Annotated in this window: 56 protein-coding genes and 1 tRNA gene (2 of these 57 only partly in view); 36 read left to right on the forward strand and 21 right to left on the reverse strand. The window is 69.5% G+C overall.

From position 1 onward, the window contains the following. Positions 1-876 carry the 3' portion of a hypothetical protein gene (locus ACN6M5_RS15240; RefSeq protein WP_434951080.1) on the forward strand. 570 nt of this gene lie to the left of the window's left edge, so the window shows 876 of its 1,446 coding nt (coding positions 571-1,446); the start codon falls outside the window, past its left edge; its stop codon occupies positions 874-876. A 48-nt stretch (positions 877-924) separates the two neighbouring features. On the opposite strand, the gene ACN6M5_RS15245 is transcribed toward ACN6M5_RS15240, so the two are convergent. After that, on the reverse strand, positions 925-1,941 hold the full coding sequence (locus ACN6M5_RS15245; RefSeq protein ID WP_434951082.1) for a diacylglycerol/lipid kinase family protein: 1,017 nt from the start codon (positions 1,939-1,941) through the stop codon (positions 925-927). A 69-nt stretch (positions 1,942-2,010) separates the two neighbouring features. Between ACN6M5_RS15245 and serS the strand changes: the two genes are divergently transcribed. The 4 genes from serS to ACN6M5_RS15265 all read left to right on the forward strand — a co-directional run bounded on the left by serS (position 2,011) and on the right by ACN6M5_RS15265 (position 5,644). Beyond that, entirely contained in the window at positions 2,011-3,276 is a 1,266-nt protein-coding gene (serS, locus tag ACN6M5_RS15250; RefSeq protein WP_434951084.1) for a serine--tRNA ligase, read from the forward strand. Then, positions 3,273-4,103 (forward strand): HAD family hydrolase, encoded by an 831-nt coding sequence (locus tag ACN6M5_RS15255; protein ID WP_434951086.1) that lies wholly within the window; start codon positions 3,273-3,275, stop codon positions 4,101-4,103. Before serS ends, ACN6M5_RS15255 begins: the two co-directional genes overlap by 4 nt. A 113-nt stretch (positions 4,104-4,216) precedes the next feature. Further along, positions 4,217-5,503: an LCP family protein gene (locus ACN6M5_RS15260; RefSeq protein ID WP_434951088.1), complete on the forward strand. Its 1,287-nt coding sequence runs from the start codon at positions 4,217-4,219 to the stop codon at positions 5,501-5,503. A gap of 53 nt (positions 5,504-5,556) precedes the next feature. Next, positions 5,557-5,644, forward strand: a tRNA-Ser gene (locus ACN6M5_RS15265). 36 nt (positions 5,645-5,680) lie between these two features. On the opposite strand, the gene ACN6M5_RS15270 is transcribed toward ACN6M5_RS15265, so the two are convergent. The 6 genes from ACN6M5_RS15270 to ACN6M5_RS15295 all read right to left on the reverse strand — a co-directional run bounded on the left by ACN6M5_RS15270 (position 5,681) and on the right by ACN6M5_RS15295 (position 12,277). Then, complete coding sequence (locus tag ACN6M5_RS15270) at positions 5,681-6,754, reverse strand: glycoside hydrolase family 5 protein (RefSeq protein WP_434951090.1); 1,074 nt, start codon at positions 6,752-6,754, stop codon at positions 5,681-5,683. Then, entirely contained in the window at positions 6,751-8,022 is a 1,272-nt protein-coding gene (locus ACN6M5_RS15275; RefSeq protein WP_434951092.1) for an enolase C-terminal domain-like protein, read from the reverse strand. The genes ACN6M5_RS15270 and ACN6M5_RS15275 overlap by 4 nt, the downstream gene beginning before the upstream one ends. Continuing rightward, positions 8,015-8,923 carry an NAD-dependent epimerase/dehydratase family protein gene (locus ACN6M5_RS15280; protein ID WP_434951094.1) on the reverse strand — a complete coding sequence of 303 codons (909 nt, stop codon included), beginning with the start codon at positions 8,921-8,923 and terminating at the stop codon, positions 8,015-8,017. Before ACN6M5_RS15280 ends, ACN6M5_RS15275 begins: the two co-directional genes overlap by 8 nt. Next, a complete protein-coding gene (locus ACN6M5_RS15285; protein WP_434951096.1) occupies positions 8,920-9,891 on the reverse strand; it encodes a carbohydrate ABC transporter permease in 972 nt (323 codons plus the stop codon). The genes ACN6M5_RS15280 and ACN6M5_RS15285 overlap by 4 nt, the downstream gene beginning before the upstream one ends. Then, on the reverse strand, positions 9,891-10,853 hold the full coding sequence (locus tag ACN6M5_RS15290) for a carbohydrate ABC transporter permease (protein ID WP_434951098.1): 963 nt from the start codon (positions 10,851-10,853) through the stop codon (positions 9,891-9,893). The genes ACN6M5_RS15285 and ACN6M5_RS15290 overlap by 1 nt, the downstream gene beginning before the upstream one ends. A gap of 62 nt (positions 10,854-10,915) precedes the next feature. Further along, entirely contained in the window at positions 10,916-12,277 is a 1,362-nt protein-coding gene (locus tag ACN6M5_RS15295) for an extracellular solute-binding protein (protein ID WP_434951100.1), read from the reverse strand. A gap of 335 nt (positions 12,278-12,612) precedes the next feature. Here ACN6M5_RS15295 and ACN6M5_RS15300 point away from each other — a divergent pair, with 335 nt between their 5' ends. Then, positions 12,613-13,644, forward strand: coding sequence for a LacI family DNA-binding transcriptional regulator (locus ACN6M5_RS15300; RefSeq protein ID WP_434951102.1), 1,032 nt, complete (start codon positions 12,613-12,615; stop codon positions 13,642-13,644). A gap of 45 nt (positions 13,645-13,689) precedes the next feature. Here the strand turns inward: ACN6M5_RS15300 and ACN6M5_RS15305 are convergent, their stop codons facing one another. After that, complete coding sequence (locus ACN6M5_RS15305; protein ID WP_434951104.1) at positions 13,690-15,471, reverse strand: hypothetical protein; 1,782 nt, start codon at positions 15,469-15,471, stop codon at positions 13,690-13,692. A 334-nt stretch (positions 15,472-15,805) separates the two neighbouring features. On the opposite strand from ACN6M5_RS15305, the gene ACN6M5_RS15310 reads away from it, so the two are divergent. The 5 genes from ACN6M5_RS15310 to ACN6M5_RS15330 all read left to right on the forward strand — a co-directional run bounded on the left by ACN6M5_RS15310 (position 15,806) and on the right by ACN6M5_RS15330 (position 21,403). After that, positions 15,806-18,001 (forward strand): FN3 associated domain-containing protein, encoded by a 2,196-nt coding sequence (locus ACN6M5_RS15310; protein ID WP_434951106.1) that lies wholly within the window; start codon positions 15,806-15,808, stop codon positions 17,999-18,001. An 85-nt stretch (positions 18,002-18,086) separates the two neighbouring features. Next, entirely contained in the window at positions 18,087-18,989 is a 903-nt protein-coding gene (locus ACN6M5_RS15315; RefSeq protein ID WP_434951108.1) for a nucleoside hydrolase, read from the forward strand. A 95-nt stretch (positions 18,990-19,084) separates the two neighbouring features. Next, complete coding sequence (locus ACN6M5_RS15320) at positions 19,085-19,363, forward strand: hypothetical protein (RefSeq protein ID WP_434951110.1); 279 nt, start codon at positions 19,085-19,087, stop codon at positions 19,361-19,363. 189 nt (positions 19,364-19,552) lie between these two features. Continuing rightward, a complete protein-coding gene (locus ACN6M5_RS15325) occupies positions 19,553-20,749 on the forward strand; it encodes an ice-binding family protein (protein ID WP_434951112.1) in 1,197 nt (398 codons plus the stop codon). Positions 20,750-20,788: 39 nt separating this feature from the next. After that, on the forward strand, positions 20,789-21,403 hold the full coding sequence (locus ACN6M5_RS15330; RefSeq protein WP_434951114.1) for an HAD family hydrolase: 615 nt from the start codon (positions 20,789-20,791) through the stop codon (positions 21,401-21,403). Here the strand turns inward: ACN6M5_RS15330 and ACN6M5_RS15335 are convergent, their stop codons facing one another. Then, a complete protein-coding gene (locus tag ACN6M5_RS15335; RefSeq protein WP_434951116.1) occupies positions 21,404-22,165 on the reverse strand; it encodes an alpha/beta fold hydrolase in 762 nt (253 codons plus the stop codon). A 72-nt stretch (positions 22,166-22,237) separates the two neighbouring features. Between ACN6M5_RS15335 and ACN6M5_RS15340 the strand changes: the two genes are divergently transcribed. The 14 genes from ACN6M5_RS15340 (at position 22,238) to ACN6M5_RS15405 (ending at position 35,591) form a co-directional block, all read left to right on the forward strand. After that, complete coding sequence (locus ACN6M5_RS15340; protein WP_434951118.1) at positions 22,238-22,663, forward strand: hypothetical protein; 426 nt, start codon at positions 22,238-22,240, stop codon at positions 22,661-22,663. Between the two features lie 158 nt (positions 22,664-22,821). After that, positions 22,822-23,652 (forward strand): ABC transporter ATP-binding protein, encoded by an 831-nt coding sequence (locus ACN6M5_RS15345; protein ID WP_085369546.1) that lies wholly within the window; start codon positions 22,822-22,824, stop codon positions 23,650-23,652. Positions 23,653-23,663: 11 nt separating this feature from the next. Next, positions 23,664-24,524 carry an ABC transporter permease gene (locus tag ACN6M5_RS15350; RefSeq protein WP_085369706.1) on the forward strand — a complete coding sequence of 287 codons (861 nt, stop codon included), beginning with the start codon at positions 23,664-23,666 and terminating at the stop codon, positions 24,522-24,524. Between the two features lie 126 nt (positions 24,525-24,650). Further along, positions 24,651-25,763, forward strand: coding sequence for an ABC transporter substrate-binding protein (locus ACN6M5_RS15355; RefSeq protein ID WP_434951121.1), 1,113 nt, complete (start codon positions 24,651-24,653; stop codon positions 25,761-25,763). Between the two features lie 97 nt (positions 25,764-25,860). After that, on the forward strand, positions 25,861-26,925 hold the full coding sequence (locus ACN6M5_RS15360) for an LLM class flavin-dependent oxidoreductase (protein WP_168688445.1): 1,065 nt from the start codon (positions 25,861-25,863) through the stop codon (positions 26,923-26,925). After that, complete coding sequence (locus ACN6M5_RS15365; RefSeq protein ID WP_434951123.1) at positions 26,922-27,581, forward strand: cysteine hydrolase family protein; 660 nt, start codon at positions 26,922-26,924, stop codon at positions 27,579-27,581. The genes ACN6M5_RS15360 and ACN6M5_RS15365 overlap by 4 nt, the downstream gene beginning before the upstream one ends. Before the next feature lie 5 nt (positions 27,582-27,586). Continuing rightward, positions 27,587-28,912, forward strand: a complete 1,326-nt coding sequence (locus tag ACN6M5_RS15370) for an NtaA/DmoA family FMN-dependent monooxygenase (RefSeq protein ID WP_434952420.1) — start codon at positions 27,587-27,589, stop codon at positions 28,910-28,912. A 13-nt stretch (positions 28,913-28,925) separates the two neighbouring features. Further along, positions 28,926-30,704: an MDR family MFS transporter gene (locus ACN6M5_RS15375; protein ID WP_434951125.1), complete on the forward strand. Its 1,779-nt coding sequence runs from the start codon at positions 28,926-28,928 to the stop codon at positions 30,702-30,704. Then, on the forward strand, positions 30,704-31,198 hold the full coding sequence (locus tag ACN6M5_RS15380) for an NADPH-dependent FMN reductase (protein ID WP_085369930.1): 495 nt from the start codon (positions 30,704-30,706) through the stop codon (positions 31,196-31,198). Before ACN6M5_RS15375 ends, ACN6M5_RS15380 begins: the two co-directional genes overlap by 1 nt. Positions 31,199-31,203: 5 nt before the next feature. After that, the gene (locus ACN6M5_RS15385) at positions 31,204-31,704 is read left to right on the forward strand and encodes a flavin reductase family protein (RefSeq protein WP_256922011.1); all 501 of its coding nucleotides are present in this window, start codon (positions 31,204-31,206) and stop codon (positions 31,702-31,704) included. 104 nt (positions 31,705-31,808) lie between these two features. Beyond that, a complete protein-coding gene (locus tag ACN6M5_RS15390) occupies positions 31,809-33,212 on the forward strand; it encodes an FAD-binding oxidoreductase (RefSeq protein WP_434951128.1) in 1,404 nt (467 codons plus the stop codon). Then, positions 33,209-33,802, forward strand: coding sequence for a dihydrofolate reductase family protein (locus ACN6M5_RS15395; RefSeq protein ID WP_434951130.1), 594 nt, complete (start codon positions 33,209-33,211; stop codon positions 33,800-33,802). The genes ACN6M5_RS15390 and ACN6M5_RS15395 overlap by 4 nt, the downstream gene beginning before the upstream one ends. Beyond that, positions 33,799-34,719 (forward strand): NAD-dependent epimerase/dehydratase family protein, encoded by a 921-nt coding sequence (locus ACN6M5_RS15400; protein ID WP_434951132.1) that lies wholly within the window; start codon positions 33,799-33,801, stop codon positions 34,717-34,719. The genes ACN6M5_RS15395 and ACN6M5_RS15400 overlap by 4 nt, the downstream gene beginning before the upstream one ends. 26 nt (positions 34,720-34,745) lie before the next feature. Further along, entirely contained in the window at positions 34,746-35,591 is an 846-nt protein-coding gene (locus ACN6M5_RS15405) for a helix-turn-helix transcriptional regulator (protein WP_085369926.1), read from the forward strand. On the opposite strand, the gene ACN6M5_RS15410 is transcribed toward ACN6M5_RS15405, so the two are convergent. From ACN6M5_RS15410 to ACN6M5_RS15425, 4 genes are all read right to left on the reverse strand, one after another. Further along, complete coding sequence (locus ACN6M5_RS15410; RefSeq protein ID WP_434951134.1) at positions 35,575-36,267, reverse strand: ABC transporter ATP-binding protein; 693 nt, start codon at positions 36,265-36,267, stop codon at positions 35,575-35,577. The genes ACN6M5_RS15405 and ACN6M5_RS15410 overlap by 17 nt on opposite strands. Continuing rightward, positions 36,264-37,406, reverse strand: coding sequence for an ABC transporter permease (locus ACN6M5_RS15415; RefSeq protein WP_434951136.1), 1,143 nt, complete (start codon positions 37,404-37,406; stop codon positions 36,264-36,266). The genes ACN6M5_RS15410 and ACN6M5_RS15415 overlap by 4 nt, the downstream gene beginning before the upstream one ends. Positions 37,407-37,487: 81 nt before the next feature. Beyond that, on the reverse strand, positions 37,488-38,072 hold the full coding sequence (locus ACN6M5_RS15420; RefSeq protein WP_434951138.1) for a TetR/AcrR family transcriptional regulator: 585 nt from the start codon (positions 38,070-38,072) through the stop codon (positions 37,488-37,490). A gap of 70 nt (positions 38,073-38,142) precedes the next feature. Further along, positions 38,143-38,643, reverse strand: a complete 501-nt coding sequence (locus ACN6M5_RS15425; protein ID WP_434951140.1) for a MarR family winged helix-turn-helix transcriptional regulator — start codon at positions 38,641-38,643, stop codon at positions 38,143-38,145. Positions 38,644-38,755: 112 nt separating this feature from the next. Between ACN6M5_RS15425 and ACN6M5_RS15430 the strand changes: the two genes are divergently transcribed. Further along, complete coding sequence (locus ACN6M5_RS15430; RefSeq protein ID WP_434951142.1) at positions 38,756-39,676, forward strand: NADP-dependent oxidoreductase; 921 nt, start codon at positions 38,756-38,758, stop codon at positions 39,674-39,676. A 15-nt stretch (positions 39,677-39,691) separates the two neighbouring features. On the opposite strand, the gene ACN6M5_RS15435 is transcribed toward ACN6M5_RS15430, so the two are convergent. Continuing rightward, on the reverse strand, positions 39,692-40,288 hold the full coding sequence (locus ACN6M5_RS15435) for a TetR/AcrR family transcriptional regulator (protein WP_434951144.1): 597 nt from the start codon (positions 40,286-40,288) through the stop codon (positions 39,692-39,694). 86 nt (positions 40,289-40,374) lie between these two features. On the opposite strand from ACN6M5_RS15435, the gene ACN6M5_RS15440 reads away from it, so the two are divergent. After that, a complete protein-coding gene (locus ACN6M5_RS15440) occupies positions 40,375-41,133 on the forward strand; it encodes an SDR family NAD(P)-dependent oxidoreductase (RefSeq protein WP_434951146.1) in 759 nt (252 codons plus the stop codon). Positions 41,134-41,175: 42 nt separating this feature from the next. On the opposite strand, the gene ACN6M5_RS15445 is transcribed toward ACN6M5_RS15440, so the two are convergent. Beyond that, on the reverse strand, positions 41,176-41,811 hold the full coding sequence (locus ACN6M5_RS15445; protein ID WP_434951148.1) for an NADPH-dependent F420 reductase: 636 nt from the start codon (positions 41,809-41,811) through the stop codon (positions 41,176-41,178). Positions 41,812-41,816: 5 nt separating this feature from the next. Further along, the gene (locus tag ACN6M5_RS15450; protein WP_085369939.1) at positions 41,817-42,632 is read right to left on the reverse strand and encodes a DeoR/GlpR family DNA-binding transcription regulator; all 816 of its coding nucleotides are present in this window, start codon (positions 42,630-42,632) and stop codon (positions 41,817-41,819) included. Between the two features lie 109 nt (positions 42,633-42,741). Here ACN6M5_RS15450 and melA point away from each other — a divergent pair, with 109 nt between their 5' ends. The 7 genes from melA (at position 42,742) to ACN6M5_RS15485 (ending at position 49,925) form a co-directional block, all read left to right on the forward strand. Continuing rightward, positions 42,742-44,055 (forward strand): alpha-galactosidase, encoded by a 1,314-nt coding sequence (gene melA / locus ACN6M5_RS15455; protein ID WP_434951150.1) that lies wholly within the window; start codon positions 42,742-42,744, stop codon positions 44,053-44,055. 120 nt (positions 44,056-44,175) lie between these two features. Next, positions 44,176-45,057 carry an SIS domain-containing protein gene (locus ACN6M5_RS15460; RefSeq protein WP_434951152.1) on the forward strand — a complete coding sequence of 294 codons (882 nt, stop codon included), beginning with the start codon at positions 44,176-44,178 and terminating at the stop codon, positions 45,055-45,057. Positions 45,058-45,115: 58 nt separating this feature from the next. Beyond that, entirely contained in the window at positions 45,116-46,435 is a 1,320-nt protein-coding gene (locus ACN6M5_RS15465) for an ABC transporter substrate-binding protein (protein WP_434951154.1), read from the forward strand. Positions 46,436-46,448: 13 nt separating this feature from the next. Continuing rightward, a complete protein-coding gene (locus ACN6M5_RS15470; protein WP_434951156.1) occupies positions 46,449-47,399 on the forward strand; it encodes a carbohydrate ABC transporter permease in 951 nt (316 codons plus the stop codon). Continuing rightward, positions 47,399-48,286 carry a carbohydrate ABC transporter permease gene (locus ACN6M5_RS15475; RefSeq protein ID WP_085369914.1) on the forward strand — a complete coding sequence of 296 codons (888 nt, stop codon included), beginning with the start codon at positions 47,399-47,401 and terminating at the stop codon, positions 48,284-48,286. The genes ACN6M5_RS15470 and ACN6M5_RS15475 overlap by 1 nt, the downstream gene beginning before the upstream one ends. Next, positions 48,283-49,239 carry a carbohydrate kinase family protein gene (locus tag ACN6M5_RS15480; protein ID WP_434951159.1) on the forward strand — a complete coding sequence of 319 codons (957 nt, stop codon included), beginning with the start codon at positions 48,283-48,285 and terminating at the stop codon, positions 49,237-49,239. Before ACN6M5_RS15475 ends, ACN6M5_RS15480 begins: the two co-directional genes overlap by 4 nt. Before the next feature lie 26 nt (positions 49,240-49,265). Then, positions 49,266-49,925, forward strand: coding sequence for a HEAT repeat domain-containing protein (locus tag ACN6M5_RS15485; RefSeq protein WP_434951161.1), 660 nt, complete (start codon positions 49,266-49,268; stop codon positions 49,923-49,925). A gap of 38 nt (positions 49,926-49,963) precedes the next feature. Here ACN6M5_RS15485 and ACN6M5_RS15490 read toward each other — a convergent pair whose 3' ends face one another. From ACN6M5_RS15490 to ACN6M5_RS15500, 3 genes are all read right to left on the reverse strand, one after another. After that, positions 49,964-51,007 carry a glycoside hydrolase family 6 protein gene (locus tag ACN6M5_RS15490; RefSeq protein WP_434951163.1) on the reverse strand — a complete coding sequence of 348 codons (1,044 nt, stop codon included), beginning with the start codon at positions 51,005-51,007 and terminating at the stop codon, positions 49,964-49,966. A gap of 63 nt (positions 51,008-51,070) precedes the next feature. Beyond that, complete coding sequence (locus ACN6M5_RS15495) at positions 51,071-51,271, reverse strand: hypothetical protein (protein ID WP_085369910.1); 201 nt, start codon at positions 51,269-51,271, stop codon at positions 51,071-51,073. A gap of 61 nt (positions 51,272-51,332) precedes the next feature. Continuing rightward, positions 51,333-52,205 (reverse strand): sigma-70 family RNA polymerase sigma factor, encoded by an 873-nt coding sequence (locus ACN6M5_RS15500; RefSeq protein WP_434951165.1) that lies wholly within the window; start codon positions 52,203-52,205, stop codon positions 51,333-51,335. Between the two features lie 77 nt (positions 52,206-52,282). Between ACN6M5_RS15500 and ACN6M5_RS15505 the strand changes: the two genes are divergently transcribed. After that, positions 52,283-53,068, forward strand: a complete 786-nt coding sequence (locus ACN6M5_RS15505; protein ID WP_434951167.1) for an SDR family oxidoreductase — start codon at positions 52,283-52,285, stop codon at positions 53,066-53,068. Between the two features lie 4 nt (positions 53,069-53,072). Then, positions 53,073-53,630 (forward strand): DUF1697 domain-containing protein, encoded by a 558-nt coding sequence (locus tag ACN6M5_RS15510; RefSeq protein WP_434951169.1) that lies wholly within the window; start codon positions 53,073-53,075, stop codon positions 53,628-53,630. A gap of 15 nt (positions 53,631-53,645) precedes the next feature. Here the strand turns inward: ACN6M5_RS15510 and ACN6M5_RS15515 are convergent, their stop codons facing one another. Both ACN6M5_RS15515 and uxaC read right to left on the reverse strand, forming a co-directional pair. Beyond that, on the reverse strand, positions 53,646-54,638 hold the full coding sequence (locus tag ACN6M5_RS15515; RefSeq protein WP_434951171.1) for an NADP-dependent oxidoreductase: 993 nt from the start codon (positions 54,636-54,638) through the stop codon (positions 53,646-53,648). A gap of 92 nt (positions 54,639-54,730) precedes the next feature. Further along, positions 54,731-54,807, reverse strand: the 3' portion of a protein-coding gene (gene uxaC / locus ACN6M5_RS15520) for a glucuronate isomerase (RefSeq protein ID WP_434951173.1). 1,339 nt of this gene lie beyond the right edge of the window; only the last 77 of its 1,416 coding nucleotides appear in the window; the start codon falls outside the window, past its right edge; its stop codon occupies positions 54,731-54,733.

Below are 54,807 nucleotides of genomic sequence, written 5' to 3' on the forward strand. Positions count from 1 at the left end.
GTCGCAGCGCTCGGGATGTCCTTCGTCGCTGTCGACCTCGTCCGATGGGCGGCCGACGGCGGTCGTCCCCGCGGGTTCTCCCTGGTGGCGTCCATCACCGGCTGGTGGGGTGGGATGCTGCCTCAGAGCTGGCTCGCCGTGCTGGCCCTGGCGGGGCTGTCCACACTACTGCTGGTGCTCGGGGCCGCTCTGAGCTCGTCGGACCCGGCGGGAGGCTATTTGCGTGCGGGCACCGTCGCCGTGCGGGTTCCGGCACTGCGTTCGTTCGGCGGCCAGCTCGTCGCCACGGAGCTGGCGACGTGGATGCGCGACTCCACATCGCGTGTCTCGTTCGGCGCCATGATCGCCATCGATGCCGGGCTGGTCGTCGCAGCGCGGAGTCACATGCTCGATCCGGGCATCGTGCTCCTGTTCCTCGTCCTGGTCTCTGCGACCGGGGGAGAACTAATCATCGGGCGCTCACGCGACATCAACTGGACGCTGCGTGCGATCGGGATGCGCGACGCGTCCGTCCTCTGGTTGCGCGTCGGTGTCGTCGGTGTCGCGTTGACCGCCGTCTTCACGGCGGCCATGTTCGCCACCGGGCTCATCGGCAACGATCCGATGCGCATCGCGGAGGCGTACTCGCTGTTCTTCGCGATCTTCGCCATCGCCACGCTGGCCGGCGCGGTGATCCCGTTCGACGAGCGGGCGGCGCTCGGGATGTTCGCGACCTCCGCACTCTCGATCGTTCTGGAGATCGTCGTCATCGTCATGGTCACCACGATTCTGCAACTCACCGGATTCGCGCTCGTCGCTGCGGATCTGACTGTGGCGGCCGTGTGCGGGGCGGTGACCTGGGTGGCGTTCGTGCGCAGTAGATCGGCGGGTCCGTAAGGGTCCGGGACAGTTCCCCGAGGAGGTGTGCACCCCCGATGTGAACCCTCAGGCGGGCACCCGCACCGGCACCCGCACGCGCAGCGCCCCAGGGTCGACCGTGAGCCCCACCGCGACCACGTCGCCGAAGCCGTCCCCGTCGAGCTCGAACGGCTCCGGCCGCTCGACCGTCAGCCGCACGGACTCGCCGCGCAGGTAGGTCAGCTCGGTGCGGATCGCCCTGTCGGTGAACCGGATGATCTTCCTGCCGACGGCGCTGCGGCGCAGCACGCGGTTCTCCCAGGTGACCTTGCGCCAGATCAGCAGCCAGCCGAACAGCGAGCGGGGCTGCAGCACCGCGATGTCGAGCGCGCCGTCGTCGACCGACGCATCCGGGATCAGCTCGATGTTCCCGGGCAGGCTGCCGCAGTTGGCGACGAGGATCGTGCTCACCTGCGCCGTGCGGGTCGTCCCGGCGTCGAGCGTGTATCGCACGCGCACCTTCTGCGCCCTCGGGAGGGCGCGGAAGCCCGCATCCACGTATGCCAGCCAGCCGAGGCGGCGTTTCAGCCGGGGGCGGGTGTTGGCGATCATGGTGGCGTCGATGCCGAGGCCGGCCATGACCAGGAAGGCGTGCTCGTGGATGCCGCCGTCCTTCGCCGTGATGGATGCGATGCCCAGGTCGATCTGCCGCGTCGCCCCGCCGAAGGCGACCGCGCACGCGTCGTCGAGCCGGGCGAACGGCACGCCGACGTTGCGGGCGAGCAGGTTTCCCGTGCCGGAGGGGACGATGGCGAGGTCCGCATCCCTGTCTCGGAGGGCTTCTGCGACGGCGCGCACCGTCCCGTCTCCGCCCGCGGCCAGGACGAGCGTCGCTCCTGCGGCCAGCGCATCCCGGGTCTGCTGCTGACCGGCTCCGCCCGCGCCCGTGCCGTCGTCGGCTGTCGTCTCGAACCAGAGGATGTCCTGCACCCCTGCGCTCGCCGCCGCCGTCTCGACCGCCGCCTTCAGCCGCGTGATGTCGACTTTGATCGGGTTGTAGACGACGGCGGCCGTCGTCGCCGCCCCCGCTCGCCGATCGTTCACGAAGCTCACGCTACCTGTTTCCACAGGGAACGCCCGGACCGGGCGCTGTCGCCTCGATAAGCTGAACCCGTGATCGATCCAGTTCTTCTCCGTGAGCACCCCGACGTCATCAAGCGTTCGCAGGAGGCCAGGGGCGACTCCGTCGAGGTCGTCGACGAGGCGCTGCAGGCCGACAAGGAGCGTCGCGCGGCCATCTCCGCCTTCGAGGAGCTGCGCGCGGAGCAGAACGCTTTCGGCAAGAAGGTGGCCGCTGCTCCCAAGGAGGAGAAGAAGGAACTGGTCGCGCAGGCGCAGAGCCTCGCCGGCAGGGTCAAGGAGGCGCAGGCCGCGGCGAACGACGCCGAGAAGCGCTTCGACGATGTGCTCCGCCGCATCGGCAACCCGATCGTCGACGGCGTCCCGTCCGGTGGGGAGGACGACTACGTGCTCGTCAAGACCGTCGGAGAGAAGCCGACGTTCGACTTTGAGCCGCGCGACCACCTGGAACTCGGCGAACTCCTCGGCGCCATCGACATGGCCCGCGGCGCGAAGGTGTCCGGCGCACGATTCACCTACCTGCGCGGCATCGGTGCGCGCCTCGAACTCGCCATCATGAACATGGCGCTCGACAAGGCGCTCGCGGCCGGGTTCATCCCGATGATCACCCCGACGCTGGTCAAGCCGGAGATCATGCAGGGCACCGGCTTCCTCGGCGCTCACGCGGACGAGATCTACTACCTGCCGGCCGACGACCTCTACCTCACCGGCACCAGCGAGGTCGCGCTGGCCGGATACCACTCCGACGAGATCCTGGATGTGACGGAGCCGCTGCGCTACGCCGGATGGTCCACCTGCTACCGCCGCGAGGCGGGCTCGGCGGGCAAGGACACCCGCGGCATCATCCGGGTGCACCAGTTCAACAAGCTGGAGATGTTCGTCTACACGCTCCCCGAGGAGGCGGAGGCGGAGCACGCGCGCCTGCTGCAGTACCAGGAGGAGATGCTGCAGGCCCTCGGCCTCAGCTACCGCGTGATCGACACGGCCGCGGGCGACCTGGGTTCGAGCGCTGCCCGCAAGTACGACGTCGAGGCGTGGGTGCCCACTCAGGATGCGTACCGCGAGCTGACCTCCACCTCCAACTGCACCACGTTCCAGGCCCGTCGCCTCGACATCCGCTACCGCACGGAGAGCGGCAAGACCACGCCGGTCGCCACGCTGAACGGCACGCTGGCGACCACGCGCTGGATCGTCGCCATCCTCGAGACGCACCAGCAGGAGGACGGCTCGGTGATCGTGCCCGAGGCGCTCCGCCCGTACCTGGGCGGCCTCGAGGTCCTGGAACCGATCGCCCGGTGAGCGCCGCTGACACCGCCACCGGCCGCCACGACGACGGCCGTCTGCTGATCGCGCTCGACGTCGACGGAACGCTGATCCACGAGGACGAGACGATCGGCGCCGCCGTCCTGGATGCTGTGGCCCGCGTCCGCGACGCCGGTCACGAGGTCATGCTCGCCACCGGCCGCAGCTGGGAGACCGCGAGGGGCATCCACCAGAAGTTCGGCCTGACCAGCGAATACGTGGTCTGCGCGAACGGCGCGCTCACGATGAAGCGCGACGAAACCCACGAAGACGGTTACCGCCGCGAGTTCGTGGAGGTGTTCGACCCGACCGAGGTGCTCGAGACCATCCGGCCGTATCTGCCGAGCGGCAGCTTCATGGTCGAGGACGCTGCCGGGTTCCGCCGGTACACCGAGGGCATGACCGACTGGGAGCTGGTGAACGCGGTGCAGGTCTCCTTCGAGGAGCTGACCGAGCATCCCGCCACCCGCGTCGTCGTCGTCTCTCCGCAGCACGACGAGGACGAGTTCCTCGACATCGTGGAGCGGATGGGGTTGCACAAGGTCAGCTACGCCATCGGCTGGACGGCATGGCTCGACATCGCGCCGGACGGCGTCAACAAGGCGACGGCGCTGGAGCGCGTTCGGCAGCAGCTGGGCATCCCGCGGGCGCGGGTGGTGGCGGTCGGCGACGGCAGGAACGACATCGACATGCTCACCTGGGCGGCGGACGAGGGGCTCGGCGTGGCCATGGGCCAGGCGCCGGACGAGGTCAAAGCGGTGGCCAACCGGGTCACCGAGCCGGTCGTCGAGGACGGCCTGGCGCGCGTGCTCGACAGCCTCTGATCAGCATTTCCGGCGTGGCTGTCCAGAAGTTTGCCAGGGTGATCTGCAACTCTGGAGGGTAGTGCTCACCGGCTTTTCGGTGCGCGAATCCCCGAAAACCCGGAAGGAAGTGAATGAGCGAGTTGCCCACCCGCGCCCAGGCGCGTGCGAAAGAAGTATCGGCCGGTCCGAGCATCGCACGCCACGGTCGGCTCAAGCAGCGCCACCCGTTCCGCTTCCTCCTCGGGATGCTCGCAGCCGTGCTCGCCGTCGTCGGCGTGAGCACCGCATCCGTCGCCGCATACGCGGTGTGGGATGTTGCGAGCGGCCTCAAGCAGTCGGTCAAGCTGGTCGACGCGAAGGGCAAGGAGGTCGTGCCGCAGGTCGGTGCGATGAACGGCGCGTTCAACGTGCTCCTCGCGGGTAGCGACAGCGGTGGCGGCAACGCAGCATACGGCGACCGCGGCGAGGTCCTCAACGACGTGACGATGCTGTTGCACGTCTCGGCGGACCACAAGACAGCGACGGTCATCAGCTTCCCGCGCGACATGTACGTCTCCATCCCGTCCTGCCCGGACCCCAAGGGCGGCAGCTTCGACGCGATGAGCAGGCAGAAGATCAACAACACCCTCAGCTACGGCGGCCTCGCCTGCACCGTGCTCACCGTGCAGAAGCTGACCGGCCTCGACATCCCGTACGCGGGCGTCATCGAGTTCGACGGCGTGATCGAGATGTCCAACGCGGTCGGCGGCGTGCCCGTCTGTGTCGCCGGCGACATCAACGACCCGTACACGGGCCTGGATGTGAAGGCCGGCCAGAACACGCTCGAGGGCTCCCAGGCCCTCGCGTTCCTCCGCACCCGCCACGGTGTCGGTGACGGCTCCGACCTCGGCCGCATCAGCAACCAGCAGGTCTTCCTCTCGTCGCTCGTGCGCACCATCAAGAGCTCGGACACCCTCTCCAACCCGGTGAAGGTCTACGGCCTGGCGAAGGCGGCGACCACCAACATCGAGCTCTCGGAGAGCCTCAACAACGTGACCACCATCGCCTCGATGGCGGCGGCGCTGAAGAACATCGACCTCAACCAGATGGTGTTCGTTCAGTACCCGAATCACTACGACGGCGACGGCGTCTCCCCGACCACCGACGCGGCGGATGCGCTGCTCACCGCCCTGAAGAACGACCAGCCGATCACACTCACGGGCGACACGGGCGTCGGCTCCGAGGCCGACCCGAACGCCCCGGCGACGGGCACCCCGGCCGGTGGAACCGCCGCAACGCCTCCGCCGGCGACGGGCACGCCGACCGCTCCGACCAGCGATGCCCCGACGCAGCCGTCCTCCGGCGCCGTCGACCTGCCGTCGGACGTCCACGGCCAGACGGCGAACCAGTACACCTGCTCCAAGCCCTTCACCGACTGAGAGCGGCAACCGGTTCCGATAGAATCGGGCGACGCCGGTTCACCCCGGCGCCAGGAGGGCTGTCCGAGCGGCCGATGGAGCCAGTCTTGAAAACTGGTGGGCAGAAATGTCTCGTGGGTTCGAATCCCACGCCCTCCGCCAGAGCCTTTTCTCGTGCGCGCCAGGGTCGAACCCGGTTCACGATACGTTGACGGTGGGCGCCACCACCCCGAGTAGCGCGCGGTCGAACCGGAGTGTGTCGCTCGCAGGGGCCCCCGGTTCCGTGTCGGCGAGGCCGAAGGGTCCGCGCAGATTCCAGAGGGCCCACCCGATCCCGTGCCGTTCGAGCACCCGGAACGCCGATCCGAGCCAGGCCGCCCGCACTGCCGCGGGGGCGGTCGCGTATGCACCCATCTCGCCCACGTGCACCGCCCCTCCCGCCTCCACGAGGTCGAACCAGGGCTGCAGGATGCGCTCCAGGGCCGCCTCGTCCCAGGTCGCCACCGTCTCGCCCGGCAGCGGAATGTAGCCGTCGCGCAGCGCGCCCGCGAGGCCCGTCTGCAGCGGCCAGGCCGGCTCCGCCGTGGTCGGCGCGACCCAGGGTGCCCGGTGGTGCGTCAGTTCGAACGGCTTGTAGAGGTGCACCGACGAGATGACGCGGGGGTGCAACGCCCATTCGGATGGCGGCGGGCGGAGGCCGGCATCCCAGCCTTCGAGCACGACGGTCCGCTCCGGGCTCACCCGCCAGATCGCCTCTGCTGTGCGCCCGAACACCGTGCCGAACACGGCATCGTCGGTCTCTGGCGGCTCGTTGAGCAGGTCGAAACTCAGTTCCTCCGCTGGGATGTGCGCGTAGCGCCGGGATAGCTCGACCCAGAAGCCGCGGAACAGCTCCTGGCAGTCCGGGTCGGTGAACAGGTCGCCCGGCTCGGGCGTATCGAAATGCGAGCGCGAGTTGATGCAGTAGCCGGGCGCGCGATGCAGATTCAGGCTGATGTGGATGCCGGAGGCGCGGCCGAGCTCGATCGCCCGGTCGATCAGCACGAGCCGACTCTGGTCGAGAGTGCGCGCGTACGGCCCCACGCCGAACCACAGGTACGACAGCGGGATGCGGGCGTACGTCAGCCCGAGGTCCGCGAGCGCCGCGACATCCGCTTCCTGGATGCCCTGACCGAGACGGAGCGGGAACTGCTCGGCCCAGCGCACGCTGGTCGAGAACAGCTCGATGAGGTTGACACCCCGCCACGCGACCGTCGAGCGCTGGACGTTCACGGCGCGTACAGGCCGCCGTCGAGTCCGCGCACCCCCGCGGCCCACTCGTCGTGGCCGGACAGCCCGGCGGGGTAGCGCGCCGCCTCCCGCTCGTCCAGGTCGATGCCCCAGCCGGGCGCCTCGTTCGGTGTGAGCCAGCCGTCGACGATGCGCAGCGTGCCGGGGAAGACCGCGTGGGTGGCGTCGTTGTAGACGTGGCCCTCCTGGATGCCGAAGGCGCTGGTGGTCACGTCGACGGCCACGTTGGCCGCCGCTCCCACAGGGGAGGTGTCGCCCGGAGCGTGCCAGGCGGTCCGCACCCCGAAGAACTCGGCGAGTGTGGCCAGTTTCTTCGCCGGGGTGAGGCCGCCGATCGCGGAGATGTGGGCGCGGATGAAGTCGACGCCGCCTCCGCTGATCAGTCTCGCCGCGTCGGTCAGCGACGTGGCGAGCTCGCCGACCGCGATCGGCACCGGCGACTGTGAGCGCACCTCGGGGAGGCGGTCCCAGTGTTCGGGGGCGATCACGTCCTCCAGGAAGAACAGCCGGTACGGCTCGAGAGAGCGGGCGAGGGCGACCGCCTGCTTGGGCGCGAGGCGCGAGTGCACATCGTGCAGCAGCTCCACGCCGTCGCCCAGCCGCTCCCTGGCCTGCTCGAACAGCCGCGGCAGGCCGGCCAGGTACTCGCCGACGTTCCAGCCGCGCGGGTACGGGGCGCCGGCGCGCGGCACACCGTCGACCACAGGCGCGCCGTATGTGCCGATGCCGGTCTGCCCGGACTGCAGCCGCACATGGCGCCAGCCCTGCGCGACGAACTCCTCCGCCTGGTCCAGCGTGCTCCGGATGTCGCGGCCGCCCGCATGGATGTACGTGTCAGCCGCCGCGCGCACCTTGCCGCCGAGCAGCTCGTGCACCGGGAGCCCTGCCCGCTTTCCGGCGATGTCCCAGAGCGCCATGTCCAGGCCGGAGAGCGCGTTGTTCTCGACCGGCCCCTCGCGCCAGTACCCGGAGTACCTGGCCAGCCGGGTCAGGTCGCCGAGGTCGCCGGGGTACCGGCCGACGACGAGCGGCGCGAGGTGCCGCTCGACGAAGGCGACCACCGCGTGCCAGCGTTGGGTGAAGGTGGCGCAGCCCAGGCCGTAGAGCCCGTCGATGTCGGTGTCGACCCGCACGACGACCAGCGGAGTGCCTTCGGGGGCAGTCACGATCGCGCGGATGCCGGTGATCCGCACTCCCTCGCGGGCCGGCCACGGCTGGTCGAAGGTGCGGAACGGGGCGGTGTCAAGCACGGAGGGCTCCCAACTCGAGTTCGTCGTCGGCCAGGTCGGGCCGGTGGATGGAGTGCTGCGGTTCGAACCCGAGCAGATCCCGGGCTGCGGTCAGATCGACCAGCGGTCCGCGCTCGCCGAGCGGGCCGCGGACGGGGACGGCCGGCGCGTATGTGCCCAGCAGTTCTGCGGCCGGGCGGTCGATCAGCAGATCGCCGGCGCTCAGGCCCACGACGTGCGCTCCGGTCAGAGGCGCCGTCAGGGCCAGCTCGACGGCGCGCACACCGTCCCGGATGTCCAGGTACGCCCAGCCCTCACGCGCCATCGCCGACGGATCCTTCTCCGCATCCTCGGCGCTGCGCAGAAGGGTGTCCCTGTCCTTCACGAGCGGGAAGCGCAGGGCGACCGTGCTGATCCCCCAGCGCCGCCACGCCATCCGGGCACTCGCCTCGTCGGCCTGCTTGGACAGCGAGTAGCCGTCCGCGATGTCGGCGGGGATGTCCTCGTCGAGCGGGTAGTACGCGGGCATGGTGTCGTTCGGGTTCATCGGCACGCCGAACGCGTTGATGCTGCTGGCGATCACGGCCCGCCGCACGCCGGCCTCTCCGGCCTGTGCAAGCACGGTGAAGGTCGCGACCACGTTGGTCCCGAACACCACGGCCGGAGTGCCGAGCGATGGATGCGGGATGGCGGCCAGGTGGACCACCGCGTCTGCGCCCTCCAGTGCACGCGCGACCACGCGGTCGTCGCGCGCATCGCCGACGATCACGCGGTCCGCGGGGCTCTCGGCGGCGAAGTCGAGCGAGAGCGCCGTCACCGCGATCCCGAGCCCGAGGAGGCGTTCGGTGGTCGCGCGTCCGATCGACCCGTCCGCTCCGGTGACGAGGACGCGCCGGGGCAGCCCGCCGTTCGCGCCGCTCATCCCTTCACCCCGCCCGACATGCCGACGCCGCGCAGGAACGAGCGCTGGAAGACGATGAACAGCACCACCGGGATCAGCAGCGCCAGGAACAGCCCCGCCATCTGGATGTTCAGCTCGCTGCGCGCCGCCAGCTTCGGCAGCGCGACCGAGACCGGCTGCAGGGCGGGGTCGGGGAGCACGAGCAGCGGCCACAGGTAGTCCTTCCAGGAGGCGATGACGGCGAGGAGCGCGACCACGCCGAGGATCGGCCGCGAGAGCGGAAGCACCACGGTCGTGAACACGCGCACGTGGCCGGCCCCGTCGATCCGTGCCGCCTCGAAATATTCGCGCGGAATCGAGTCGAAGAAGCGTTTGATGACCAGCACGTTGAAGGCGCTCGCGGCGGCAGGCAGCCAGACCGCCCAGTATGTGTTGGTGAGGTTCGCGCCGATGACCGGCAGCTTGAGAACGGTCAGGTAGAGCGGGACGAGCGAGACGATGCTCGGGATGAAGAGCGTCGCGAGGATCGCGCCGGACAGGATCGGCCCCCACTTCGGCCGGAGCACGCTGAGCACGTACGCGCCGGTCGTGCAGACGAAGAGGTTGGCGATCATCGCGCCGAGGGCGAGGATCGCGGTGTTGCCGAGGTAGTAGCCGATGTGGCCCTGATCCCAGGCGGTCGCGAGGTTCTGCCACTGCACCACGCCGGAGGGGAACAGCGCGAGCGGTTCGCGCAGCGTGTCCTGGGTGGGCGAGATCGCCGCCTTCAGCAGCCACAGCAGTGGGCCGAGACCAGCGATGACCAGTCCGATCAGGATGAGGACCTGCACGATCGTCAGCGGCACCCGCACCCGCAGACGCTTGCGGTCGCTGAACGAGATGACGCTCCGTTCGTCGCCGTCCGCGCTGCGGCGGCGCGCACGCCGCCGCCGGGCGAGCGGGGCGTCGAGCCGCGCCTGCTCGTCGCTCTCGAGGAGTGAACTGCTCATCAGTCGGTGCTCCATTTCCGCGTCGCCAGCTGGTAGACGGCCGACAGGACGCAGAGCCCCGCGGCCAGCAGCACGCTCAACGCCGTCGCCGCGCCGTAGTCGCCGTTGACGAACGCGTAGTTGTAGATGAGGAGGAGGATCGTCGTGGTGGCGCCCTGCGGGCCGCCGCCCGTGAAGAGGTACGGCTCGGTGAAGAGCTGCATGGTGCCGATGATCTGTAGCAGCAGCATGACGAGGATGATCCCCCGGATCTGCGGCAGGGTGATGTGCCAGACGCGCGACCAGATGCTCGCGCCGTCCAGCTCGGCGGCCTCGTAGAGCTCGGCGCGCACCGAGGTGAGCGCGGCGAGGTAGATGATGACCGCTGTGCCGGACGCTGCCCAGGTCGCCTCGAGCACGATCGAGGGCATGGCGGTGGCCGTCGAGTCGAGCCAGGGCTGGGGCGGGATGCCGACCGCGCCGAGGATCTCGTTGAACAGACCGTCGGGCGACGAGTCGTAGAACACCTTCCACAGCAGGATGGAGACGACCGGCGGCACGATGACCGGAAGGTACGCGAGCGTGGTGTAGATCCACGACCGGCCCTTGAGCTCCGCCATGAAGATGGCGAGGAAGATCGGCAGCGGGAAACCGAAGACGATCGCCAGCACCGTGAAGTAGAGGGTGTTCAGCGTCGCCTGCCCGAGCTGCGGGTCCGCGAGCACGTAGGTGAAGTTGCTGATCCCGACCCACTGGGCCGGGTCGACGAGGTTCGTCTTCTGGAGGCTCATCAGCAGTCCGCTGAGGATCGGCCCCCACGAGAAGTAGAGGAAGATGACGACGATCGGCACGGCGAACAGCACGACGACCAGGCCGCCCTGGCGGTACCACGTGACGAACCGGTTCCGCCGGCGCGGTCCAGAGCGCTCCGTCGCGCGGGGCGCGGCTTTCGGGATGGTCGGGGCTTGCTCCCGGATGACCATGGTGACTCCTTCGGGATGTGCGGCCCGGCGCGCACCGCCTGGTGCGCGCCGGGCCGTGGGCGTCAGCGTCCGAGCTTCGCCTGGACGGCGCCGGCCGCTTTGGAGAGCAGTCCGTCGATGTCGGCATTCTGGTCGGTCAGCACGGCCTGGACCACCGGGTCGAGGGCGGCGTACACCTCCTGAGCGTGTGACGCGGGCTCGGGGATGATCTTCTGATCGGCCGCGACCTTCACGTACGGCGCGAAGTTGTCCACCTGCACGTTGACGTACGGCTTGATCCAGTCGTTGTATTTGGCCTGCTGGTCGGCGCTCAGGACGGGCAGCCCCGGCACGCCGACCGGCTGGTTGTCGGCTGCGCTGGCTTTCGCCGTGGCCGTGGCCTTGTCCTTGTCCTGGTACTTGGCCAGGTAGTAGAACTCGATCCACTTGATCGCCGCTTGCTTCTGCTCGTCGGTCGCCTTCGGGCTGACGACTTGGACCGATCCGCCGGAGAGCGTGCCGTGCTCGCCGCCGTTCTGGGGCAGGCCGCCGACGGCGAAGTTCTTCGGGTCCATGCCGTTGGTGACCACGGACGCGGAGTACTGGTCGGGCGCCGACATGAACATGCCGATCTTGCCCGCGGCGAACTGCTGCGCCATCGCGTCGAGGTCGATGAGCGTCGTGCTGGGCATCGAGCCGTCGGTCCAGCGCATCTGCTGCAGGGCCTTCAGCGCATCCTTCGATGGCGTGCCGTCGAAGGTGACCTTGGTGCCGTCGGCGTTCTCGACACTGCCGCCGAACGCGTAGGTCTGGGTGGTGAACATCCAGCCGCCCTGACCCTTGGTGGTCAGCTGGGCGTATCCGGCGGCGCCGGTCTTCTCGGTGATCTGCTTGGCGTCGGCCCGGACCTCGTCCCAGGTCGTCGGAGGGCTGTCCGGGTCGAGCCCGGCCTTGGTGAACAGGTCGCGGTTGTAGACGAGGCCGACGGAGTATGCGGAGGTCGGGACGCCGTAGGTGTGCCCGCTGCTGTCCTGTGCCACCTTGAGCACGGTCGGGTTGAGCTGGTCGATCAGCTTGCTGCTCTTCAACACGTCGGTCAGGTCGGCGACCTGTTTGCGAGCGACGAGCCCCTGGGGCTCGGTGAACGGGACGCTGAGGACGTCTGGCATGTTGCCGCCGGCGACGAGCGCCTGGAACGTGGTGGCGTCCCAGGCGGTCTCCATCGGTTTGAGCGTGATCGTCGGGTTGGCCTTCTCGAAGGCCGTGACCTGGCTGTCGTAGAAGGCGCGATTGTCCTTGTCCGACGCGGCCGGGCGGTCGCCGATCCTGATGGTCACCTTGCCGTCGCCGCCGTCGGATGAGGGCGAGCTCGAGCATCCGACCAGTGCGGCGAGCACAGCGATGCCGGTCGCAGCAGCGACGACGGCCTTACGCGATGGTTTCATCTTTGAAACTCCTTGGTTGCTGCGGCGCGGAGGGCCGCGGTTCTCCGGGTTGGAATGGATAGCGCAAATGCTTTCGCACACGCAGTCTGCCTCACCGACCCGCCAGAAGCAAGCGATTCCGGAATCTGCGCAATCGATTGCGCGAAATCTGGATCGAAACGTTCATCCGCGGGTGAGTGGCGCGCGCAAGGGTTTTCATTCTGCGATCGACGGGCGCGGGCTTCCGTCACGGCTGGCGGGCGCGAATCGGCGGTCGAGCGAAATCGCTTACACTCGGAGGACGCCGGGGCGTCTCCCCACTAACGTAAGGTGAGCGCCATTCCCGAGGAGGACGGATGACGAAGCGGGCCAGCATGAGCGACGTCGCGCGCGCGGCGGGCGTCTCGCTCACCACTGCGTCGCGGGCGCTCGGCGGGGTCGGCCGGGTCTCGGCCGAGACCCGCGCGAAGGTCATCGAGACGGCGGAGCGACTGCAGTTCCAGCCGGACATGATCGCCCGCTCCTTCGTCACCGGCCGCAGCTTCATCGTCGGCGTGCTGGCAGAGGCGGCCCAGGGGCGCTTCAGCATGCCGCTCATCGTCGGCGCAACCGACCTGCTCGGACGCGAGAACATCGCAGCCGTCACCCTCGACGCGCGGGGCACTCCGCGGCGGCTGAACGACTACCTCAAGCGGCTGCGCTCGCGCCGCATCGACGGCATCCTCGTGGTCGGCGACGACCCCAACCGTGCGAGCCTGGTGCTCTCGGAGGACTTCGCGGTACCGGTCGTCTTCGCCTCGTCGTCGGCCACCCCGGAGACCGACTACGTCGTGGCACCCGACAACCGCGCCGCCGGCCGCATCGCCGCCGAGCACCTGATCGGCCTCGGCCGCCGGAACATCGCCCACGTGACCGCCGCCGTCCACGAGCCGGCGGTCGACGCGCGCGCCTCCGGATTCGCCGACGCGATGGAGGCGGCCGGCATGAAGACCGCCCTCGGCGGTCCCCTGTACGGCAGCTACCTCCAGCGCTGGGGTACCGACGCGGCCGAGCGCATCCTGGCCGGCGGCGAACCCGTCGACGCCATCTTCGCGGCCAACGACGAGATCGCCATCGGGCTCTTCGCCGAGTTCCACAAGCACGGCATCCGGGTTCCTGACGACATCGCGATCGTCGGCTACGACAACCGCCTCGCCGGCGTCCGCCGGCCAGACGACCCGTTGACCAGCTTCGACCCGCAGCTGCTCACCGTCGGCGAGCGCGCCGCGAAGCGCTTGCTCGCGGCGATCGCCGGCGAGAGTGAGCCGGGGATCGAGTACGTCGAGCCGAGGTTCATCGTCGGACGTTCGACGGTCGGTCCGACGCTCGAGCCATACGACCTGCTCTGACGCGACCTGCTCTGACGCGACCTGCTCTGAGGCGCGATCCCGGGCTCAGGCCGCCGCCCACGTGAAGGTCTCCCAGCCCTGAAGGCGAGGCGCGTTCGCCAGGACAGGCGTGTCCGTCGTGTCCTGGCGGGCGCTCGCGAACTGGCCGTCGGCATACGACACCAGGCCGACCCCGCCCCCGCCGAGCGGCACCCAGCGGAACGACTCCCAGTCGGCGACAGCGGTGACCGCCGCGGTGAGCGGCGAGCCCGCCGTCGCCTGCCACGCGCTGACGTACTTGCCGTTCGCCTGCGCCTGCAGCGCGACGAGGCCGTTGCCCGCATCCACGACGGTGAACCGCTCCCAGGTGTCGACGGCCGGGGCCACGGCTTGCAGCGGGGCGGTGCCGTCATCCTGCTTCCTGGCGCTGACGAACAGTCCGTTCGACGATTTCAGCGAGATCGTGGCGCCGACCGGCGCGGGGTTCGCGACGGCGTCCGGATGGGCGAACACGTCGTCCTGGTACGCGCTGTACGGCGGGTCGAGCGGGGTGCCGTCGCCCTCGGTCAGTCCCCACGCCGCACCCTGGTCGAGGCTGAAGTACATCGCCGACTGGAGCCCGACCGTGGTGCGGGCGGCGCGGAACTCCGCGAGCTGCGCCGGGATGTATGACCCGCGGTGCGTCAGGTCGTCGTTCTCGTTCGAGTTCCACTCGGTCACCATGAAGGGCCGGCCGTAGCGTGCCTTGGCGTAAATCGGGAGATTGAACGATGGGCCGGCCCCGTCCGTCCCGATCCGGAAGAGATCGCCGTCGACCTGGTAGTTGTGCCAGGTCGTGATGTCCCAGCGCACCTGCGGATGGCCACCCGACCCGTCCGGCTGCATGCCGTCCCAGAGGGCGTCGGCCGCTGCGATGTCAGACCGGCAGAAGTTGATGCCGCACTGTGCAGACGGCTGCACCTGCTTGATCCCGTCGATCAGGCCGAGCATGAAGCCGCGCATGACCGGCCAGGTGGCGTTGTTCCAGTCGATCGCCTTCGTGCCCGCGTCGTTGATGTGGTCGGCGGCGACGAGGTTCGGGTCGCGGGTGAGCTCGTTGCCGCATTCGTACATGGTGATGCCGAGCGGCGCGAGGGCCGTGGCCACCCGCACCGCGATGTCCTTGGCGGCGGCCCTGGCTTGCGCCTCCGAGCTGTACAGCAGGTTGTGGTTTCCGTCCTGCAACCCGGCGTCGATCACCGGGAACACCGTCTTGCCCGCCCCGGTGACCGCTTGCGCGATGGTCCTGGCGCGGGCGATGGTGTCGTCGCCGCCCCCGGTGTTGATGCGCAGCACCGTGGCGCCGACGGCACCCATGGCGGCGACGACCGCGGTGGGGGACAGCGCCGTGTCGTAGTGGGTGTTGACGCCGTACATCATGCCGGCGGGAGCCACCAGAGGGATGCGCGGATCGGTGACCTTCAGCCACACGTCGTTCAGGCAGACGTACCACTGCCCGGACGTGTTGGTGCAGTAGACCATCCCGCCGTACCAGAGCAGCACAGCCACGTTGTATGTGTTGCCGACGGTCGCGCCGTTGCGGTAGATCACTCCGCCGGAGACCGTCCAGACGGCGCCTCCGTTGTCGGTGATCGACGTGGCGGACGGGATGGTGGTGCCATCCGGCGACGCATTGGGCGAGTCGCCCATCGGGCGGATACCGAGCGGAGAGGCCGAGGCGCGGACCGGCGGTCCTCCGGCCGCGAGGGCGAGCGAGGCGGTGGCCGCCGCAGCGGCCACCGTGCCAAGGAAGATCCGTCGCGGGATGGGCGCGGGCTCGTTCATGTTCGTGACTCCCGAGTTCGTCACGGCGCACACACGTCGTCGTGAGGCTGGTTGCAAACGCGCAATCGTTTGCACAGCCCATGATGGGACACGACCGCTCTCAGCGCAAGGCCTGCTCCGCAACGGACGCCGGCGGCAGATTCGGCGATTGACACCCGCGCTCCCCGGGCCTAATCTGACCGAGCCGCGCGATTCCGCGCGAAACCGATCCCATTTCGAACGACGGAGTTCACAGGTGAAGATTCGATCGTTATCCGTCGCGACCGCGCTGGTCATGCTTGGCGTCGTCGCGATCCCGACATCAGCGCAAGCAATTGCGCATTCCACGAGTCGCGGAGGAAGCAGCTCCGCCGGCTCCGTGCCGGCCGGCTGCCCGGCCGCGACCCCCAACCCCACGTCCGACAACGTGACCGACTACCAGCTCGATTCCAACGTCGTCGGGGCGGGACGCTGGTCGTACGAGTCGATCGACGGTGACGCTGTCAGCCTCCTGAGCAAGGGCGGAAGCGGTGCGTTCGCCGCCGACGAATGGGCGGCGGACACCAGCAAGCCCGAGCACGCCTGGTTCGTCAAGGCCGACGGCTCGATCGGCACCGACTGGCGTCCGATCGCCGAGACCTACACGGTTCCGGAGGTCGCAGACGGCAAGAACGTCCACATCTCCGGGAGCTTCACGTCGCCCGGCGGGCGTTTCCGCGTGCTGCTCTCGCACGACGGTCAGAGCGACACGATCGGCAGCCCGAGCGCCTTCACGGAGCTCTACACATACACCGGGACGTCGACCACGTTCGACCTGAACGTCACGGCGGCCACAGGCGACGACATCCTGTTCGTCGACGACGGTGTAGCGACCTGGTGGGTGGCCGGCCAGCTGAAGGCCACGGTCACCCCGCAGCTGTCGACCCCGCCGGCCGTGGTCACCGCGAAGCCAGGGCCCGGCGCCATCGACGCCGGCGACGCTGTCAGACTGTCCAGCGCGACCGACGGCGCATGCATCGCGTACACGACCGACGGCTCCGACCCGACCACCTCGACCACTGCCAAGACGTATACGAAGCCGGTCGTGATCGCGGCCGACACCGACATCAAGGCGGTGGCGATCTCGAAGACGGGCGCACCGAGCGCGGTCTCCGACCTGCCGTTCGTGCTGAATGAGCCGTTCCGCGCCTTCGCCGGCATCAACCAGGCCGGCACCACGGGCCTCACCGCCGGTGTGCAGTGGTCGCGGCAGGACTTCGACTGGGGAACGGTCGAGCCGGCGAAGGGGCAGATCGACCAGGCGGCCCTCGCCGAGTACGTGCGCCAGTTCCGCGAGGCGAAGGCGCACGGTGAGACGATCCTCCCCGTGCTCGCCTACACGGCGGGCTGGGCGGCCAACCGCACGGGCTATACGTACGACTTCCACGGGACCACCTACGTCTACGGCCCCGTGCTCTCGGAGCAGAACGGCAACTTCACCCGCCAGCTCACCACCAAGGACGCCTCGGGCACGGTCCTCGAGACAAAGAATGTGCAGACGAACATCGGGCGCACACCGCCGCAGGACCCGGCCGACTTCGCGCACTTCGTGAAGCTCGCGGTCGACACGCTGAAGCCGCTCGGGATCACCTACTTCCAGGTGTGGAACGAGGCGTACCCGGGCTCCGGCTTCTGGGAGGGCGGCATGGACCAGTACATGCAGGACATCCAGCTCCCGGCGGCCAAGGTCATCCACGCGGCCGGCGCCAAGCTCGTCTACGGCGGCTGGATCTGCGGGGCTCCGCTCAGCGAGTACATCGCCCTTCTCGACAAGTGGAACGCGTGGAAGACGGTCGACGTCTACGACATGCACTACATGCCGATCGGCACCATGCAGACGATCTACGCGGCGGCCCAGAAGCGCGGCATCAAGAACCCGTCGGTGTGGCAGACCGAGATCGGTTTCACGACCGAGGACAAGTTCATCGCCGACATCTACCCGCGCGTGTTCCAGTGGGCGCTATCGAAGGGGACGAAGAACATCGATCAGACCAAGCTGATCTACTTCGCCGACTGGTCGCCGAACGACCCGGCCGCCTTCGGGTACAACCGCACCATCCGCAGCGGGTCCGGCCTGAGCACCAAGGGCAAGACGCTGGTCACGTTGGCGAACCTGCTCCGCGGCACGAAGGCCGAGGTTTACGACGACTTCACCACGTCGCCCGGGCTCAAGCCCGAGCTGAACGAGGCGCTCTCGACGGCCAACGGGTTCCGGCTCGACGGCGACCGGGTGGTCCTGGCGATCGATCTCAAGCGTCAGAACCAGGCCGACATCTTCGAGGACCAGGCGACGGGGGACACCATCCACCTGAACTTCGGGAACCCGACGATGACGGTGACGCTGCGGAACGTGCACGACGTGAAGTCCCTCAACCGCGTCGACCTGTTCGGCAACACCACGCCGCTGACCTGGAAGAGCACCGGCAGGAACACCATCCAGGTGCAGGTCCCGATCATCGACGCCGACCCCACGGTGCACGATCTCAACCAGACCGAGAACGAGGACGTGTTCTACCTCTCCCTGCAGCAGGGCTGAGCAATATGACAGGGGGGCCGTCGTCCGGATCGGGCGGCGGCCCCTCGCCACGACGGCATCCGCCCGGAAGGAACCGGAGCACGGCATGAAGCATCTCATCGTCGAGACCGACGTGTTCAGCGACGTCGACGACATCGGCGCCCTCGCCATCGCGCATGCCCTCGCAGACGAGGGCCGGTGCGAGATCCTCGCGATCGGCGTCAACACGCCCAGTATCTACGGCGTGCCGGCCGTGCGCGCCGTCAACGGATTCTTCGGACGACCCCGCATCCCGGTCGGCCGCTTCGCGACTCAGGACGAGTCCGTCTCCGAGCCCGACTATGCCAAGTTCATCGCCGAACACTACGCGGTTCCCGCGGCCGAGCGCGACGAGCTCGCCGTGACGCTCCACCGCCGCGCCCTCGCCGAGGCTGCTCCGGGATCTGTCACCGTCATATCGCTCGGCTTCTTCGGCAACCTCCGCGATCTCATCGAGTCCCCGGCTGATGAGGTCTCCGAGCTGGGCGGCAGAGCGCTGATCGCCCGGGCGGTCTCCCGCCTGATCGTCATGGGCGGCCGCTACCCCGAGGGCCACGAGTTCAACATGGCGCGCGATCCGGTCGCAGCGGCGTCCGTGCTCTCGCTGTGGCCGACGCCGATGGATTTCGTCGGCTGGGAGACGGGCTTCGAGGTCGTCACCGGCGCGGACCTGTCTCGGAGCAGCGAGCGCAACCTCGTCGGCGCCGCCTACCGGAGATACTCCGGTGAGGGCGCCGGCCGCGAAAGCTGGGATCTCATCGCGATGCACTACGGCATCGTCGCCGACCCGAGCTTGTATACGCCGTCGCCGCACGGGACGGTCGTCGTGGCGGAGGACGGGACGACCCGCTTCGTCGCGCGCACTGGCGGCAGCCACCGCTACATCTCACTCGCCGTCGAACCGGCGATGGTCGCCCATGCCCTCGATACCCTGCTCGAGCGGTCAGTCCGCATCCAAGCCCGCCGATGACGAGTGACCGCCGTGTTCGCCGCCCGGGACACCGACGTGGCGAAGATGCAGCCCGTGGGTTCATCACTGCACGCTGCAGGAGTACGGTGCAGGTGATGATGGATATGCAGACGATGGTCCGGACGACCGTAGCGATCAATGGAACCGGCTACTTCCTGGCGCAGGGCCAGGATATTGAGGGTCTGCAGAACCGGATAGAGGCGGCCAGTGCCTCGTCGGGACGGTTTGTGAGCTTCACCGTGGTCGGCAATCGAGCGGTGAGTGTGCTCATCACCCCGCGGAGCCAGGTGGTGATCTCCGTCGAGACGGTCCAGTTCGACCCGCGGGACACGGGAGACGACGAAGAGCCGTTCGGCGGCCTCTTCGACTTCTGATCCGTGCGGGCGGTCGTCTGACCGTTCCTGGGAGTTGCTCTCCTTTGCTAGGCGACCAGAGCGTTACATGATAGACATCAGTCAGTAGAGGCAGACCGGGCGGTATCGCATTCTGTTCATAACCCTTTCCCAACTGAGGGATTGCGTGTGACTATGCATCGTTCTCGTCGTATTCGTTCCGGTTTGATCGTGCTCTCGATCGCGGCCGGCGGCTGTCTGGCTCTCGTCGCCGGAGGCGCGGCCCAGGCCGCGACCACCATCAACGGCCCCATCGATCTGGGGAACGCCACGTCGTTCGGCGTTCTCGGCGGGAGCGCGGTGACCAACACCGGCCCCTCCGTGATCAACGCGGATGTCGGCGTCAGCCCCGGCACGTCGGTCACCGGTTTCACCGGGCCTCCCGCGGGCAGCTTCACGGGCACCCTGCACCAGACGGACGCGTTCGCGGGTCAGGCGCAGGCAGACCTGACGACAGCATTCAATTCGGCGGCCGGTCTGACGCCGACCACGTCGGGGCTCGGCGATCTGACGGGCAAGTCGCTCACACCGGGCGTCTACTCGGGCGGTGCGCTGTCACTCACCGGCAACCTCACCCTTGCTGGGAGCGCGAACTCGGTCTGGGTGTTCCAGGCGGCAAGCACCCTGATCACCGGGTCCGCGAGCACGATCACGCTCACCGGCGGAGCCTCGTCGTGCAACGTGTTCTGGCAGGTGGGAAGCTCCGCAACGCTCGGCAGCTCGTCTCTCTTCGTCGGAACGATCATGGCCGACCAGTCGATCACAGCGACCACCGGCGCCGCCGTCAGCGGACGCCTGCTCGCTCGGACCGCGGCCGTCACCCTCGACGACAACACGGTCACGCTGCCCAGTGGATGCGCGGCTCCCGCCGCACCCGTCGTCACCGGCAGCCCGGCGATCACCTCGGGCACACCGACGGACGGGGTCGTGGGAACGCCGTACTCGTTCGACGTGACCGCATCCGGAACGCCGGCAGCCACCTTCGCCGCGACCGCAGGCACCCTTCCGGCCGGGCTTCAGCTGAACACGGCGACCGGTGAGATCTCCGGCACCCCGACAGGCGCGGGCAGCAGCACGTACACGATCACGGCGACGAACGGGGTCGCGCCCGATGTGTCGGCCATCTACACGACGACGATCACCCCTGCGGCCGTCGTGGGAACGCCAGGAACGCCAGGAACGCCGGGAACGCCGTCAACGCCAGTGACCCCGCAGGATGTTGCGGCTCCGACGACCGGCGCGGGCGAACTCGCGAACACCGGCTCCAACGCGGACGGTGTCTGGTGGATCGGCGGTGCGGCCCTGGTCGTGTTCGGCACCCTCCTCACGCTCGTCCTGTCCCGTCGCCGCGGCGCCCATCGTCAGTAGCCGTTTCGCCGATCCGGGCGGGTGCGAGAGGATCGTTGGATGATCCGCGTAGTGCTCTTCGACCTCGACGGCGTGATTCGGCACTTCGACCCGGCGCACGCCGCAGACATCGAACAGAGACACGGGCTGGAGGCGGGAACGCTCGAAGGCATCGCGTTCGCGCAGCCACTGATCGACGACGTCACGACCGGTCGAATCAGCAGAGCCGACTGGATGCGTCGGCTCGGCGCCCTGGTCGGCAGCGCGGCGGCCGCGGGGGAATGGGGTTCTCAATCGCCGGTCGTCGATGAGGAACTTCTGCAGCTTTCCGACGAGATCCGCGCCGTGGGGCTGAGGACGGCCGTGCTCACGAACGGGACGGACACCATCCACGCCGAGATCGCCGCGATGGGTATCGGCAACAGGTTCGATGCCGTCTTCAACTCGGCCGATATCGGGTACGTGAAGCCCGACGTCCGTGCCTTCGGGCACGTCCTCGACGCCCTCGGGGTCGAGGCGGAGGACGTGTTCTTCACCGACGACTCCGCCTCGAAACTGGTGGGCGCAGACACTCTTTCGATACGAACCCACCTCTTCGAGGGCGTGGCCGGCCTCCGTCGTCAGCTCATCCAGGCAGGCGTCGCCGTCACCGAGCCCGAGCGCGTTCGCCGATAGTCACGCAGCACCGTCGGCCGCACGCGTCAGGAACGCCAGGATCCTCACCGCGGCTTCGCGCGGCTCGCGGATCATCGTCTCGTGCCGGTGACCGGGCACCTCCAGGTACTGAGCGCCCGGGATGGTCTCCGCCACCTCCGTGCACCAGGGCCGCGGGCAGACCCGGTCGTCGGCTCCGCGCAGCACGAGCGTCGGCACCGCGACCCGCGGGTAGGCGCGTTCCGGACGGTGCACCAGCATGGCGTGCAGCTTGCGCCGGAGGTTCGGGCCGGCGCGCAGGTATTCGCGGCCGCCGCGGTAGAGGACGAGCGGCTTCTCCGGGGCGAGGTCACGCAGCAGCCGCCAGAGCTGGGGCGCCAGCCGGCGCGCGCTCGGGTCCACCGTCGGCGCGACCAGCACCAGTCGCTCGACGAGTGCGGGATGCCGCACGGTCAGTTCCGTGGCGATCTGCGTGCCCATCGAATGGCCGATCACCACGACGGGGCCGTGGTCGCGCGAGCGGAGGTAGGCGGCGAGGAGATCGGCCGTCCGCTCCATCGTCAGGGTGCGCGGGGGCTCGGGGGCGTCCCCGTATCCGGGCTGGTCGATGGCGACGACGCGGCCGTGGGTGGCGAGGATGTCGACGAGTCCGTCGAAGACTTTGCGCCCCATCCCGATCCCGTGGATGAGCAGGAAGACCGGGCGCCCGTCGCCGCGTTCCTCGGCGATCAGCGTCGCACCGGCGTGAGTGAACTCGACGATGACGGGAGCTGGCTCTGACACGGTACGACGATAGCGCGGCGGCTGCGATCGGGCGGAAACACCCGCGAAACGTCGTCCATCTACGCTTGCGCCATGTCCTCGTCGAATACGAGCGGGTCTGGGGAGTGGCGGCGATTCACCGATGGTTCGATCGAGCGGGAGATGCTCGTCGCACTCAGTCACCGCGTCGGTGCGGCCTTGCGCCCGCGGTCGCTCACCCTGGCGGGCGGCACGAGGGTCGAAGTCGAGGGGATGGATCCGGCCGGCACCGTCGTGGTGCAGCTCGTGGCGAACCAGGGCGCGTACAAGCCGTCGTATCGCAACAAGGTGATGGCCGACATGTTCAAGCTCCTCTGGCTGCGGTCGAGCGTTCCCGAGGTGGAGCGCGCCGTGCTCGTGGTCACCGCGCTGACCGCCCAGGCGCTGAACGGCTGGGTGGCCGTCGCTGCCGCCGACCTCGGCGTCGAGGTCTACGTGTTCGACGGCCGTGAGGTGGCCTCGCTGCCCCGCCAGAGTTAACGTGCGCGCAATCTTGCGGTGCTGCTGCACGAAACACGGCCTGAATAGGTTGGGGTCATAACAAGCGGACTCCGCGTGGCAGACATCGAACTCGCTACGCACGCTCTCCGCCATCTGGGAACGGGCATGTGTGTCCGTACACGGTATGGAGGGTGCGAATGGTTACACCAGCGGTAGAGCTGAGTTCCGTCGGCAAGGTCTACGGATACGGCCCGTCGGCGATGATCGCGCTGAACGACGTTCAGCTGTCCATCGAACCGGGGAAGTTCGTCAGCCTGATCGGGCCGAGTGGATGCGGCAAGTCGACGCTCCTCCGGATCGTGGCCGGCCTCGAGACCGCCGATCGCGGAGACGTGCGGGTGCACGACGTGACGCCCGCGGAGGCCGGAGCGGCGAAACTGATCGGGCTGGTTCCGCAGACCCCGGCACTCCTGCCGTGGCTGTCCGTGCTCAAGAACGTGACACTGCCGCGGAAGATCAACCCGGGCGCTGCCAAGCGGCGGGAGCGCATCGGCGACCTGGCCACCCGCCAGGAGGGCAGCGGCGCCCCCGACATGCTCGAACTGCTCGACCGCGCCGGACTCGCCGAGGCCGCCGACAAGCTCCCCGCCCAGCTCTCCGGCGGGATGCAGCAGCGAGTCGCCATCGTGCGGGCGTTCGGGCTGCAACCGGATGTGCTGCTGATGGACGAGCCGTTCTCCGCGCTCGACGAGTTCACGCGTGAGAGCTTGCAGGACCAGCTGCTCGACCTGTGGGACGAGCTGAAGACGACCGTGGTGTTCGTGACCCACTCCGTCTCCGAAGCCGTGCGCATGTCGGACACCGTCGTCGTCATGGCGCCGCGACCGGGGCGCATCGTCGACGTGATCGACATCGACCTGCCCCGCCCGCGCAACCAGAAACTGTTCGAAGAGCGCCGGTTCCACGAATACGAAGACCTGATCAGAGATCGCCTGCACACCGCGTGGCGATCGACGGATGCGGCGTGAGGGAGATCGAGATGACTGTCGCAACGAATCGGGTCCCCGTGTCGCAGCACGTCGAGGCCGAGCCGCCTGCCGAGCTCTCGCGGTTCAGTCTGAAGCATCCCCGGTCGCGGATCGCGTGGATCCGGCCGGCCGTCTGGCTGCCGCTGGTGGTGATGCTCGCGGTCCTCGCCGTCCTCTGGCAGTGGGGCGCAGCATCCATGCCGTACCTGCTGCCGCCGCTGCAGGCCATCGGCGACTCGCTGGCGGGCAACCTCGGCTACTACCTCGGCAACGCGCTGATCACGCTGGGGGAGGCGACCGCCGGGCTGGCCATCGGCTTCGTCGCCGCCTTCGTGGTCGCCGTGCTCATCAGTGAGCTGCCGGTGGCGCGGAGAGCCATCATGCCGATCGCCGTCGTGCTCAACGTCACGCCGCTGGTCGCCATCGCTCCTGCGCTGGTCGTCGCGTTCGGCTTCGGGCCGCTGCCGAAACTGATCATTACGGCCCTGATCTGTTTCTTCCCGATCCTGATCAACACCGCGGTGGGCCTCCGGTCCGTGCCGCAGCAGGTGATGCAGGTGTACAAGACGATGAACGCCTCCCGGCTGGAGATGCTCGTGCACCTGCGGGTGCCCAACGCGTTGCCGTACATCTTCGCCGCGCTGCGCATCGTCTTCCCGCTCTCGATCATCGGCGCCGTCGTGGCCGAGCTCTCCGCATCCGGTTCGACGGGCGGACTCGGAACCGTCATCAGCGTCGCGTCGTCGATGAACCAGCTCGCCGTCGTCTACTCCTCGATCTTCGTCCTCGCCGTCATGGGCGTCCTTCTGCTCGCACTCATCACGCTGATCGAGCGGCGCGTCCTGCACTGGCACGAGAGCTCGACGGACTAGCCGACCGCCGCTCACCGACCACCTCACGCTGCCGCTCCCGCGGCAACGGCGGTCGTCCCGTGTCTCCACCCACCCACAGCACCCCCTGCACCACCCCTGCACCACCCATCCCCGAAGGAGTGACCCATGCAGCACCGCTTCATCAAGACCGGTCTCGCGACCGTCGCCGCTGTCGTCCTGACGCTCGGCGTCGCCGCGTGCAGCTCCGGCGCCCCGGCAGATTCCGCATCGGCCGGGAGCGCGATCTCCGCCGACCGCTGCGCGAAGAACAAGGCAGCCGGAACGATCAACTACCTCTCCGGATACCAGTTCCAGTCGTCGGCGTCGATCCTCGAATACATCGCCGCGAGCAAGCTCGGCTACTTCTCCGACCTGTGCCTGGATGTGCAGCTCAAGCCGGGCAGCGGCGACACCGCTCAGAACACCAAGCTCCTCGCGAGCGGCCAGGCGACGGTGTCCGCCATCTCCCAGCAGGACCTCATCCAGGCCAGGGCGAACGGCATCGACATCGAGGGCATCTCCTCCTATTCGAACGCTGGGCTCGACATCCTGATGACGAACCCCGGCATCACCGACCTCACGCAGCTCGACGGTCAGGTCGTCGGCCACAAGGGCTACGTGCCCGCCTCCGTCGAAGCGATGATGGTGAAGGCCGGTGTCGACTGGAACTCGCTGAAGCTGGTCAAGGAGGGCTACGACCCGTCGGTGCTTCCTCGCAAGCAGGACGGCCTCGCCGCCCTCACCGGATTCATCTCGAACGAGCCCAACCAGCTCAAAGCGGCCGGAGACAAAGTCACCGTCTGGCAGCCGGTGAAGTACGGCATCCCGAGCTCGCTCGGTGCGATGGCGGTGAACCCGGCGTTCGCCAAGGCCCATCCGACCGCGGTGCAGGACGTCCTCCGGGCCGCGCTGCACGCCTACGAGTACTGCACGGCCAATGACGCGAACATCGAGAAATGCGTCGGCTTCGCGGCCGACCTGTCCGGCGGAGCGACGTACGACAAGAAGCTCAACGCCACCATCTGGAAGACCGAGACCCAGGTCGTCGCCGACAACCCCACTCCCGGCCAGCCGCTCGGCGGGATGGATGCGGAGAACATCACGAAGCTCGTCGACATGCTGCACCAGTTCGAGATCGTGCCCGCCGGCGTGACCGGGACGGAAGCCGCCGACTGGTTCGACGACTCGTACATCAAGGCCATCTACAAGGGCGACGCCCTCATCTGGCCCGCGCCGTAGCCCGGACAGCACCGACCCCGGGGCGGGGAAACGCCTCCCCGCCCCGGGTACCACCAGCCTCAGCACCAGCACGGAATCGCACTGAAAGGCCCGCAGAATGTCAGCGAAAGACTATGGAATCTTCCTCCCCATCGGGAACGGGGGATGGATGCTCTCGACCACCGCCCCGCATCCGGAAGCCTCATACGCCTGGAACAAGCGAGCCGCGCTGCACGCCGAGAACATCGGACTCGACTTCATCATGTCGATGGCCAAGTGGCGCGGATTCGGTGGCACCACCGACCACTGGGGCCGCTCTCTCGAATCGATGACGATGATGTCGGCGCTCGCCGAAGCGACCGATCGCGTCAAGATCTGGGCGACGATGCACGCCAACGTGCACAACCCCGCCGTCGCGGCGAAGATGTACGCCACCCTGCAGGACGTCTCCGGCGGTCGCGCAGGCATGAACATCGTGAACGGCGCGTACGCGGGCGAGTTCGAGCAGTTCGGCATCTGGGACGAGACGCTCAGTCACGCCGACCGGTACGCGATGACCGAGCTGTGGACCGAAGCGGTCACCCGGCTCTGGAGCGAGGACTCCGTGACCATGCACACCCCGTACTTCGACCTGGTCGACTGCGAATCGCGGCCGCACCCCTCGTCGCAGCCCACCATCATCAGCGCGGGGAAGTCGGAGGCCGCGCGGGCGTTCCAGGCCCGCTTCGCCGACGGCGCATTCCTCGCGGGCGACAGCCTGGAGGAGATGACGGAACTCTCCGCAGACGTTCACGCCCGTGCAGCAGCCAACGGCCGGACCTGCAAGACGTACTCGATGCTCACCGTCGTGCAGGACGAGACGGATGCGCTCGCCGACAAGAAGGTGAAGGAGTGGGGAGCAGGGGTCGACCGCGAAGCGCTGGCCAACATGCGCGCATCCTGGGGTGTGCCGGAGGACCAGGCGCGGGCCTGGGCATCCGGCGCTGTCGGCGAGGCCGCGTTCCAGACGGCGTACGTCGCCGGGTCCGCTCAGACCGTGACGGAGCACATCCAGTACATCGTCGGCGAGGCGGACCTCGACGGGCTGATGCTGATCTTCCCCGAATACGACCAGGACATGGTGCTGTTCGGTGAGACCGTCCTCCCCGCTCTGCGCGCGCACGACGAGGCGGGCACCCGATGAGCGCCCTCCGCGACGCGCAGTTCGGGCAGCTCACCGCATCCGGAAGCAGCCCGGCGCTGGTCGTCGTCGACGTGCAGCGCGACTTCGGCGACCCGGCGGCGCTCGGGGCGTACGGCCTGACCGACGAGGTCGTCGCCGTGCTCGACGCCACCGTCACCCGCATCGCGGCGCTGGTCGACAGTGCCAGGGAGCTCGGCGTGCCGGTGGTCTGGGTGGAGCTCGGCAGCGATCCGGCCCGGCCGTGGAAGTCCAGCAACTGGTTGCGCGACGGCGACTACGACGCGCCGATGGGCGAGACGGAGCCGTGCATCGTCGGGACGGCAGGCGCCGAGTGGTACCGGATGGAGCCCGCCGCCGACGAGCTCCGGGTGGTCAAACGCGGATACAGCGGCTTCCTCGGAACGGACCTCGACGAGCGGCTGAGGGCGAACGGCTACGACTGGCTCACCATCGTCGGGCTCACCAGCGAGTGCTGCGTCGACGCCACCGCACAGGATGCGATGCAGCTCGACTGGCCCGTGGTGGTGCCGAGGGACGCGACAGCGGCGTACGACCTGGCGGTCCACGAGGCCGCGCTCGTGCAGCTGGAACTCAACGTCGCCGTGATCTCGGACGTGGACGAGGTCGTCGGCCTCTGGAAGAAGGCGACATCGTGAGCGGAATGCACATCGCGTACGACCTCTCCTTCACGCACACCGAGGGCCGCTGGACGCAACCGGGGTCGTGGGTCGGCCAGCAGTTCCCCGACGTGCGCATGTACATGGAGGTGGCCCGCACCGCGGAGCGCGCGGGGGTCGACATGCTCTTCTTCGGCGACGGTTCTGGAATCCCCAGCACGTGGCGAGGCAGCATCGACCCTGCCGTGGAGTGGGGCATCCAGTGGCCGCGCCAGGACATGTCGCCGATCATCGCCGCCATGTCGACGGTGACGGAGAACATCGGGTTCGGGCTCACGTACTCGTCGACGTTCATGCACCCGTTCTACGTCGCCCGCCTGCTCAACTCGCTCGATCATGTGACCGGCGGCCGGATCGCGTTCAACGTCGTAGCGTCGAGCCGCGGGGCGGATGCGGCCAACTACGGATACGCGCAGCTGATCGACCACGACCTGCGCTACGAGCGCATGGAGGAGTTCATCGGCGTCTGCCGTGCCCTGTGGGACTCGGTGGCCCCGGATGCGATCATCCGCGACAGGGCGACCGGCCGGTTCGCCGACCCGTCGAAGGTGCGGGCGATCGACCACGACGGGCAGTTCTTCACCGTCAAGGGACCGCTGGCCTCCGTGCCGAGCCCGCAGGTGCATCCGGTGATCGTGCAGGCGGGTAACTCCCCGCGGGGGATCGCCGGCTCCGCGTCGTTCGCCGACCTGATCTTCGGCTTCGGCGGCAACCTCGCCGGGCAGCAGCGCCATCGCCGGATGCTCGACGAAGCCCTCGTGGCCGAAGGGCGCGACCCCGCGCACATCGGCATCCTCTGGGCGACCCAGGTGATCGTCGGGCTCACCGCGCAGGAGGCGCAGACCCGCCGCGACGCCGTCGTGGACTTCTGGACGGACGAGGCGGTCGGCACCATGCTGTCGCACAACGCCGGCTACGACTTCTCCACGCTGCCGGCATCGTTCCGGCTCGGCGAGCTGCGGGACGAGATCGTCGCCGCCAACGCCAGCCCGGCCGGATTCGTCGGGGCACTGGTCGCGGAGTTCGGCGACGAGCACACGATGTCGAGGACGGAGTTCTTCGAGCACGGCTGGGAGGCGGCGACCGGCCTGGACCACACGATCGTCGGCGACGCGGCGACGGTGGCCGATGCGCTCGAGGAGAACTTCGCGCTGACCGGTTCGCGCGGCGGGTACATGCTGTCGAGCCCGCTCTCCATGCCATCCGGCCTCGCCGAGCTGAGCGAGTCGCTGGTGCCGGAGCTGCGGCGTCGGGGCGCACTCGCCCCGCGTTATCCGGGTGCGACGCTGCGCGAGAACCTGGCGGTGTGACGTGAACGGCGTCGTGCGACAGGGGACACGCGACTGGCTCGCGCTCGGCAGCCTGTGCCTCGGGTTCTTCATGCTGCTCCTCGACAGCACGATCACGTCGGTGGCCCTGCCGGCGATGATGACCGGGCTGGGCGCGACGCAGACCCTCGCGATCTGGGTCAACAGCGGATACCTCATCGCATACGCGGTGCCGCTGCTGATCGCGGGCAGGCTGGGCGACCGGTTCGGGCACCGGCGCGTGTATCTCGTGGGGCTGGCAGCGTTCACGATCGGATCCCTGCTGTGCGCCGTCGCCCCGTCGGTCGGCTGGCTCATCGGCTGGCGCGTCGCACAGGGTGTCGGGGCGGCGCTGATGACCCCGCAGTGCCTCACGATCATCCGGTCGCTGTTCACCGCGCCGCGACTCGCGGTCGCGCTCGGGATCTGGGGAGCGGTCGGCGGGGCGGCGACGGTCGCGGGTCCTCTCGTCGGCGGGCTGCTGGTCGGGACTGCAGGGTGGCCGGCGATCTTCGCGGTCAACATCCCGATCGGGGTGATCACAGCGGTCGCGGTGCTGCTCTGGGTGCCCGTCTCCGAGCGCCGGTCGGCGCGCATCCCGCTGTGGGCGATGGTCGGCAACGCGCTGGGTCTCTTCGCGCTGGTGCTCGGGATCCAGGGCACGGTCGCGTCGTCGGCGTCCGTGGCGGGCGTTCCGCGCTGGGCTCTTGTCGTGTCTGGTGCCCTGGTGGTCGCTGCGGTCATCTGGCTGCAGCGCCGAGCGGCCGACCGCGCGCTCCTTCCCCTCTCGCTGTTCCGCAGCCGGGGGTTCGTGACCGCGTCGTGGGGAGCGGCGGCTGCCGCATTCTGCGTCGGCTCCGCGCCCATCCCGCTCATGCTCGCCCTGCAGGACGACCGAGGGCTGGCTGTGCTGACCGCGTCGCTCGTGCTGGTGCCGATGGGGGTCGTCTGCCTCGTCGCCGCGCCGATCTCGGCCGCGATGAACAACTCGGTCGGGCCGCGGGTGGTCGCGATCATCGGAGCCGTGGCGCTCGTCGTCTCGATCGGCGGCACGGCTGCGCTCATCGCGGTGGCGGCTCCGCTCTGGACGATCTCGGTCGCGTTCGCGCTGTTCGGGATCGCCAACTCGTTCATCTGGTCGCCGTTCTCGATCGCGACGGTGACCTCGGTCGACCGGTCGTCGGTCGGAGCGGCATCCGGCACCTTCAACTCGCTGAAACAGCTCGGCGCCGTCCTCGGCAGCGCGGTCACCGCTGTGGTGCTCGCAGCCGCCGGCAACGCCGTCGCGCTCGGCGTGCTCGCCGCCGTGGGGGTGCTGAGCGTCGTGGCGGCGTCGCTGCTGCGGCTCACGCCGCCGAGCGCCGAAGTGAACGGCCTCCTCGTGGGCGTCGTGGTGCCCGGTGAGGGCGCTGGGCACGGACTCGGTTACCCGACGGCGAACCTGGCGGTCGAGCATCCGGTCGCTGCGCCTGCCGATGGGGTCTACTTCGGCGGGTTCCGTGCGGATTCGTGGCCGGCCCCACTGCCTGCGCTCGTCTCGATCGGGACGAACGACACCTTCCCCGGTCGCGCGCACACGATCGAAGTGCACGTCCTCGACTTCGACGGCGACCTGTACGGACTGCGCGCAGAGGTGAGCACCGACCGGCTCATCCGCGCCCAGCGGACGTTCGCCAACGCCGACGAGCTGATCGACGCGATGCGCGAGGACGAGCGCGGCGCCCGGTCGCTGCTCGCCGAAAGCCGGCACAGAGAGACAGAAATCCAGCACCGAGTAGAACGGACGAAGGTCTGATGGTCACAGCAGCAGTCATCGTTGGCAACCCGAAACCCCATTCCCGCACCCGTGACGCCGCCGAGCGCCTCGCCGCAGCCCTCGGGGCCACGTCGACGACCGTGGAGGTGTCCGAGTTGGGGGCCGGCCTGCTCGGGTTCGGCGACCCGCTGGTCGCCGACGCGGTGGCGCACGTGCAGCGCGCAGACATCGTCATCGCCGCTTCGCCCACGTTCAAAGGCACGTACACCGGCCTGCTCAAGCTCTTCCTCGACCAGTTCGCGACGGGAACCGGCCTGGCCGGTCAGGTCGCGGTGCCGGTGATGCTCGGCGCCGGCCCCGCTCACGCGCTCGCGCCGGAGCTGAGCCTCAAGCCGGTGCTCGTGGAGCTCGGGGCGATCTGCCCGGCCCAGGGCCTCTACCAACTCGATTCGCGCTACGCGGACGAGGGCTCGCTCGACACGTGGGTCGCCGCGTGGGCACCTGCCATCCTCGGTTTCGTTCGAGAGAAGTGATCGCCATGACCATGATGTACGACTTCACCACCGACCCGGAAGAGATGCGCGCGGCCTTCTCCGGCTTCCCCTCCGGGGTCGCCGCCCTCGCCGCGTCGATCGACGGGGAGGCGGTGGTGATGATCGCGTCGTCCTTCTCGGTCGGAGTGTCCTACGAGCCGCCGATGGTGTCGTTCGCTGCGCAGCGCAGCTCGACCACCTGGCCGCAGCTCGCGGCGGCGCCGGTGATCGGAGTGTCCATCCTCGGAGAGGGTCACGCCGAGAAGACCAGCCAGCTCGCCTCCCGCGACAAGAGGAACAGGCTCCTCGGCGTGCGCAAGGCCGAGGTCGGCTCCGGCGCGATCTTCCTGGAAGGCTCGCCCACCTGGCTGGAGTGCGTGGTGGAGCACAGCTATCCGGCCGGCGACCACGACATCATCGTGCTCCGCGTCCTCGCGATGATGAGCGACGAGCTCCCGACGCCGATCGTGTGGCACCAGCGTCGGGTGAAGATCCTGCAGGGGTAGGTCCGGACGAGAGCCGTCCGCCCACGCGCGTGCGCAGTCAGGGCTCGGCTCCCGTGCACGATTTGTTCAAGAGGCGCACCCCCGCCCGCTTCTATGGTCGAGCCATGTCCGATCTCGGAGTGCTCGGTGCCACGCTCGACGGGGAACTGCTGACCCCGGGCGTCGCCGGATACGACGACGTTCGGCTGCCGCGCAACGTCGCCTTCGCCGATGTGCGGCCCCGCGCGATCGTGCTGTGCCGCTCCGAACGGGATGCGGTCGCCGCTGTCCGGTACGCCGCCCGCTCGGGCCTTCGCCTGGCCCCGCGCGGCGGAGGACATTGCTTCGCCGGGCGGTCGAGCACGGATGGCATGGTGCTCGACCTCTCCGCACTGTCGGGGATCGACGTACGGAGCGACGGGACGGCGCCGATCGGCGCCGGCGCCCGTCTCGGGCAGGTGTACCGGGCGCTCTCCGCGCACGGTCACACGCTTCCCGGCGGCTGCGGCGCCGGTGTCGGGATCGCCGGTCTCACGCTCGGCGGCGGGATCGGGTTGCTCGGCCGCTCGGCCGGGCTCACCTCCGACCGGCTGGTCGGCGCGCGCGTGGTGCTCGCCGACGGCGCCGTGGTCGATTGCGACGCCGAACGCGAACCCGACCTGTTCTGGGCGCTGCGCGGCGCCGGAGGCGGGCAGTTCGGGGTGGTGACCTCGTTCCGGTTCGCGACCATCGCCGAACCGGACACCGTGCGGGTGGATGCACGCCCGCACGTCCTCGATCTCGATGCGGCCGCCGGGCTGATCGGGGCGTGGCAGCGGTGGGCTCCCGGTGCTCCGGATGCGCTCACCGTCTGCCTCACGGTCGAGGGCGCATCCGGCGGGCCAGGCGTTCTGGTGAGCCTATCCGGCGCATCCACTCTCCCGGTGGCGCACACCCGCGAGCTGCTGGACGCGTTCGCCGCGACGGTGCCGGTGCCGATCGAGCTGCGGCTGAGCGGGCCGATGCCGTTCTCCACTCTCAAAGACACGCTCGCCGACGACGCGCGCGCAGCGGACGGACAGCCGCTGCGCATCCGGTCGGAGTTCTTCGACGGGGAGCTGGGCGAAGGGACGGTCGTCCGGCTCATCACGGCGCTCACCGCCACCGCCACAGCCACCAGCACCGCGGAGCGGGGAGGCGGCACGCGCCGGCTGACGTTCACCCCGATGGGCGGCGGATACGACCGTGTCGCCGAGCACGAGACGGCGTTCGCGCACCGTGGCCAGCGCTTCCTCCTCGAGCACGCCGCCGCGCCGGGAGACGACTGGGTCGACGTGTCGTGGACGACAGCGCATCCGGATGCGTCCGGCCGGGTCTACCCGAACTTCCCGGATGCCGCCCTGATCGATCCCGTCGCGGCGTATCACGCGGGCAACGCCGCGCGTCTTTCCGAGGTGAAGCGGCACTACGACCCGCACGGCTTCTTCCGCTTCCCGCAAGCGATCGAGCCGGGCACCACGAAACACGACACGAAAGAGGTTCGACCATGAGCAAAGTCATCTGCGGCCTGTCCGTCTCCGTCGACGGGTACATCACCGGGCGCGATCCCGGTCCCGGCCGCGGGCTCGGAGACGGCGGAGCGCTCTTCGACTGGTACGGCAGCGGCGAGGTGCAGAGCAGGGTGTTCGACGGGTTCCGGCTGACAGAGCCGAGCGCTCGCGTCTTCGACGAGCTCGCCTCCCGGGTGGGCGCAACCCTCGCCGGTCACACCACGTACACGGATTCCAACGACTTCGCGGGAGGGGCACCGCACCCCACCGCCCCTCTCGTGGTGCTCAGCCACGCCGCGTTCCCGCCGGAGAACGAGCGCCAGACCGTCGTGAGCACTGGGATCGTAGATGCGGTCGCCGCGGCCAAACGCGCGGCCGCCGGTAAGGACGTCGGCCTGATGGGCGGGGTGCTCGTGACCGAGGCCCTCGCGGCGGGGCTGGTGGACGAGCTGATTCTGCACCAGGTGCCCATCCTGCTCGGGGCAGGCCGTCGCTTCTTCCACGAACTGCCCGGCCACATCCGGCTGCGCATCCTGGAGGTCGTGTCCGCGCCGGACGTCACCCACCTGCACTTCGAGGTCGAGCGATGATCCTGGTCACCGGAGGGCTCGGCATGATCGGGGCGCACACCGCCGCCGCCCTCGCCGACAGCGGGGAGGAGGTGGTGGTGACCGCGCATCGCTCCACGCGCATCCCGTCGTTCCTCGCTGGGCGCGTGCAGGTGGAGACGATCGACGTCACAGACAGGGACGCGGTTCTGGCTCTGGGGGAGCGGTACGACATCCGGGACATCGTGCACCTCGCCGGGAGCATCCCGGACGGCGACCCTCTCGCATTCTTCCGGCATGACATGGCCGGGCTGCTCACCATGCTGGAGGCGGCGCAGGCGTGGTCGGTGCGCCGGTTCGCGGTCGCGAGCAGCATCGGGGTCTACACCGGGCGCCCGGAGATCCCGTGGGACGAGGAACTGGCGCTCCCGCTCGCGGACATGCCGCACGCGATCGTCGCGTTCAAGAAGGCGGTCGAGCCGCTCACCCTGTTCGCCCTCGCCGAGACCGGTGTGCAGCCCGTGCTGCTGCGCATCGGCGGCACCTGGGGGCCGCTGATGGATCCGGAGTCGCCGTTCAACATCATCCCGCCCTACGTGGGAGCGCTCCGCAGGGGAGAGCAACCGCCTCCGCTGTACGCCGACGACGGCGGCGACTGGGGATACGCGCCGGACAGCGGAAGGGCGATCGCGCTGCTGGTGACCGCCGCCACGCTCGGGCACACGGCGTACAACGTGTCGAGCGGTACGCGCTACACCAACCGGGAACTGGCCGAAGCGCTCGCTGCCGCGCTGCCGGGCACCAGGGTCGACCTGCTGGACGGGCGTTCCTTCGGCGCGGGCGACGATCCGTACCTCGACATCCGGCGGCTCACGGCCGCCACCGGGTTCGCGCCGCGGTTCGACCTGCGGGCGGCGGTGGCCGATTACGTCGCCTGGCGCGCGGGCAACGACCGTTAGTATTCGCGGGTGGGGAGGTGCCACGGATGACGGAGTCGTACATCGAGCGGCGGCCATCCCCTGCGCTCGCGCACGTGATCCGGACCGTGTGGGTGCACCGCACCGGCGACGCTCCGTACGTGCAGCGGCATCTGCCGACCGGGGGTGTCGAGCTGCACATCCCGATCGGTGGCGCGCCGACCATGATCGGGCCGCTCACAGCGCACAGCATCGAGTGCATCCCGCCGCACACGACCATCGTGGGGGTGCGGTTCTTCCCCGGTGCCCCGCCGCCGCTGCCCGTGGTGCTGGACGAGCTGGTGGACACGCGGATCGTTCTGCGCGACGCCTGGGGCGGCCTGGCCGACCGGCTCTCCGACCGGATGGCGGAGGCGGGGGATGTGCGCCGAGCGGTCGCCGTGCTCGAAGAGACGCTCCTCCACGAGTTCCGGAGGGCGGAGCGCGGCGGCGACCGCCAGGTGCGGGAGGCGGTGGCGGTGCTGATGCCCTGGCATCCCGTCGGGATCGGGGACGTCGCCGAACACGTCGCGCTCTCCGAGAGCCAGCTGCGCCGCCGCTCCCTGCAGGTGGTGGGCCTCAGCCCGAAGGTGCTGCAGCGAACGCTGCGGTTCCAGGGCTTCCTCGCGCTGGCGCAGGCCGGGATCGCCCCGAGCGGCAGGCGCGGAGACGACGGCATCGCGGGGCTGGCGGTCGACGCCGGATACGCCGACCAGGCCCACCTCAACCGCGAGTGCCTGCGGCTGACCGGCCTGACGCCGCGGCAGCTGCTGCACGGAGACGTGGAGCGGTGCGCGTGCGGGCACGATCACGCGGCGTCGTATCTGCCGTTCCTCGCGACCCGCACGGCGCGTCCGCTCACACCACCGGGCTGAGCTCCGCCAACCGGCCGTCGGTCATCTCCAGCACCCGATCGCAGTAGTCGAGGACGTCGCGGTCGTGGGTGACCATGACGACGGCGACTCCGGATGCGTGGGCTCGCTCGGCCAGGAGGCTCACCACCTCGTGGCTGCGCGCGCGGTCGAGCGCTGCCGTCGGCTCGTCGACGAGGAGGAGGGACGGGTTGTTCACCAGGGCGCGGGCGATGCCGACGCGCTGGCGTTCGCCGCCGGAGAGCTGGCCGGGACGGTTGCCCGCGCGGTGGCTCATGCCGACCGCGTCGAGGAGGGCTGCGGGGTCCGCGTCGCGGTTGCCTGCGAGGCGGGCGGTGAGTCGCAGCTGGTCGGCGGCCGTCAGGGCGGGCAGGAGGTTCCCGGACTGGAAGACGAAGCCGATCGTCGACAGGCGGAAGCGTGCCGCCGCGCCCGTGCTGAGCGAGGTGATGTCCGTGCCGTGGATGCGCACCGTTCCGCTGTCCGGCCGGCCGAGCGCTCCCGCGATCGCGAGAAGGGACGACTTGCCGGAGCCGGATGGGCCGACGACGGCGACGAACTCGCCGGGCTGGACCGTGAGCGAGACGTCGTCGAGGGCGGTGACGCGGGCGTCTCCGTCGCCGAGTTCGAGGCGGGCTCCGACGATCTCGAGTGCTGGGGTGGTGGTGTTTCCGGTCATCGTTGTCCTCCGAGAGCGGTGATGGGGTCGACTCGGGAGATGCGGAGGACGGCGATCCCGGCTCCGATGATCCCGAGGACGATGGTGAGAAGGGAGGCGATGGCGATCGGGCCGGCCTCCAGGTCGAACGGCATGGCGTCCGGCATGAGCGCGCCCATCCCGACACCCGCTGCCACGCCGAGGGCGGTGAAGCCGACGAGCAGGATCGTTCCCTGTGCGAGGCTGTCGCGCAGCAGGTAGCCGGTGGATGCGCCGACCGCCCGCAGCACGGCGATCTCGTGGGTCCGCTGGATGGTCCACACCGTGAAGAACGCTCCGACCACGAGGGCGCAGATGGCGTAGAGGAACACCTGGATCATGGTCAGCGTCATCGTCTCGGCCTCGTAGCCGGGGGAGGCGTTGAACGCGGCGGTGCGCGTCATCGTCATGGTGCCCGCCGTCTTGTCGATCCCGGCGAAGTCGGGGGTGATGCCGTCTTTCGCCTTGATGGCGACGACGCTCGAATAGTCGTATGCGGCCTGGTCGATCGCGGCCTGGGTCGGCGCACCGGCCGGGGCCGTGTTCGAGGCGATCAGCTGCCAGGTTCCGATGGGGAGGTATGCAACGTCCACGTGGCCGAAGGTCGCCTGGCCTTCGGTGAAGCCGACGACGGTCAGCTCCACGTTCGAGCGGTCCAGCTTCACCGTGCTGCCGAGTTTCAGCCCGGCGTCCTTCGCGGTCTCGGACACGACGATTCCCGCCGGGCCGGAGAGCCGGGTTCCGCTGGAGACGGCGGGGTCGAGGAAGCCGCCAGGCTCGACGCCGAACAGGGTGAGGTCCACCTGCTTGTCTGAGTCGGTGACGCCGTTGACGATGCTGACGCCCATCGGCTCCGCCTCAGCGACGCCGTCGGCATCCTGCCAGGAGTTCAGCTGCTTCTTGTCGACGAGCGACCGGCTGAAGGCGTTGTCGGTGATGGTGCCTTTGTCGAAGGCGAACGCGGTGGCCGGCATGGATTTCAGGCCGGAGACACCGTCGTTGACGAGGCCGGAGGAGAGGCCGGAGAGCAGCACCACGAGCACGGCGATCAGTGCGATCACGATGCCCATCAGGGTGAAGCGGCCTCGAGCGAACCGCAGTTCGCGCAGAGCGAGGAACATGACACATCCTTGGAGAGGGCGAGGGGTACCGACAGTATGTCGGTAAAGATACCGACAGTCTGTCACTAAACCTCGCTGATCTCAAATCGACGCGTCTGCAGGCAGTCCCTTCGCGAGGAGGTCGGCGATCATGGCGGTCGCAGCATCCGGGTCGACGCCGTGGGTGACGAGCTGCACGCCGGCGTTCAGGAGGCCCTGGATGAGGGTCGCGTGCGCATCCGGGTCGGGCACACCCGTCTCGCGGAGAAGGGTGTTGATGGGTCGCAGCAGCGTGGTGTGCAGGGCCATGATGTCGTCGTACTTGGTGGGCGAGATGTCCGCCTGCTGCAGGATGGACGCGATGGAGTGCTTTCCGTCCGCCGTCATGCGCATGGTCGCCTCGACGTACGCGCGCATCCGGTCGGACTCCGGAACGCCGGCCAGCGCTTCGTCGATCTCCTCCGCCCAGCGATCGAATGCCGCGATGGCGACGGCGGCCAGGATGTCGTCGCGGGAGCCGAAGTACTCGTAGAAGCTCGACCGCGCGAGTCCGGCGCGTTCGGCGATCGACCGCGGGGTGACCCCGGCGAGTCCGACGTCGACGAGGAGGTGTTCTGTCGCCGTCAGGAGGGCTGCGCGCTTCGCGACGCGATGCTCGGCGACGGTGGGGGCGGTGATCTTCGGCATCCGCTCATTATGCCTCCGTTGTCCAGGCGACCTTCTGGCCTGGGAGCATCGCCGGAGCGCGGAGCGGACCTCAGCGCGCCGCGCGACGCCTCGGCGCAGCGGAGCGGGGCGGGGCGGAGCGCATGTGGTCGCGGACCGTGCCCAGGATGCGGGCGAGCGCTTCGACGTCGGCCCGGGCGAGGGGCTCGTAGAGCAGCTCGTCGAGCACGGCGATGTGGCCGGGGAAGACGCGGGAGAGGACGTCGCGCCCGGCGTCGGTGATCGTGACGGTGGTGCTGCGTTCGTCGTCGGCCGACGGTGCGCGCGTCACCAGTCCGCGCTCGTCGAGCACCTGCGCCTGGTAGGTGAGGCCGCTGCGGCTGTAGACGACGCCGTCGGCGAGGTCGGTCATCCGGTGGCTGCCCGTCGGGGAGTCGCCGAGGCGTGCGAGCAGCTGGAACTGCACGTAGCTGAGGTCGCCGGCTTCGCGCAGCTGCTGTTCGACCGCGTGGCGGAGCAGGCTGCTCACTTCGATGAGCGCGAAGTAGGCGCCCAGCTCGGTCTGGTCGAGGGAGCGGGGCGATTCGGACATGCGGCAACTGTAACAGTTGCTACGAAGTCAAAGTAGTTGCTACGAACTCGAAGCAGTGCTATCGTCCCTCATGTGCTTCGGATTCGAAGCAACCAACGAGAGGGCGATCACCATGAAGGCAGTGCGTTTCCACGAGTTCGGCGGACCGGATGTGCTCCGCTATGAAGAGGCGGAGCGGCCCGTCGCCGGAGAGGGCCAGGTGCTCATCCGGGTGGCCGGCTCCGCGGTCAACCCCGCGGATAGCGGCATCCGGAGCGGCACGCTGCCCTTCCCGGTGACGCTGCCGCACGTCCCCGGCTACGACGTCTCAGGGACGGTCGAGGAGCTGGGCGGCGGAGTCACCGGTTTCCGGCTCGGCGACGCGGTCGTCGGGTTCCTCCCGATGGGGGAGGACGGCTCCGCGGCCGAGTACGTCGCGGCGCCGGCGGCCGTGCTCGCTGCGGCTCCCTCGCGGATCCCGCTTCCGGATGCGGCAGCACTGCCGTCGGTGGCGCTCACGGCCTGGCAGGCCCTGTTCGACCTCGCCGGCCTCCAGGGCGGTCAGCGCCTGTTGATCGTCGGAGCCGGGGGAGCGGTCGGCGGGTACGCCATCCAGCTCGCGAAGCGGGCGGAGGTGCACGTGATCGCCACGGCCAGCCCGCGCAGCAGGGCGAGTGTGCTGGCGGCCGGAGCGGACGAGGTGATCGATCACACCGTATCCGGGGTCGTCGAGTCGGTCCGCGAGCCGGTCGACGTGCTGCTGAACCTCGCGCCGATCAGCGAGGAGGAGTTCGAAGCGCTCGTTCCCCTGGTGCGCGACGGCGGCATCGTTGTCGCGACGACCGCGTGGATGACCACGCCGGGCGACGACAGCCGGGGTGTCCGCACGGCCGGAGTCTTCGTCGAAGCCAGCGCGGACCAGCTGGCGCAGCTGGTGGCACTCGTCGACAGCGGAGAGCTGACCGTCGAGGTCGCCAGGCGTGTTCCGTTGAGCGAGCTGCCGGAAGTCGCGACCGGGGAGCTTCGCGGGAAAGTCGTCGTGGTTCCGCAGTGACGGGAGAACGGGTCGTCAGCGGCGGGACGGCGACGCCAGCCGCCGCGCCGCCTCGACCACGAAGCGGCGGCGTGCCGCGCGCTCATCCTGGTCGTCCGGGCCTGCGCCGGTGATCATCTCGGCCAGCTGAGGCACCGTCTGCCACCACGCCGCCAGCGCGATCAGGGAGAAGACGAGGTGAGCGGGATCGATCGCCGGGTCGATCAAGCCGTCACGCTGGGCGGCGGCGAAGCGAGCCACCTTCTCGCGGTAGTGCTCCGTGCGCACCTCGGCGTGGGCGGGCGGACCGGCCTGCAGGCCCTCCCACTGCAGCAGACGGCCCAGTTCCGGATGCGCCGAGTGGTAGTCGAAGGTCGCACCGGCGAACTCACCGATGTCGTCCAGCCCGGCCCCGGTGAGGGTGACGGCGGCGGACAGGCGCTCCAGCTCGGTGGTCAGCACCAGGTTCCAGAGGGCCTCCTTGTCGCCGAAGTAGCGGTAGAGCCTCTCCTTGTTGACACCGGACCGGGAGGCGATGGCGGCGACGGTGGTGCCCTCGAAACCGTGTTCGGCGAACTCGACGAGAGCGGCGTCGCGGAGTCGGCGCTGCGTGCCGTCGGTGTCCCATGCCATCCTCACAGAATACCAACTCATGGGTTGGAGATGAGCCGAATGGGGTTAGAATCCAACCACACCGTTGGAGTTGGAAGGGAAGCACCATGACAGACATCGACCGTCTCCCCGACGCGATCAGGCCGCCGGAACCCGGCCTGATTGCGCTCGTCACCGGAGCGAACAGCGGCATCGGACGAGAAACAGCGCGACACCTGATCGGTCTCGGCGTGACCGTCTGGGTCGGAGCACGCGACCTCGGCAAAGGGCAGACGGCCGCCGCCGAACTGGGCCCGTCCGCGCACGCCGTGCAGCTGGATGTGACAGACCCGTCATCGGTCGAGGCGGCCGTGCGCCAGGTCGGGTCAGTGGACATCCTGGTCAACAACGCGGGCGTGAACCCCGGCGGAGAGGACATCGACGGCACCAGCATCGAGCAGTTCCGCGTCGCGTACGAGACCAACGTGTTCGGCCTCATCGGCGTCACGCAGGCGTTCCTCCCCGCATTGCGGAGGTCGGAGCACCCGCGCATCGTCAACGTGTCCAGCGGAACGGGATCGCTCACCTGGAACAGCGGCCAGAACCCCCAGTTCGACTGGGAACGGGTCAAAGGCGGCGGGATCGCGTACCGGAGCTCGAAGACGGCCGTCAACGCCGTCACGCTGCTCATGGCTCAGGCGCTCGGCGAGAACGTCAAGGTCAACGCCCTCGCGCCCGGGCTGCGCCGCACCAATCTCGTCGCCGGGATGTCGGTCGGCGGCGACCCGGCGGAGGCTGCCGCGGGAGCCGTGCGGCTCGCACTTCTCCCGGACGACGGCCCGACGGGAGCGCTCTGGTCCTGGGACGGCACCCGCGCGCCCTGGTAGCCGACGGCCCCGGCCGGCACGGCCCCGGCCGGCACAGCCCCGTCAGACCGGGGGCACCGCCGACAACCGTGTCGCGACCGCGGCAGCGAACCCGGATGCGACCATCGCCACCTCGAAGCCGGCCACGGCCTCCAGGTGCCTGGCCATGCGCAGCGGGCCGACATCGACGGGGGCCGTGCCCAGCTCGCGGGCGAGTGCGATGACGAGGGCGGCGGCCTCTGCGTCGTCGGACGCGATGAACGTCTGCGGCGGCTCTGCACCCACGGGGGACGGGAGGGCGAGGAGTTCGGCGTACACGGTGTTGAACGCCTTGACTACGCGTGCGCCGGGAGCGGCGTCGGCGATCCGCTCCGCGAGGGACGGGCCGCCGGCGTGGCGGCTCTCCCAGTGCGGGGGATCGAGCGGGTTGCCGAGGTCGATCAGCACCGCGCCGTCGAGCACCTCGCCGAGCCCGGCGACCACGTCGATCGCCACGGGATCGTGCACGGCCACGATGACCACCTCGCAGGCGGCAGCGTCCCGGTATCCGGTGCCGTGCGCATCCCCGCCGATGTCACGTGCGACGGCCGCGGCGCGCTGCTCGTCCCTGCTGCCGATCACGGCGGTGTGCCCTGCCCGCACGAGGCGGGCGCCGACGGCTCTGGTCATCGGGCCGGTGCCGAGGAGTCCGACGCGCATCCCGGTCACTCCTCGTCCGCGATGACGATCTGCACGCCGGCAGCGCGCAGGCGTTCCAGCTCGGCGGGGTCGGCCGAGCTGTCGGTGATGAGCAGCTCCATCTCGGCGGCGTCGGCGATCTGGGCGAGCGCGACGGTGCCGATCTTCGACCCGTCGGCGACGACGACCGTGCGCTGGGCCTTCGCGACCATCGCGCGGTTGGTCCGAGCCTCCGTCTCGTCGTGCGTGGTGACGCCGGCGGAGGCGCTGACGCCGTCCGCGCCGAGGATGGCGGTGCCGACGTTGACGGCGTTGAAGGTGCTCTCGGCAAGGGCTCCGACGAGTTCGAGGGACTCGGGGCGCAGGAATCCGCCGGTCATGGCGAGCCGCACGCCCGCGTAGCCGGAGAGCAGGTTCGCGATGGTGAGCGAGTTGGTCACCACGGTGATGTCCCGGTGGTTGGCGAGGGCCCTGGCGACGCTTGCCGTCGTGGTGCCGCCGCCCAGCGCGACCACGTGACGCTCGGACGGGAGGCGCCGCAGCATCGCGCGGGCGATGGCGCGCTTCGCCTCCTGGAACCGGGTGTCCCGCAGCACGACGGGGAGTTCCCTGCGGCGCTCCAGCGCTGACGCTCCTCCGTGGGTGCGCAGCAGGAGGTTCTGGTCGGCGAGGTCGGAGAGGTCCCTGCGGGCGGTGGCCGCGGAGATCCCGAGCGTGTCGGAGAGTTCGGTCAGGCCGATGGTGCCGTGCTCGGTGACCAGATCCAGGATGGCCACCAGCCGTTCGGCGCGCCGTCCCGTGGTGACGCGGGCGATCAGTGACTCGGTGGTCGGAGGGAGCATGGTCGCCCCTTTCAGCGTCGGCGGTGAAACGATCACTCGTTCTGAGCACTTTATTCGCGATTCGCTCATTCTGTTGCGCAGAGTTGACACAGTACCGCAGGATCGCTCCATGCCACAGATTGTCTTCCTCGGCGCAGGTAGCGTCGTCTTCACCCGCCAGCTGCTCGCCGACCTGTACCGGTTCGACGACCTCCCGACCCTGCGCATCGTGCTCCACGACATCGACGAGGAACGCCTCGAAGTCGCCCGCGGCACCGCAGAGCAGGTCGCGGCCCGCTTCGGCCGCGAGACGGAGATCGTCGCGACGCTGGACCGCCGTGCGGCGCTGGCCGGCGCGGATTTCGTGATCAACATGATCCAGGTGGGCGGCATCGCGGCCACCCGCGTCGATCTCGAAGTCCCCGCGGCGGCCGGACTCCTGCAGACGATCGGCGACACCACCGGCGTCGGCGGGGTCTTCCGTGGCCTGCGCACGTTCCCCGTGCTCTCCGGCATCGCCGCCGACATGACGGAACTGTGCCCGGACGCCTGGTTCCTCAACTACACCAACCCGATGGCCATGAACGTCTGGTGGATGTCCGTGGTCGCGCCCGGCATCAAGACCGTCGGCCTCTGCCACAGCGTCTACTGGACGGTCCACGACCTCTGCGAACTCATCGGCGTGCCGATGGAGGGCACCCACTACCGCGCGGCCGGCGTGAACCACCAGGCCTGGCTCGTCGAGTGGTCGCGCGACGGGGAAGACCTCTACCCGCTGCTGCGGGCGGCGATCGAGAAGGACCCGGAGCTGCTGCGCCGCGTGCGCGTCGAGATCTTCCGCCGCATCGGCTTCTACCCGACGGAGACCAGCGAGCACTCGTCCGAGTACCTCGACTGGTTCCTGCGGTCGCCGGAGCAGATCGAGCGCTTCCGCCTGCGCCCGCTCGAGTACATCGGCATCTCCGAGGAGAACGTCGCGGAGTTTGAACACGCCAAGGCGGCGCTGGCCGTCGGAGACGACCTGGAACTCGAGGAGGGCGCTGCGGAGTACGCGCCGCAGGTCATCCACTCGATCCTCACGGGCACCGAGCGCATCATCCACGCGAACGTCGTGAACCGAGGCCTCATCGACAACCTGCCGGAAGGCGCGGTGGTCGAGGTGCCGAGCCGCGTGGATGCCGACGGCGTGCATCCCCTGCCGTTCGGCGCCATCCCGGTGCAGGGTGCAGCGCTCAACCGCACGTACCTCTCTGTCGCCGAACTGGCGATCGAGGCGGCGAAGACCGGCGACCCCGAGCTGGTCCGCCGTGCCGTGCTGACCGACCCGAACGCGTCGTCGTCGCTGACACCGGAGCAGATCTGGGAGCTCTGCGACGAGCTCACCGCGCGCCACGCATCCTTCCTCCCTGTCGCTCTCGGCGGCACATTGGAAACCTCCCTGTAACAAACAATCACAACGAGTGAGCGATATGCGCATTGTGATTGTCAATCGCTCACTTGCCATCAAGGATGAAGCCAGCGCGCACCGTCGCGCAGCACCACCCATGACCCACAGGAGCAACTCGTGTCACTGACGTCCGTCGAAATCGCCAGCCAGCCGGCCATCTGGCGGGAGGCCATCGAGAGCAGGTCCGCCATCGCGGACGAGCTGCTCGCCCTGCCGGGCTCGCGGGTCCTCGTGCTCGGCTGCGGCACCAGCGCCTTCCTCGCGGAGTCGTACGCCGCTCTGCGCGAGCGCGCAGGGCTCGGTGTGACGGACGCCGCGTACGCGTCGGAGCCGTGGCCGTGGCGCGACTACGACGCGGTCGTGCTGCTCAGCCGCTCGGGCACGACCACCGAGGTGATCGAGGCGCTCGACATCATCCCGGAGGGCGTGCGCACCATCGCCGTGACCGGCGTCGCGGACTCGCCCCTCGCGGCCAGGGTCGACGACGTGCTACTGCTCGACTTCGCCGACGAGAAGTCGGTCGTGCAGACGCGCTTCCCCACCACCTTCCTCTTGCTCGCGCGGCACGCGCTCGGCGAGGACGTGTCCGGCCTGCCGGACGAGGTGGATGCGCGCCTCGCCGCCCCGCTCGGCATCGAGACCGGCGCCCTCTCCCACTTCGTCTACCTCGGCAGCGGCTGGACGTACGGGCTCGCCCAGGAGGCAGCGCTGAAGATCAGGGAGGCCGCGCAGGCCTGGTCGGAGTCGTACCCGGCGCTCGACTACCGGCACGGACCGCTCGCGGTGGCCGACGAGCGCTCGATCGTCTGGATCCTCGGGGATGCGGAGCCGAGCCTGGTGGCCGACATCGAGCGCACCGGCGCCCTGGTCCGCACGTCCACCGGCGACCCGCTCGTCGAGCTCGCAGACGCACAGCGCCTCGCCGTCGCGATCGCCGAGCAGCGCGGACTCGACCCGGACAACCCGCGCCTCCTGACGCGCTCCATCGTGCTGGGCTGACAGAGCGTCCCCAGACCCGAACATCCCGAACAGCAGAACTCGAGAAGAGGAACCGACGATGATTGCTCCACTCACGAAGCGGATACTCCGCACCACCGGCATCCTGGCGGCCGCGGCAGTGGTGACCGCTCTGGCCGGATGCAGTGGCTCGCAGGGAGCGACCACTCTCGACACCAAGGCCAAGGTGACCATCCAGGTGTGGTCGGGTCAGTCCGACGCCGCGGAGAAGATCGTCGAGTCGCTGGCGAAGGAGTTCGAGAAGCTCCACCCGAACGTCAACGTGGACCTCTCGCCCGGCGCGTCGTCGACCGACCAGCTGCTGCAGAAGCTGTCCGCCGGATTCGCGGGCGACCAGTATCCGGACATGTCGTACGCGTTCGGCTCGTGGGCCGGCCAGCTCGAATCGTCTGGGCGCACGCTCGACATCTCCGCCGATGTGAAGAAGCCGGACGTGAAGTGGGACGAGTTCACCGAGGCCGCCCGGGGCACGGCGCAGCCCAGCGGCAAGAAGGTCATCGGGTTCCCCGCGGTCGTCGACAACATCGGGCTGCTCTACAACAAGACCCTGTTCGACAAAGCGGGGATGGCCTATCCGACCAAGGACTGGACCTGGGACGACTTCCGCGCCGCGGCGAAGAAGCTCACCGACCCCGCGAACCACGTCTACGGCTACGGATACTCCGTCTCCGGCAGCGAGGAGACGACCTGGCAGTTCTGGCCGCACCTGTGGCAGAACGGCGGCAGCATCCTGAACGACGCGGGCACGAAATCGGAGTTCGCGTCGGCGGCCGGTGTCGACGCTCTCACCTTCCTGCAGTCGATGGCCGTCGACGACAAGAGCGTCTACCTCGACCAGACGGACACCAAGTTCGGCCAGCTCTTCACGAGCGACCGCATCGGGATGATCACCTCCGGCCCGTGGCAGCTCTCCGACCTGAAGACCGGAGGCACCAAGTACGGCGTGGTGCAGCTGCCGGGCACGGACGGCGACCACCAGACGGTGTCCGGCCCTGACATCTGGGCACTGTTCGACCACAAGGACAAGAACCGCGCATACTGGGCGACCCAGTTCGCGCAGTGGCTCACCTCCGCCGAGCAGGACGAGCGCTTCAACGTGGCCCTCGGCAACCTGCCGCTCCGCTCCTCCGAGGCCGACTCGGACGCCGTGAAGAAGGAAGCGGCCGCCTTCCCCGGCTACGAGGTCTTCGTCGCCAACTCGGCGAACGTGAAGAACACGCGCCCCACCTCCACGGGCTACGCGGCGCTCTCCGTGGCCATCGGCAAGTCGATCTCGAGCGTGCTGCAGGGCGACGGCGAACCCAAGAGCGCCCTCGAACGGGCTGCGAAGACCGCCGACCAGGCGCTGAACAAGAAGTAGCGGGGTCTCGTTCATGACAGACAGCACCGCACGAACGCTCGGCCGGCCGGGCGCGTCCTCCGACGCGACCCGGCCGCGCCGGGCCAAGCGCCCTGGATTCACCGCCTCGCTGACCGGCTGGGGGTTCGTCGCCCCCGCGACGATCATCATCCTCGGCCTCTCGATCTTCCCGGCGCTGTGGGCGTTCGTCCTGTCCTTCCAGAGCTGGGACGGCTTCAGCGAGGCCACCTGGGTCGGCGGCGAGAACTACGCGAACCTGGTGACGGACGCCGACTTCGGCAACTCCGTCCTCAACACGCTCGGCTTCACGCTGCTGTTCGTGCCGGCCTCGGTGCTGCTCGGCCTGTTCCTCGCCGTCGCGCTCAACCGCCGAATCCGGTGGATGGGGTTCTACCGCACCGCGATCTTCGTCCCGTTCGTCGCATCGGCGGCGTCCACCGGCATCCTCTCCACCTACCTGTTCAGCCCGCAGTTCGGACTGGTCAACAACATCCTGAGGGTGCTGCACCTGCCGCAGCAGGGCTGGCTCGACGACCCGCACCAGGCGATGCTCGTGATCGCGATCATGTCGCTCTGGGGCTCCGCGGCGTTCACCACCGTGATCTACCTGGCCGCGCTGCAGGATGTGCCTGCCGACCTCATCGAGGCGGCGCGCATCGACGGCGCGAACCCGTGGCAGACGTTCTGGCGCATCGTCTGGCCGCAGCTGGCCCCCGTGACGGTGTTCGTCTGCATCTGGCAGACCATCCAGGCCATCCAGCTGTTCGACCTGGTGTACACCACCACGCGCGGCGGGCCGCTGGATGCGACGAGGACGATCGTCTACTTCCTCTACGACAAGGCGTTCCACGCCCTGCAGTTCGGCTACGGCTCGGCCGCCGCGTACGTGCTGTTCGCGGCCACCCTGCTCATCACGATCGGCGTCGTGATCTTCCAGCGGCGCCGCGGTTCGGAGGCGTTCTGATGGCGACGATTCTCGACGAGGTCTCCCAGGCCTCCGACCAGGTGGCGAGGGACACCACGCGCGGCGCAGGCAAGCGCACGAAGATGAGCGGGTGGCACTTCGTGCTGTTCCCGATCGCGATCCTGTTCCTGGTGCCGTTCCTGCAGATGGCGCTCGCGTCGTTCTCCCCGGCCAAGGAGCTGGTGGCGTTCCCTCCGCCGTTCGTGCCGTCGCACTTCACCATCGACGGCTACGTGAAGCTGTTCGGCCAGACGGACATCCTGCTCTGGCTCGGCAACACCGTGATCGTGTCCGCGACCGCGATCGTCTCCAACATCGTGCTCTGCTCGCTGGCGGGATACGGCTTCGCCCGGCTGAAGTTCGCCGGGCGCAACTTCGGCTTCCTGATGATCCTCGCGACCATCATGATCCCGACACAGCTGCTGATGATCCCCACGTACATCCTGTTCGCCAAGCTCGGGCTCCTGAACGGGCTCGGCGCGGCGATCGTGCCGTGGCTGGCGACCGCGTTCGGGATCTTCCTGATGCGGCAGTTCTTCCTCAGCCTGCCCGCGGAGCTGGAGGAGGCGGGAGCCATCGACGGCTGCAACCGCTGGCAGATCTTCTTCAGGATCGTGCTGCCGCTCGCCCGTCCAGCGCTCGCCACGCTCGCGATCTTCACCCTGCTGGGCGCCTGGAACGACCTGGTCTGGCCGCTCATCGCGATCAACAACCAGTCGTCGTTCACCCTGCAGCTGGGCATCGCGAACTTCCAGGGAGCACACCAGACGGACTGGAGCCTGATCATGGCGGGCAACGTGATCGCCACGCTGCCGCTGATCCTGTTCTTCCTGTTCGCGCAGCGGCAGTTCATCGCGACCATGACGTTCTCCGGGCTGAAAGGGTGAGCGCCGGGTATCCACCGGTCGATGTGCTCGTGGTGGGGGACGCCAACCCCGACCTGCTGCTCACCGGCGACACCGTCCCCCGCTTCGGCCAGGCGGAGCAGCTGCTCGACTCCGCCGACCTGCTGCTCGGCGGCAGCGCGGCGATCGTGGCCTGCGGGCTGGCGAGACTCGGGATGCGCACGGCGCTCGCCGCGGTGGTCGGCGACGACCAGTTCGGCGCGTTCGTGCGCGACCGGCTGCGCGAGGCCGGCGTGGACGACACGGCTGTCGCGACGGATCCCGCCGTGCCGACCGGGCTGTCCGTCGTGCTCTCCGAGCCGGGCGACCGGGCGATCCTGACGCTGCCAGGCACCATCCCGTCGCTCACTCCGGAGGCGGTCCTCGCCGCGGTCGCCACGCTGCGCCCGCGCCACGTGCACATCGCGTCGTACTTCCTGCAGCCGGGCCTCGCCGCCCAGCTGCCTGCCCTGCTCGACGACCTCGCGGCGCAGGGCATCACGGCCAGCATCGACACGAACTGGGACCCGGCGGAGGACTGGAACGGCCTCGCGGACGTGCTCAGCCGCGTCGCAGTGTTCCTGCCCAACCGAGAGGAGGCGCTCGCGATCGGCTCGGCCGTGCTCGGGCATCCGGTCACCGACCTGGGCGTCGCGGCCTCCGGGCTGTCCGCGCTCGGCTGCCGGGTGGTGGTGAAGGCCGGAGCGGACGGCGGGATCGCGTTCGACGACGGCGAGGAGTCCGCGACCGCTCCCGGACTCGTGGTGGAGGTCTCCGACACGACGGGGGCGGGCGACAGCTTCGACGCCGGCTACCTCGCGGCCATGCTCACTGGCGTTGCGACCGAGGAGGAGCGACTGCGCTGGGCCGCTGCCGCCGGATCGCTGTCCGTGCGCGGGCGCGGAGGGACGGGCGCGCAGGCGACAGCCGCTGAACTACGGGCGGCGCTCGGCTGAGAGACCCCCACCGCTATGCTCTGGCCATGCGCGCTGAGGATTGGGTGGGGGAGCTGCAGGAACTCGGGAAGCCGGAATGGCCCCGATACCTCGAGGAGCATTCGGGTCTTCCCGGTCCCCGCGCCAACCTTCCGCTGGCGGATGCGGTGGCGAAGGTCGCCGACCGGGAGGCGGTGGAGGTGCTCCTCGCGTCCGGCGGCGAGTATCCGGTGATGTGCGCGGCCGCCGCGCTGGGAGCGCGGGCAGACGACCCGGCCGACGAGAAGGCGGCGCGCGAGCTGGCGGCGGACGAGCGGTGGCGGGTGCGCGAGGGGGTCGCGATCGGCCTGCAGCACCTGGGCGACCGGGCGCTGCCGGAGCTGATCGCGATCGTGCGGCGGTGGGTGGAGGACGGCGACCCGCTGGTGCAGCGCGCAGCGGTCGCCGCGCTGTGTGAGCCGAGGCTGTTGCGCGCACCGGAGGCTGCGGCCGCCGCCGTCGACGCCTGCCGCACCGCTACGGCCCGCCTCGCCTCCTTGCCGGACGACCGCCGCAAGCAACCGGATGCGCGGACCCTGCGACAGGCGCTCGGCTACTGCTGGAGCGTCGCGGTCGCCGCTGACCCCGGTGCGGGCATCCCCGCCTTCCTCGCCCTGGACACTGCACACCCGGACATCGCGTGGATCGCGGCGGAGAACCGGAAGTAGAAGCGGCTCGCGTCTGTGCTATCGGACGCTTCGACCGGTCACTGACCGCGGCCGCGCACCAACGCCTCCGCGCCGCTCTCGAACCAGGCGCCAGCCGCCGGGCCGCCGTTGCACTGGCCGTCGCTCGTGCCCGGATGTTTCACCCAGAGCAGGGCGTCGAGCTTGGACGTCGGGGATTGCGTGATCTGCGGGTTCTGGCCGAGGGCTGCGCCCGGAGGGTTGCACCAGCCGCCCGTCCAGCCGTTGCCGTTCCGGGAGACGTCGATGACGAAGTGCTTCCAGCCGACCCTCGACGACAGTTTGCCCGCATACGTGCGCTCGGACTGCGTCGTGTCGAAATTGGAGACGTTCGTGAAGAAGCCGGTCGCCCGCGCGATGCCGGCCGAGGTGAGGTATCCCGCCTGCACATCCGGGGTCAGCCAGCGGGCGTTTCCGCCGTCCAAGTAGGTGCTCAGCCCGGCGGCGGCCAGAATCCCGACAGCCGAACGGATGAGGGGCAGCCTCACGTCGGCGACCCCGGCGCATTTCGCGCTCGGCAGCATGGAGAGTGAGTCCGGCTCGATCAGGACGACCGCCCTGCTTCCGCTGAGCGCTGCCGCAACCCGGCGGTTCCAGTCGAGATAGGTTGCAGGCGTGAGGCCACCTGCGGAGTAGCCCCCGCAGTCGCGGTCGGGCACGGCGTACGTGACGAACACCGGGGTCGCCCCCTGCGCGGCTGCGGCCTTCAGATGCCGCTGGATCACGGTGTCCAGCATGGCCGGGCTGTACCACTCACCCAGCCAGACGGCCGTCGGCTGGCTCGCGATCTGCTCGATCATGGCGGCGGTGGCGGTATCGCCGGATGCGGTCAACCGATCGGCCACCCGGCGGGCGTCGCTGTACGGGTCGAGGTAGAGCCGCTTCCCGAACGCAGCGGCTGCGGCGGACGGGGAGGGAGACGGCGTCGGCGCAGCGGTGGGAGACGGAGAGGCCGATGCCGCCGACGCCGTGGCCGCGCGGGGCGCCGACGGTGTCGCGAGTGTCGTCGCCAGCGCGGCCGCAGCGACGACGGCTCCGAGGAGGATCCCGATCGCTGTGCGCATACCGGGAACTATCGGCCGCATCCCGCGACCGGTCACACTTTTCCGCTGACGGGCCAGGATCGGTCACCGCGCCCGGCGGCGACGGACGAGGCCGAACACGATCAGGGCCAGCCCCACGACCAGCAGGATCGGGCCGACGGTTCCCCAGAGTGGCGACCCGCTCATCGCCGAACCGCGCAGCACGTTGAGCCCCTGCAGTGTCCACACCAGTCCGACGATGCCCAGGATCGCGCCGGGCACGACGAACGGCCAACTGCGTTTCATGAGGCAACTGTAGACCGGGCGAGACCGTGTGTCAGCGGTCTCGCCCGCTACGCCGGCCCGCTCAGCCGCCGAGCGCGCCCAGCACATCCAGTTCCGCCAGGCGGGCGGGGTCGGCCAGCACGTCGAGGCCGACGATGCGGTCCCCGACGATGTCGAACGCCATGATCGAGGCGACCACGCCGTTCAGCACGGCGGCGACGCCCGGGCGGCCGCCGATCACGATCGGCGTGGAGTGCGCGGCGAGGCGGCCGGAGAGCACGGCCTGCTCCGCGATGGACTGCGCGCCCTCGACGAGCTGCGTGCTGGTTCCGTAGTCGGCGCGGAGCACCGCTCCCGTGTCGAGCAGGGAGAGCAGCGCGGTGAGGTCGCCGGTGCTGGCGGCCGTGAGCCACGCATCCACCACCTGCCGCGTACGCCCGCGTTCCGGATGCGCAGGCTCCTCCGCACCGCGCACCCGGCGCCGTGCCCGGGAGGCGAGCTGTCTCGCGGCGGCGGGCGTCTTGTCGAGCACCGTCGCGATCTCGTCGAACGACTGGCCGAAGACGTCGTGCAGCACCAGGGCGATGCGCTCGGCGGGCGACAGCGTTTCCAGCAGGACCAGCAGTGCGGTGCTTATGCGGTCGCTCTCCTCCGCCAGCTCCGCGGGGTCGAGCTCGACGGCGACGGGCTCGTCCCGCCACGGTTCGACCTGCCAGGAGCGTTCGCGCAGGCGGCGCGGGGCGCGCAGCATGTCGAGGCTCACCCGGGAGACCACCGTGGTCAGCCAAGCATCCAGATTGTCGATGCCTGCGACGTCCGCGCGTGCGAGTCTGAGCCAGGTCTCCTGCACGGCATCGTCGGCGTCTGCGTCGGAGCCGAGCAGGCGGATAGCGATGGCCTTCAGCCGCCGCCGCTCCGTCTCGAATCGCCTCGCCAGGAATTTCTGGTCGGTCATGTCACATCTCCTCGGTCGTGATCGTCGGTATGTCGACGAGGGATCGCCCTCGGATGTGACATGAAAGGCAGACAACCATGAATGCTCCCCTGCTCGTGACGGGCGGCACCGGCACCATCGGCAGCCGCGTCGTCCCCCTGCTCAACGCCGCCGGACACGGGGTGCGGGTGCTCTCCCGCCACCCGCGCACCGGCGAGCCAGGAGTCCAGCATGTCGAAGCGGACACCGTCGGCGGCGCCGGACTCGCCGCGGCGTTCGACGGCGTCGAGGTGGTGCTGCACCTCGCCGGAGGGGCGAAGGGCGACGACGTCGCAGCGCGCAACGTGGCGGCCGCGGCCCGGGATGCGGGAGTGCGGCACCTGCTCCTCATTTCGGTGGTCGGCGCCGACCGGATGCCGATCGGATACTTCCGCGCCAAGGCGGAAGCCGAGCGGATCATCGCCGGCTCCGGCGTGCCGTGGACGGTGCTGCGCGCGGCGCAGCTGCACGACTTCGTGCTGCCCGTGGTGCGCGGGATGGCGAAGCTGCCGCTGCTCCCTTCCCCCGGCGGCCTGCGGTTCGAGCCGGTCGACGTCGACGCGGTCGCCGGCCGCCTCGCCGAACTCGCGCTCGCAGAGCCTGCCGGACGCGTCGCCGACATCGTGGGACCGGAGGTGCTCGACATCCGGCAGCTGGCGGAGGCGTACACCGCGGCGAACGGCCGGAAGACCCGGGCGCGCCTGCCCATCCGCATCCCCGGGGCGGTCGGTCGCGCATACCGGGCAGGCGAGAACCTGGCGGGCGACGGCGCGCTGCGCGGAGGGCGCACCTGGCGCGATTACCTGGAAGAGCTCGCCGCGACGGCCGCGCCGGTGCCATCATGACCACATGCCCGGATACGTCGCACTGCTCCGCGGGATCAACGTCGGCGGCACGAACCCGGTCGCGATGGATGCGCTCGCCGCGAGCTTCCGCGAGGCCGGATACGAGGACGTGCGCACGCACATCCAGAGCGGCAACGTGCTGTTCTCGACCGACGTGAGCGCCGCGTCTGGTGGGCCTGCCATCGAGGCGGCGCTGGAGTCGATGCTGCAGGAGCGGTTCGGCGCGGACATCCCCGTGATCGTCCGGTCGAGGGACGAACTGGCCGCGATCGTCGCCGATGCCCCTCCCGGTCACGGCTCCGCCGACCTGCGCAGCGACGTCTACTTCCTCAAGCATCCACTGACCGCCGACGAGGTGATGGCGGAGCTTCCCGAACTGCGGGAGGGCGTCGACATCATGACGCCCGGCTCCGGCGTCCTCTACTTCTCGCGCGTCAAGGCGCAGGCGACCAAGACCCGCGTCCAGCGGCTCCTGGCCATGCCGGTGTTCAAGCGGATGACCGTGCGCACCTGGGGCACGACCACCCGTCTGCTCACCCTGCTGGACGCCCCGTCTTCCTGATCGACGCTTACCGTCTCACGCGCGGGACTCCTGCACGTCGCGCGCTTTGAGGGAGGTGTACCGCGTCACCGGATGCGTGCCGAGCACCACCTTTCCTCTCGCGTGCAGGTGCTGCAGATCTGCGTATGCGTCCGCGATGGCCTCCAGCGGATAGAACCCGGAGATGAGGAGGGTGAAGGCGCGGTCGGCCGCGTACTGCGCGAGCCGCTGCAGCTGGCGGGTGCCGTGCTCGACCGCCTCCTGGTCGTCGCCGAGCAGCCGCAGCTCGGTGTCGCGCCGGTCGTCGCTCGACCGGTAGCGCGCGGCAGGGACGCCGAGGAGGTTCGCGAGGTCGCGGCCGTCCTGACCGAAGTTGTCGACGAAGCAGGTGACCTGCGCTCCGCGCGCCGCCTCGTGGATGCGGTCCTGGATGTCTGGTCCGTACCGCACCGGTGTGATGCCGAGCTGACGGAGGTAGTCGAAGTTCCGGTCACCGCAGGTCCCGATGACGCGCGCGCCCGCATGTTTGGCGAGCTGGGCTTCCACGCTCCCGACCGCTCCGGCCGCCGCCGAGATGACGATCACGTCCCCGGGCCCGACGCGGAGTTCGTCCAAGGTGTCCAGCGCCGTCGCGCCGGACAGGTACAGCCCGCCGGCCGCCTCCCAGCCGACGCCCTTCGGCTTGGGGACCAGGGCTGCGACCGGAACGACCAGGTAGGTGGCGTGCGCTCCCGTCCGTACGTGCCCGATCACTTCGGACCCGACGGGGAACCCGGCGGTGTCCGGTCCGGCCTCCACCACGATCCCGGCGAAGTCGCTCCCCGATTTCCGCGGGAACGGCTCGTCCCACTCGGTCTCCGTGCCGCTCCGGATGAAGCCGTCGATGTGGCTGATGCCGGATGCGATGACTTCGACCATCACCTCCCCGGCTCCGGGCGGCGAGAGGGGGCGCCTCCGCAGCTGCAGCTCGCTCGCATCGCCGTTGCGGTCGTACTCCACGACCAGCGCTTCCGTATGCTTCTTCGACATGATCGCCTCGCTAGATCGGCTTTTAACTAGCTTAGCTAGATAACTCCCCGATGGCGAGAGGAGATTGCAGGAGCGGGCGCGCGCCGAGCCGGTCAGCCCAGCCGGAACGTCGCCCGCGGGATGTCGTCCACCAGCCGGTGCGCGATGGCGAATGCGTCCTCCTCGCTGA

Origin of the sequence: Leifsonia araucanica, assembly GCF_051161895.1 — a bacterium.
Taxonomy (GTDB): domain Bacteria; phylum Actinomycetota; class Actinomycetes; order Actinomycetales; family Microbacteriaceae; genus Leifsonia.

What these genes read in the sequence shown, in the direction of transcription:
- ACN6M5_RS15260 (WP_434951088.1), top strand. Translation starts at nt 4,217, where the DNA reads ATGAGCGAGTTGCCCACCCGCGCCCAGGCGCGTGCGAAAGAAGTATCG.
- ACN6M5_RS15280 (WP_434951094.1), bottom strand. Translation starts at nt 8,923, where the DNA reads ATGAGCGGCGCGAACGGCGGGCTGCCCCGGCGCGTCCTCGTCACCGGA.
- ACN6M5_RS15285 (WP_434951096.1), bottom strand. Translation starts at nt 9,891, where the DNA reads ATGAGCAGTTCACTCCTCGAGAGCGACGAGCAGGCGCGGCTCGACGCC.
- ACN6M5_RS15290 (WP_434951098.1), bottom strand. Translation starts at nt 10,853, where the DNA reads ATGGTCATCCGGGAGCAAGCCCCGACCATCCCGAAAGCCGCGCCCCGC.
- ACN6M5_RS15295 (WP_434951100.1), bottom strand. Translation starts at nt 12,277, where the DNA reads ATGAAACCATCGCGTAAGGCCGTCGTCGCTGCTGCGACCGGCATCGCT.
- ACN6M5_RS15300 (WP_434951102.1), top strand. Translation starts at nt 12,613, where the DNA reads ATGACGAAGCGGGCCAGCATGAGCGACGTCGCGCGCGCGGCGGGCGTC.
- ACN6M5_RS15315 (WP_434951108.1), top strand. Translation starts at nt 18,087, where the DNA reads ATGAAGCATCTCATCGTCGAGACCGACGTGTTCAGCGACGTCGACGAC.
- ACN6M5_RS15320 (WP_434951110.1), top strand. Translation starts at nt 19,085, where the DNA reads ATGATGGATATGCAGACGATGGTCCGGACGACCGTAGCGATCAATGGA.
- ACN6M5_RS15330 (WP_434951114.1), top strand. Translation starts at nt 20,789, where the DNA reads ATGATCCGCGTAGTGCTCTTCGACCTCGACGGCGTGATTCGGCACTTC.
- ACN6M5_RS15340 (WP_434951118.1), top strand. Translation starts at nt 22,238, where the DNA reads ATGTCCTCGTCGAATACGAGCGGGTCTGGGGAGTGGCGGCGATTCACC.
- ACN6M5_RS15345 (WP_085369546.1), top strand. Translation starts at nt 22,822, where the DNA reads ATGGTTACACCAGCGGTAGAGCTGAGTTCCGTCGGCAAGGTCTACGGA.
- ACN6M5_RS15350 (WP_085369706.1), top strand. Translation starts at nt 23,664, where the DNA reads ATGACTGTCGCAACGAATCGGGTCCCCGTGTCGCAGCACGTCGAGGCC.
- ACN6M5_RS15355 (WP_434951121.1), top strand. Translation starts at nt 24,651, where the DNA reads ATGCAGCACCGCTTCATCAAGACCGGTCTCGCGACCGTCGCCGCTGTC.
- ACN6M5_RS15360 (WP_168688445.1), top strand. Translation starts at nt 25,861, where the DNA reads ATGTCAGCGAAAGACTATGGAATCTTCCTCCCCATCGGGAACGGGGGA.
- ACN6M5_RS15365 (WP_434951123.1), top strand. Translation starts at nt 26,922, where the DNA reads ATGAGCGCCCTCCGCGACGCGCAGTTCGGGCAGCTCACCGCATCCGGA.
- ACN6M5_RS15370 (WP_434952420.1), top strand. Translation starts at nt 27,587, where the DNA reads ATGCACATCGCGTACGACCTCTCCTTCACGCACACCGAGGGCCGCTGG.
- ACN6M5_RS15380 (WP_085369930.1), top strand. Translation starts at nt 30,704, where the DNA reads ATGGTCACAGCAGCAGTCATCGTTGGCAACCCGAAACCCCATTCCCGC.
- ACN6M5_RS15385 (WP_256922011.1), top strand. Translation starts at nt 31,204, where the DNA reads ATGACCATGATGTACGACTTCACCACCGACCCGGAAGAGATGCGCGCG.
- ACN6M5_RS15390 (WP_434951128.1), top strand. Translation starts at nt 31,809, where the DNA reads ATGTCCGATCTCGGAGTGCTCGGTGCCACGCTCGACGGGGAACTGCTG.
- ACN6M5_RS15395 (WP_434951130.1), top strand. Translation starts at nt 33,209, where the DNA reads ATGAGCAAAGTCATCTGCGGCCTGTCCGTCTCCGTCGACGGGTACATC.
- ACN6M5_RS15400 (WP_434951132.1), top strand. Translation starts at nt 33,799, where the DNA reads ATGATCCTGGTCACCGGAGGGCTCGGCATGATCGGGGCGCACACCGCC.
- ACN6M5_RS15405 (WP_085369926.1), top strand. Translation starts at nt 34,746, where the DNA reads ATGACGGAGTCGTACATCGAGCGGCGGCCATCCCCTGCGCTCGCGCAC.
- ACN6M5_RS15410 (WP_434951134.1), bottom strand. Translation starts at nt 36,267, where the DNA reads ATGACCGGAAACACCACCACCCCAGCACTCGAGATCGTCGGAGCCCGC.
- ACN6M5_RS15415 (WP_434951136.1), bottom strand. Translation starts at nt 37,406, where the DNA reads ATGTTCCTCGCTCTGCGCGAACTGCGGTTCGCTCGAGGCCGCTTCACC.
- ACN6M5_RS15420 (WP_434951138.1), bottom strand. Translation starts at nt 38,072, where the DNA reads ATGCCGAAGATCACCGCCCCCACCGTCGCCGAGCATCGCGTCGCGAAG.
- ACN6M5_RS15425 (WP_434951140.1), bottom strand. Translation starts at nt 38,643, where the DNA reads ATGTCCGAATCGCCCCGCTCCCTCGACCAGACCGAGCTGGGCGCCTAC.
- ACN6M5_RS15430 (WP_434951142.1), top strand. Translation starts at nt 38,756, where the DNA reads ATGAAGGCAGTGCGTTTCCACGAGTTCGGCGGACCGGATGTGCTCCGC.
- ACN6M5_RS15435 (WP_434951144.1), bottom strand. Translation starts at nt 40,288, where the DNA reads ATGGCATGGGACACCGACGGCACGCAGCGCCGACTCCGCGACGCCGCT.
- ACN6M5_RS15440 (WP_434951146.1), top strand. Translation starts at nt 40,375, where the DNA reads ATGACAGACATCGACCGTCTCCCCGACGCGATCAGGCCGCCGGAACCC.
- ACN6M5_RS15445 (WP_434951148.1), bottom strand. Translation starts at nt 41,811, where the DNA reads ATGCGCGTCGGACTCCTCGGCACCGGCCCGATGACCAGAGCCGTCGGC.
- ACN6M5_RS15450 (WP_085369939.1), bottom strand. Translation starts at nt 42,632, where the DNA reads ATGCTCCCTCCGACCACCGAGTCACTGATCGCCCGCGTCACCACGGGA.
- melA (WP_434951150.1), top strand. Translation starts at nt 42,742, where the DNA reads ATGCCACAGATTGTCTTCCTCGGCGCAGGTAGCGTCGTCTTCACCCGC.
- ACN6M5_RS15465 (WP_434951154.1), top strand. Translation starts at nt 45,116, where the DNA reads ATGATTGCTCCACTCACGAAGCGGATACTCCGCACCACCGGCATCCTG.
- ACN6M5_RS15470 (WP_434951156.1), top strand. Translation starts at nt 46,449, where the DNA reads ATGACAGACAGCACCGCACGAACGCTCGGCCGGCCGGGCGCGTCCTCC.
- ACN6M5_RS15475 (WP_085369914.1), top strand. Translation starts at nt 47,399, where the DNA reads ATGGCGACGATTCTCGACGAGGTCTCCCAGGCCTCCGACCAGGTGGCG.
- ACN6M5_RS15485 (WP_434951161.1), top strand. Translation starts at nt 49,266, where the DNA reads ATGCGCGCTGAGGATTGGGTGGGGGAGCTGCAGGAACTCGGGAAGCCG.
- ACN6M5_RS15490 (WP_434951163.1), bottom strand. Translation starts at nt 51,007, where the DNA reads ATGCGCACAGCGATCGGGATCCTCCTCGGAGCCGTCGTCGCTGCGGCC.
- ACN6M5_RS15495 (WP_085369910.1), bottom strand. Translation starts at nt 51,271, where the DNA reads ATGAAACGCAGTTGGCCGTTCGTCGTGCCCGGCGCGATCCTGGGCATC.
- ACN6M5_RS15500 (WP_434951165.1), bottom strand. Translation starts at nt 52,205, where the DNA reads ATGACCGACCAGAAATTCCTGGCGAGGCGATTCGAGACGGAGCGGCGG.
- ACN6M5_RS15505 (WP_434951167.1), top strand. Translation starts at nt 52,283, where the DNA reads ATGAATGCTCCCCTGCTCGTGACGGGCGGCACCGGCACCATCGGCAGC.
- ACN6M5_RS15510 (WP_434951169.1), top strand. Translation starts at nt 53,073, where the DNA reads ATGCCCGGATACGTCGCACTGCTCCGCGGGATCAACGTCGGCGGCACG.
- ACN6M5_RS15515 (WP_434951171.1), bottom strand. Translation starts at nt 54,638, where the DNA reads ATGTCGAAGAAGCATACGGAAGCGCTGGTCGTGGAGTACGACCGCAAC.